At 51.7% G+C, this 57,671-nt stretch carries 53 protein-coding genes and 1 tRNA gene; 34 read left to right on the top strand and 20 right to left on the bottom strand.

All coding sequences use genetic code 11. The features are described 5' to 3' along the window. Positions 1-85: 85 nt before the first annotated feature. Positions 86-1,111, bottom strand: coding sequence for an L-threonine 3-dehydrogenase (tdh, locus tag ACKI5T_RS16800; protein ID WP_407438909.1), 1,026 nt, complete (start codon positions 1,109-1,111; stop codon positions 86-88). Between the two features lie 9 nt (positions 1,112-1,120). Next, complete coding sequence (gene kbl, locus ACKI5T_RS16795) at positions 1,121-2,317, bottom strand: glycine C-acetyltransferase (protein WP_202694530.1); 1,197 nt, start codon at positions 2,315-2,317, stop codon at positions 1,121-1,123. Between the two features lie 341 nt (positions 2,318-2,658). Here kbl and rfaD point away from each other — a divergent pair, with 341 nt between their 5' ends. The 5 genes from rfaD to ACKI5T_RS16770 all read left to right on the top strand — a co-directional run bounded on the left by rfaD (position 2,659) and on the right by ACKI5T_RS16770 (position 7,911). Next, positions 2,659-3,588, top strand: coding sequence for an ADP-glyceromanno-heptose 6-epimerase (gene rfaD, locus ACKI5T_RS16790; protein WP_011915383.1), 930 nt, complete (start codon positions 2,659-2,661; stop codon positions 3,586-3,588). Positions 3,589-3,672: 84 nt separating this feature from the next. Beyond that, the gene (rfaF, locus tag ACKI5T_RS16785) at positions 3,673-4,719 is read left to right on the top strand and encodes an ADP-heptose--LPS heptosyltransferase RfaF (RefSeq protein WP_407438907.1); all 1,047 of its coding nucleotides are present in this window, start codon (positions 3,673-3,675) and stop codon (positions 4,717-4,719) included. Positions 4,720-4,722: 3 nt separating this feature from the next. Next, the gene (gene rfaC / locus ACKI5T_RS16780) at positions 4,723-5,709 is read left to right on the top strand and encodes a lipopolysaccharide heptosyltransferase RfaC (RefSeq protein ID WP_407438905.1); all 987 of its coding nucleotides are present in this window, start codon (positions 4,723-4,725) and stop codon (positions 5,707-5,709) included. Beyond that, positions 5,702-6,805, top strand: coding sequence for a putative lipopolysaccharide heptosyltransferase III (gene rfaQ / locus ACKI5T_RS16775; protein WP_407438903.1), 1,104 nt, complete (start codon positions 5,702-5,704; stop codon positions 6,803-6,805). Before rfaC ends, rfaQ begins: the two co-directional genes overlap by 8 nt. Then, entirely contained in the window at positions 6,802-7,911 is a 1,110-nt protein-coding gene (locus ACKI5T_RS16770; protein ID WP_407438901.1) for a glycosyltransferase family 4 protein, read from the top strand. Before rfaQ ends, ACKI5T_RS16770 begins: the two co-directional genes overlap by 4 nt. Here the strand turns inward: ACKI5T_RS16770 and ACKI5T_RS16765 are convergent. Then, the gene (locus ACKI5T_RS16765) at positions 7,890-8,993 is read right to left on the bottom strand and encodes a glycosyltransferase family 4 protein (protein ID WP_407438899.1); all 1,104 of its coding nucleotides are present in this window, start codon (positions 8,991-8,993) and stop codon (positions 7,890-7,892) included. The genes ACKI5T_RS16770 and ACKI5T_RS16765 overlap by 22 nt on opposite strands. A 251-nt stretch (positions 8,994-9,244) precedes the next feature. On the opposite strand from ACKI5T_RS16765, the gene ACKI5T_RS16760 reads away from it, so the two are divergent. The 7 genes from ACKI5T_RS16760 to coaD all read left to right on the top strand — a co-directional run bounded on the left by ACKI5T_RS16760 (position 9,245) and on the right by coaD (position 17,059). Next, on the top strand, positions 9,245-10,615 hold the full coding sequence (locus ACKI5T_RS16760; RefSeq protein ID WP_407438898.1) for an O-antigen ligase family protein: 1,371 nt from the start codon (positions 9,245-9,247) through the stop codon (positions 10,613-10,615). 145 nt (positions 10,616-10,760) lie between these two features. After that, positions 10,761-11,744 (top strand): glycosyltransferase, encoded by a 984-nt coding sequence (locus ACKI5T_RS16755; protein WP_407438896.1) that lies wholly within the window; start codon positions 10,761-10,763, stop codon positions 11,742-11,744. A gap of 8 nt (positions 11,745-11,752) precedes the next feature. Next, entirely contained in the window at positions 11,753-12,724 is a 972-nt protein-coding gene (locus tag ACKI5T_RS16750) for a glycosyltransferase family 1 protein (RefSeq protein WP_407438894.1), read from the top strand. A gap of 18 nt (positions 12,725-12,742) precedes the next feature. After that, positions 12,743-14,377 (top strand): sulfatase-like hydrolase/transferase, encoded by a 1,635-nt coding sequence (locus tag ACKI5T_RS16745; RefSeq protein WP_407438892.1) that lies wholly within the window; start codon positions 12,743-12,745, stop codon positions 14,375-14,377. A gap of 155 nt (positions 14,378-14,532) precedes the next feature. Continuing rightward, a complete protein-coding gene (gene waaA / locus ACKI5T_RS16740) occupies positions 14,533-15,807 on the top strand; it encodes a lipid IV(A) 3-deoxy-D-manno-octulosonic acid transferase (RefSeq protein ID WP_407438890.1) in 1,275 nt (424 codons plus the stop codon). After that, positions 15,807-16,583, top strand: a complete 777-nt coding sequence (locus ACKI5T_RS16735) for a glycosyltransferase family 2 protein (protein WP_407438889.1) — start codon at positions 15,807-15,809, stop codon at positions 16,581-16,583. The genes waaA and ACKI5T_RS16735 overlap by 1 nt, the downstream gene beginning before the upstream one ends. Then, the gene (gene coaD / locus ACKI5T_RS16730; protein ID WP_407438887.1) at positions 16,580-17,059 is read left to right on the top strand and encodes a pantetheine-phosphate adenylyltransferase; all 480 of its coding nucleotides are present in this window, start codon (positions 16,580-16,582) and stop codon (positions 17,057-17,059) included. Before ACKI5T_RS16735 ends, coaD begins: the two co-directional genes overlap by 4 nt. Position 17,060: 1 nt before the next feature. On the opposite strand, the gene mutM is transcribed toward coaD, so the two are convergent. The 4 genes from mutM to radC all read right to left on the bottom strand — a co-directional run bounded on the left by mutM (position 17,061) and on the right by radC (position 19,253). Further along, the gene (gene mutM, locus ACKI5T_RS16725; RefSeq protein WP_407438885.1) at positions 17,061-17,870 is read right to left on the bottom strand and encodes a bifunctional DNA-formamidopyrimidine glycosylase/DNA-(apurinic or apyrimidinic site) lyase; all 810 of its coding nucleotides are present in this window, start codon (positions 17,868-17,870) and stop codon (positions 17,061-17,063) included. Positions 17,871-17,944: 74 nt separating this feature from the next. After that, on the bottom strand, positions 17,945-18,112 hold the full coding sequence (rpmG, locus tag ACKI5T_RS16720; protein WP_003024094.1) for a 50S ribosomal protein L33: 168 nt from the start codon (positions 18,110-18,112) through the stop codon (positions 17,945-17,947). 22 nt (positions 18,113-18,134) lie between these two features. After that, complete coding sequence (rpmB, locus tag ACKI5T_RS16715) at positions 18,135-18,371, bottom strand: 50S ribosomal protein L28 (protein WP_002436699.1); 237 nt, start codon at positions 18,369-18,371, stop codon at positions 18,135-18,137. 216 nt (positions 18,372-18,587) lie between these two features. After that, positions 18,588-19,253 (bottom strand): DNA repair protein RadC, encoded by a 666-nt coding sequence (gene radC / locus ACKI5T_RS16710; RefSeq protein WP_407438884.1) that lies wholly within the window; start codon positions 19,251-19,253, stop codon positions 18,588-18,590. Between the two features lie 174 nt (positions 19,254-19,427). On the opposite strand from radC, the gene coaBC reads away from it, so the two are divergent. The 3 genes from coaBC (at position 19,428) to slmA (ending at position 21,789) form a co-directional block, all read left to right on the top strand. Further along, positions 19,428-20,639 (top strand): bifunctional phosphopantothenoylcysteine decarboxylase/phosphopantothenate--cysteine ligase CoaBC, encoded by a 1,212-nt coding sequence (gene coaBC, locus ACKI5T_RS16705; protein WP_407439007.1) that lies wholly within the window; start codon positions 19,428-19,430, stop codon positions 20,637-20,639. Then, positions 20,617-21,075 (top strand): dUTP diphosphatase, encoded by a 459-nt coding sequence (gene dut, locus ACKI5T_RS16700; protein ID WP_166638675.1) that lies wholly within the window; start codon positions 20,617-20,619, stop codon positions 21,073-21,075. The genes coaBC and dut overlap by 23 nt, the downstream gene beginning before the upstream one ends. 117 nt (positions 21,076-21,192) lie before the next feature. Continuing rightward, the gene (slmA, locus tag ACKI5T_RS16695) at positions 21,193-21,789 is read left to right on the top strand and encodes a nucleoid occlusion factor SlmA (protein ID WP_011915366.1); all 597 of its coding nucleotides are present in this window, start codon (positions 21,193-21,195) and stop codon (positions 21,787-21,789) included. Positions 21,790-21,832: 43 nt separating this feature from the next. On the opposite strand, the gene pyrE is transcribed toward slmA, so the two are convergent. Continuing rightward, complete coding sequence (pyrE, locus tag ACKI5T_RS16690; RefSeq protein ID WP_011915365.1) at positions 21,833-22,474, bottom strand: orotate phosphoribosyltransferase; 642 nt, start codon at positions 22,472-22,474, stop codon at positions 21,833-21,835. Positions 22,475-22,534: 60 nt separating this feature from the next. Then, positions 22,535-23,251 carry a ribonuclease PH gene (gene rph, locus ACKI5T_RS16685; protein ID WP_133632102.1) on the bottom strand — a complete coding sequence of 239 codons (717 nt, stop codon included), beginning with the start codon at positions 23,249-23,251 and terminating at the stop codon, positions 22,535-22,537. A gap of 124 nt (positions 23,252-23,375) precedes the next feature. Here rph and ACKI5T_RS16680 point away from each other — a divergent pair, with 124 nt between their 5' ends. The 3 genes from ACKI5T_RS16680 to ACKI5T_RS16670 all read left to right on the top strand — a co-directional run bounded on the left by ACKI5T_RS16680 (position 23,376) and on the right by ACKI5T_RS16670 (position 26,943). After that, positions 23,376-24,239: a YicC/YloC family endoribonuclease gene (locus ACKI5T_RS16680; RefSeq protein ID WP_011915363.1), complete on the top strand. Its 864-nt coding sequence runs from the start codon at positions 23,376-23,378 to the stop codon at positions 24,237-24,239. Between the two features lie 318 nt (positions 24,240-24,557). Beyond that, positions 24,558-25,175 carry a trimeric intracellular cation channel family protein gene (locus tag ACKI5T_RS16675; RefSeq protein ID WP_407438881.1) on the top strand — a complete coding sequence of 206 codons (618 nt, stop codon included), beginning with the start codon at positions 24,558-24,560 and terminating at the stop codon, positions 25,173-25,175. A 115-nt stretch (positions 25,176-25,290) separates the two neighbouring features. Beyond that, a complete protein-coding gene (locus ACKI5T_RS16670) occupies positions 25,291-26,943 on the top strand; it encodes a phosphoethanolamine transferase (protein WP_407438879.1) in 1,653 nt (550 codons plus the stop codon). Here ACKI5T_RS16670 and ligB read toward each other — a convergent pair. After that, positions 26,940-28,610 (bottom strand): NAD-dependent DNA ligase LigB, encoded by a 1,671-nt coding sequence (gene ligB, locus ACKI5T_RS16665; protein ID WP_407438877.1) that lies wholly within the window; start codon positions 28,608-28,610, stop codon positions 26,940-26,942. The genes ACKI5T_RS16670 and ligB overlap by 4 nt on opposite strands. A gap of 252 nt (positions 28,611-28,862) precedes the next feature. Between ligB and gmk the strand changes: the two genes are divergently transcribed. The 6 genes from gmk (at position 28,863) to ACKI5T_RS16635 (ending at position 35,157) form a co-directional block, all read left to right on the top strand. Next, positions 28,863-29,486 (top strand): guanylate kinase, encoded by a 624-nt coding sequence (gene gmk / locus ACKI5T_RS16660; RefSeq protein ID WP_011915359.1) that lies wholly within the window; start codon positions 28,863-28,865, stop codon positions 29,484-29,486. A gap of 54 nt (positions 29,487-29,540) precedes the next feature. Then, the gene (gene rpoZ, locus ACKI5T_RS16655; RefSeq protein WP_011915358.1) at positions 29,541-29,816 is read left to right on the top strand and encodes a DNA-directed RNA polymerase subunit omega; all 276 of its coding nucleotides are present in this window, start codon (positions 29,541-29,543) and stop codon (positions 29,814-29,816) included. A gap of 19 nt (positions 29,817-29,835) precedes the next feature. After that, positions 29,836-31,947 (top strand): bifunctional GTP diphosphokinase/guanosine-3',5'-bis pyrophosphate 3'-pyrophosphohydrolase, encoded by a 2,112-nt coding sequence (spoT, locus tag ACKI5T_RS16650; protein ID WP_011915357.1) that lies wholly within the window; start codon positions 29,836-29,838, stop codon positions 31,945-31,947. Between the two features lie 4 nt (positions 31,948-31,951). Further along, a complete protein-coding gene (trmH, locus tag ACKI5T_RS16645; protein ID WP_235134413.1) occupies positions 31,952-32,641 on the top strand; it encodes a tRNA (guanosine(18)-2'-O)-methyltransferase TrmH in 690 nt (229 codons plus the stop codon). Between the two features lie 3 nt (positions 32,642-32,644). Next, the gene (gene recG, locus ACKI5T_RS16640) at positions 32,645-34,726 is read left to right on the top strand and encodes an ATP-dependent DNA helicase RecG (RefSeq protein WP_407438873.1); all 2,082 of its coding nucleotides are present in this window, start codon (positions 32,645-32,647) and stop codon (positions 34,724-34,726) included. A gap of 236 nt (positions 34,727-34,962) precedes the next feature. Continuing rightward, complete coding sequence (locus ACKI5T_RS16635; protein ID WP_407438871.1) at positions 34,963-35,157, top strand: hypothetical protein; 195 nt, start codon at positions 34,963-34,965, stop codon at positions 35,155-35,157. Positions 35,158-35,666: 509 nt separating this feature from the next. Here ACKI5T_RS16635 and ACKI5T_RS16630 read toward each other — a convergent pair. From ACKI5T_RS16630 to ACKI5T_RS16600, 7 genes are all read right to left on the bottom strand, one after another. Next, complete coding sequence (locus ACKI5T_RS16630; RefSeq protein ID WP_407438869.1) at positions 35,667-36,281, bottom strand: helix-turn-helix domain-containing protein; 615 nt, start codon at positions 36,279-36,281, stop codon at positions 35,667-35,669. 72 nt (positions 36,282-36,353) lie between these two features. After that, positions 36,354-36,863 carry a fimbrial protein gene (locus ACKI5T_RS16625; protein WP_407438867.1) on the bottom strand — a complete coding sequence of 170 codons (510 nt, stop codon included), beginning with the start codon at positions 36,861-36,863 and terminating at the stop codon, positions 36,354-36,356. 39 nt (positions 36,864-36,902) lie between these two features. Beyond that, positions 36,903-37,430 carry a fimbrial protein gene (locus tag ACKI5T_RS16620; RefSeq protein WP_407438865.1) on the bottom strand — a complete coding sequence of 176 codons (528 nt, stop codon included), beginning with the start codon at positions 37,428-37,430 and terminating at the stop codon, positions 36,903-36,905. A 50-nt stretch (positions 37,431-37,480) separates the two neighbouring features. Beyond that, positions 37,481-38,431, bottom strand: a complete 951-nt coding sequence (locus ACKI5T_RS16615; protein WP_407438863.1) for a fimbrial protein — start codon at positions 38,429-38,431, stop codon at positions 37,481-37,483. A 9-nt stretch (positions 38,432-38,440) separates the two neighbouring features. Next, positions 38,441-40,981, bottom strand: coding sequence for a fimbria/pilus outer membrane usher protein (locus ACKI5T_RS16610; RefSeq protein WP_407438861.1), 2,541 nt, complete (start codon positions 40,979-40,981; stop codon positions 38,441-38,443). Positions 40,982-41,062: 81 nt separating this feature from the next. Then, a complete protein-coding gene (locus tag ACKI5T_RS16605; protein WP_407438859.1) occupies positions 41,063-41,740 on the bottom strand; it encodes a molecular chaperone in 678 nt (225 codons plus the stop codon). A 69-nt stretch (positions 41,741-41,809) separates the two neighbouring features. Further along, positions 41,810-42,334 carry a fimbrial protein gene (locus tag ACKI5T_RS16600; protein WP_407438857.1) on the bottom strand — a complete coding sequence of 175 codons (525 nt, stop codon included), beginning with the start codon at positions 42,332-42,334 and terminating at the stop codon, positions 41,810-41,812. A 313-nt stretch (positions 42,335-42,647) separates the two neighbouring features. Here ACKI5T_RS16600 and ACKI5T_RS16595 point away from each other — a divergent pair, with 313 nt between their 5' ends. After that, complete coding sequence (locus ACKI5T_RS16595; protein WP_407438855.1) at positions 42,648-43,286, top strand: helix-turn-helix domain-containing protein; 639 nt, start codon at positions 42,648-42,650, stop codon at positions 43,284-43,286. 117 nt (positions 43,287-43,403) lie between these two features. On the opposite strand, the gene ACKI5T_RS16590 is transcribed toward ACKI5T_RS16595, so the two are convergent. Next, complete coding sequence (locus tag ACKI5T_RS16590; protein ID WP_407439005.1) at positions 43,404-43,616, bottom strand: helix-turn-helix domain-containing protein; 213 nt, start codon at positions 43,614-43,616, stop codon at positions 43,404-43,406. 154 nt (positions 43,617-43,770) lie between these two features. Between ACKI5T_RS16590 and ACKI5T_RS16585 the strand changes: the two genes are divergently transcribed. The 8 genes from ACKI5T_RS16585 to ACKI5T_RS16550 all read left to right on the top strand — a co-directional run bounded on the left by ACKI5T_RS16585 (position 43,771) and on the right by ACKI5T_RS16550 (position 53,138). Further along, positions 43,771-44,319, top strand: a complete 549-nt coding sequence (locus tag ACKI5T_RS16585) for a fimbrial protein (protein ID WP_407438853.1) — start codon at positions 43,771-43,773, stop codon at positions 44,317-44,319. A 105-nt stretch (positions 44,320-44,424) separates the two neighbouring features. Beyond that, entirely contained in the window at positions 44,425-44,994 is a 570-nt protein-coding gene (locus tag ACKI5T_RS16580; protein WP_407438851.1) for a fimbrial protein, read from the top strand. 32 nt (positions 44,995-45,026) lie between these two features. Next, entirely contained in the window at positions 45,027-45,782 is a 756-nt protein-coding gene (locus ACKI5T_RS16575) for a molecular chaperone (RefSeq protein WP_407438849.1), read from the top strand. A gap of 165 nt (positions 45,783-45,947) precedes the next feature. After that, positions 45,948-48,293, top strand: coding sequence for a fimbria/pilus outer membrane usher protein (locus tag ACKI5T_RS16570; protein WP_407438847.1), 2,346 nt, complete (start codon positions 45,948-45,950; stop codon positions 48,291-48,293). Positions 48,294-48,304: 11 nt separating this feature from the next. After that, positions 48,305-49,285, top strand: coding sequence for a fimbrial protein (locus ACKI5T_RS16565; RefSeq protein WP_407438845.1), 981 nt, complete (start codon positions 48,305-48,307; stop codon positions 49,283-49,285). Between the two features lie 85 nt (positions 49,286-49,370). Then, complete coding sequence (locus ACKI5T_RS16560) at positions 49,371-49,760, top strand: fimbrial protein (RefSeq protein ID WP_407438843.1); 390 nt, start codon at positions 49,371-49,373, stop codon at positions 49,758-49,760. 141 nt (positions 49,761-49,901) lie between these two features. Next, positions 49,902-51,296, top strand: a complete 1,395-nt coding sequence (locus ACKI5T_RS16555) for an NCS2 family protein (protein ID WP_407438841.1) — start codon at positions 49,902-49,904, stop codon at positions 51,294-51,296. Between the two features lie 120 nt (positions 51,297-51,416). Further along, positions 51,417-53,138 (top strand): AsmA family protein, encoded by a 1,722-nt coding sequence (locus tag ACKI5T_RS16550; protein ID WP_407438839.1) that lies wholly within the window; start codon positions 51,417-51,419, stop codon positions 53,136-53,138. Between the two features lie 422 nt (positions 53,139-53,560). Here the strand turns inward: ACKI5T_RS16550 and yicI are convergent, their stop codons facing one another. Both yicI and ACKI5T_RS16540 read right to left on the bottom strand, forming a co-directional pair. After that, positions 53,561-55,879 (bottom strand): alpha-xylosidase, encoded by a 2,319-nt coding sequence (gene yicI, locus ACKI5T_RS16545; RefSeq protein WP_407438837.1) that lies wholly within the window; start codon positions 55,877-55,879, stop codon positions 53,561-53,563. A 20-nt stretch (positions 55,880-55,899) separates the two neighbouring features. Next, entirely contained in the window at positions 55,900-57,285 is a 1,386-nt protein-coding gene (locus ACKI5T_RS16540) for a glycoside-pentoside-hexuronide family transporter (protein WP_407438835.1), read from the bottom strand. A 287-nt stretch (positions 57,286-57,572) separates the two neighbouring features. Here ACKI5T_RS16540 and ACKI5T_RS16535 point away from each other — a divergent pair. Continuing rightward, positions 57,573-57,667, top strand: a tRNA-Sec gene (locus tag ACKI5T_RS16535). Positions 57,668-57,671 lie beyond the last annotated feature (4 nt).

The raw sequence follows: 57,671 nt of genomic DNA, 5'->3' as shown, positions 1-57,671 counted from the left end.
AGCGAAGGAATAGTGGAAATAATCCGAATGCGGATGTCAGAACTGTGAATGGGTCGAGAAAAAGCGCCCGCAGGCGCTTTCTTTTTTAATCCCAGCTCAGAATGACTTTTCCGGATTGGCCCGAGCGCATCGCGTCGAAGCCTTTCTGGAAATCATCAATCCCGAAATGGTGAGTAATGATCGGCGTCAGGTCCAGACCAGACTGAATCAACGCCGCCATCTTGTACCAGGTTTCGAACATCTCACGACCATAAATGCCCTTGATGAACAAACCTTTAAAGATAACTTTGTTCCAGTCGATCGACATATCTGACGGCGGAATACCCAGCATGGCGATACGTCCGCCGTGGTTCATGGTATCCAGCATTGAACGGAACGCGGGTGGCGCGCCGGACATTTCCAGGCCCACGTCGAAGCCCTCGGTCATGCCAAGCTCGGCCATCACGTCGTTCAGGTTCTCTTTGGAGACGTCCACCGCGCGGGTGACGCCCATTTTGCGCGCCAGCGACAGGCGGTATTCGTTAACGTCGGTGATCACCACGTTACGTGCACCAACGTGTTTCGCCACGGCGGCAGCCATAATGCCGATTGGGCCAGCGCCGGACACCAGTACGTCTTCGCCGACCAGATCGAATGACAGCGCCGTGTGAACCGCGTTACCAAACGGATCGAAGATGGACGCCAGATCGTCAGAAATATTGTCCGGGATCTTGAAGGCGTTAAACGCCGGGATCACCAGATATTCCGCGAAACAGCCCGGACGGTTCACGCCTACGCCCACGGTGTTACGGCACAGGTGCGTACGGCCGCCACGGCAGTTACGGCAGTGGCCGCAGGTGATGTGGCCTTCGCCGGAAACGCGATCGCCAATTTTGAAGCCTTTCACTTCCTGGCCAATGCCAACCACTTCACCGACATATTCGTGGCCCACAACCATCGGCACTGGAATGGTTTTTTGTGACCAGTCGTCCCAGTTGTAGATATGCACGTCAGTGCCACAAATCGCGGTTTTGCGAATTTTGATCAACAGATCGTTATGACCGACTTCCGGCTCCGGCACGTCGGTCATCCAAATCCCTTCTTCGGCTTTCAGTTTGGATAACGCTTTCATCACACGTCCTTAGGCAATTACGCCCAGTTGTTTGCCGATGCGGATAAAGGCTTCAACCGCACGCTCGATTTGTTCAGGTGAATGCGCCGCAGACATTTGGGTGCGGATACGCGCCTGACCTTTTGGCACCACCGGGAAGAAGAATCCGGTGACGTAAATGCCCTCTTTTTGCAGCTCACGCGCGAAGTTTTGCGCCACAACCGCATCGCCCAGCATCACGGGGATAATCGCGTGGTCAGCACCCGCCAGCGTAAAGCCCGCCGCGCTCATTTTTTCGCGGAACAGACGGGCGTTAGACCACAGGCGATCGCGCAGTTCAGCGCCGGACTCGACCATTTCCAGCACTTTGATGGAAGCAGAAACAATGGCTGGGGCCAGGGAGTTGGAGAACAGGTACGGACGGGAGCGCTGACGCAGCCACTCAACCACCTCTTTACGCGCAGCGGTATAGCCGCCGGAAGCACCGCCAAGCGCTTTGCCCAGCGTACCGGTGATGATGTCTACGCGGCCCATCACGTCACAGTATTCGTGGGAACCGCGACCGTTTTCACCAACAAAACCGACTGCGTGAGAGTCATCGACCATCACCAGCGCGTCATATTTGTCGGCCAAATCGCACACGCCTTTCAGGTTGGCAATCACACCGTCCATCGAGAACACGCCGTCGGTGGCGATCAACACATGGCGAGCACCGGCTTCACGGGCCTCTTTCAGACGCGCTTCCAGCTCCTGCATGTCGTTATTGGCGTAGCGGAAACGCTTCGCTTTGCACAGACGCACGCCGTCGATGATGGATGCGTGGTTCAGGGCATCAGAGATAATCGCGTCTTCCGCGCCCAGCAGCGTCTCGAACAGACCGCCGTTGGCATCGAAACAGGAAGAGTAAAGAATCGCATCTTCCATGCCGAGGAAATCGGCCAGCTTCTTCTCAAGCACTTTGTGGCTGTCCTGCGTACCGCAGATAAAGCGCACAGAGGCCATTCCGAAACCGTGAGTGTCCATCCCCTTTTTGGCAGCAGCAATCAGCTCAGGGTGATTCGCAAGACCTAAGTAGTTGTTCGCACAAAAGTTGATCACATGGCTGCCATCAGCGACGGTGATATCCGCCTGCTGCGCAGAAGTGATAATACGTTCTTCTTTGAACAACCCTTCCGCGCGAGCGGTTTCCAGGTCGCTGTCTAACTGTTTGTAAAAATCACCACGCATTGCAATTCTCCAGACTCGGCAAATTTCGGCACATATTACCCAAACCTATACGTCGATACGAGATGACGCATCATGAGTTCTCGTTTTTGCAGCATAAATCACGTGTAACATTTATTGCATATAAACAAAATCATTCAAGTTGCATCAAGGTGGCAAGCGAAGAAATCCCCGGGAGCATAGATAACTATGTGACTGGGGTTTCTAAGCGCAGCCAACGTAGAGGCAGCTTGAAGGATGAAGTGCATATCGGTGAATGGCTGAAGGGTCGCCATACTAATGATATGATATGAATATTAGCGTCCGGGATTTTCCCCGGACTCCACACTTCAAAGGTTACCGTTATGATCATCGTTACCGGCGGCGCAGGCTTTATCGGCAGCAATATTATCAAGGCCCTGAATGACAAAGGCATCACCGACATTCTGGTGGTGGACAATTTGAAAGATGGCACCAAGTTCGCAAACCTGGTGGATCTGAATATTGCCGACTACATGGATAAAGAAGATTTTCTGATCCAGCTTATGGCGGGTGAAGAATTCGGCGAAATCGAAGCCATCTTCCATGAAGGCGCATGCTCTTCCACCACAGAGTGGGACGGCAAGTACATGATGGATAACAACTATCAGTACTCGAAAGAAGTGCTGCACTACTGTCTGGAACACGAAATTCCGTTCCTGTATGCCTCTTCTGCTGCCACCTACGGCGGGCGTACGTCTGACTTTATCGAATCCCGCGAATACGAGCAGCCGCTGAACGTGTACGGCTATTCCAAATTCCTGTTCGACGAATATGTGCGTCAAATTCTGCCAGAAGCGAACTCCCAAATCGTTGGCTTCCGCTATTTCAACGTCTATGGTCCGCGCGAAGGCCATAAAGGCAGCATGGCGAGCGTTGCTTTCCATCTGAATACCCAGTTGAACAACGGCGAAACCCCGAAACTGTTCGAAGGCAGCGACGGCTTTAAGCGCGATTTCGTCTACGTGGGCGACGTGGCTGCGGTCAATCTGTGGTTCTGGGAAAACGGCGTATCCGGCATCTTTAACCTGGGCACAGGCCGCGCAGAATCCTTCCAGGCCGTGGCTGACGCAGCGCTGGCCTTCCATAAAAAAGACAGCCTCGAGTACATTCCATTCCCGGAAAAACTGAAAGGCCGTTATCAGGCATTCACACAGGCAGACCTGACCAACCTGCGTGCTGCCGGTTATGACAAGCCATTTAAGACTGTCGCCGAAGGCGTAGCGGAATATATGGCCTGGCTGAACCGCAACTGAGTGAATCCCCGGGCGCATTGGATAACGATGTAACGGGGGTGAACAAAAGCAGCCAACGCAGAGAAAGTTTGAAGGATGAAGTGAATGAGAATACTGGTGATCGGCCCGTCATGGGTGGGCGACATGATGATGTCGCAAAGTCTTTATCGCACGCTCAAGGCGCGCTATCCCCAGGCGATCATTGACGTGATGGCACCAGCGTGGTGCCGTCCGCTTTTATCGCGCATGCCGGAAGTGAATGAAGCGATTCCGATGCCGCTCGGCCACGGGGCGCTGGAGATCGGTCAACGCCGCAGGCTGGGTCACATTCTGAGTGCGAAACGTTACGACCGCGCTTACGTGCTGCCTAACTCCTTTAAATCTGCTCTCGTGCCTTTCTTTGCGGGCGTTCCGCACCGTACCGGCTGGCGTGGTGAAATGCGCTACGGTTTGCTGAATGATGCGCGCGTGCTGGATAAAGAGGCCTGGCCGCTGATGGTCGAGCGCTATGTTGCTCTGGCGTACGATAAAGGCGTGATGCGCACGGCGAAAGATTTACCGCAGCCGCTGCTGTGGCCGCAGTTGCAGGTGCATGAAGGCGAAAAATCGCAAACCTGCAATGCCTTTAACCTCTCTTCAGAACGCCCGATGATTGGTTTCTGCCCTGGTGCAGAGTTCGGTCCGGCAAAACGCTGGCCACACTATCACTACGCCGAATTAGCCAAACAGCTGATCGACGAAGGCTATCAGATTGTGCTGTTTGGCTCGGCGAAAGATCACGAAGCGGGCAACGAAATCCTCGCGACGCTGAGTAATGAACAGCAGGCCTGGTGTCGTAATCTGGCCGGCGAAACGCAGCTCGAACAGGCGGTGATTTTACTGGCTGCCTGTAAAGCGGTAGTGACGAATGACTCCGGCCTGATGCACGTTGCGGCGGCGCTCAATCGCCCGCTGGTCGCGCTGTATGGCCCAAGCAGCCCGGACTTCACGCCGCCGCTGTCGCATAAAGCCCGCGTCATCCGCCTGATCACGGGCTATCACAAAGTGCGAAAAGGTGATGCTGCCGAAGGCTATCACCAGAGCCTGATCGACATTACGCCACAGCGCGTTCTCGACGAACTCAACGATCTGCTGCTGAGCGAAGAAGGATAACGAATGCGGGTCTTGATCGTTAAAACCTCTTCAATGGGCGACGTCTTGCACTCCCTGCCGTCGCTGACGGATGCGATGCGTGCCATCCCTGGTATTCGTTTTGACTGGGTCGTGGAAGAAGGCTTCGCGCAAATTCCGACCTGGCACGAAGCGGTCGACCGTGTGATCCCGGTGGCGATTCGCCGCTGGCGTAAAGCGTGGTTCTCCGCGCCAATTAAAGCCGAGCGCAAAGCCTTTCGCGATGCGGTGCAGGCTCAACAGTACGATGCAATTATCGACGCGCAGGGGCTGGTAAAAAGCGCCGCACTGGTGACGCGCCTGGCACACGGCGTAAAGCACGGTATGGACTGGCAAAGCGCGCGCGAGCCGCTGGCGAGTCTGTTCTATAACCGCCGCCACCGCATCAGCAAGCAACAGCACGCCGTCGAACGCACCCGCGAATTGTTCGCCAAAAGCCTCGGTTATCATAAACCTGAAGCTCAGGGTGATTACGCTATTTCGCAGCATTTCCTGCGTGGTGCTTCGCAAGACAGCCAGCCTTACTTAATTTTCCTCCACGCCACGACGCGTGACGATAAGCACTGGCCGGAATCATACTGGCGTGAGCTGATTGGTTTGCTCGGCGAATCCGATGTACGCATCAAACTTCCGTGGGGCGCACCGCATGAAGAGGCGCGCGCCAAACGTCTGGCAGACGGCTTTGATTATGTTGACGTTTTGCCTCGCATGAAGCTGGATGGTGTGGCGCAGGAGTTAGCGGGCGCAACGGCGGTGGTGTCGGTTGATACCGGTCTCAGCCACCTGACGGCTGCGCTGGATCGTCCTAATATTACGCTCTACGGCCCAACGGATCCGGGTCTGATTGGCGGCTACGGAAAAAATCAATATATCTGCCGCCCGGAAAATTCTTCGCAGTTGAGCACGCTCAGCGCCGCTGCGGTTTATGCGCAATTAGAGCCTTTGCTGGCAGCAGAGAGAGACTATGTCTGAATTTTTCTCAGCGGAGCGCCCACCCAAGCGCGTGCTGATCATCAAACTGCGTCACCACGGTGACGTTTTGCTGACCTCTCCGGTCTTTACCGTATTGAAAAAAAACTGGCCAGACGTCGAAGTTGACGCACTGGTGTATGACGACACCCAGGCGATGCTCACCAGCCATCCACATATTGATCAGGTACATACGATAGGCCGCAACTGGCGCAAGAAAGGCTGGTTTGAGCAGTTCCGTCTGTATCGTGCGCTGGTAAATACCCTCAAAGGCCGCCAGTACGACGTGCTGATTAACCTGACCGAACACTGGCACGGTGCGCGTCTCGCGCGCCGTCTAAAACCGCGCGTATCCGTGGGTTTCAAACCGGACAAACGCAGCGGGCTGGCGCGCCGTCGCTGGGTGAAATCATTTACAACACTGTATCCCGCCATTCAGGACAACAGCCGTCATATGGTGGAAGTGAACCTGGACGCGTTGCGTCGCATCGGTATTCACCCGCAATGTGAAGAAGATAAACATACGCTGTTCGTTCCTGGCGATGCAGCGGAAGCGTCAATCGCCGAAAAACTGGCGGGATTTGGGCTGACCTCAAAATCGTATATTTTAGTGCATCCGACTTCACGCTGGATGTTCAAGGCCTGGGAAATCAATAAGCTGGCGGCGACGATCAATAATCTCGCGTCCCGGGGGCTGCCGATCATTCTCTCCGCTGCGCCGTCAAAAGAAGAGTCGGCTTACATGGATGAGCTGCGCGCTGCGCTCACTCACCCTGTCTTTGATTTAAGCGGACAACTCAATCTGAAAGAGCTCGGCGCGTTGATGAAACACGCGCGCGTTTATTTTGGCGTGGACTCCATGCCGATGCATCTCGCCAGCGCCGTTGGCACCCCAACCGTTGCCATCTTTGGTCCGACCGGTGCAATCAAATGGGCACCGTGGGGCGTGAATTATCGCGTGATTACCGCCGGATTCACCTGCCAGCCTTGCGGTAAAGCGGGCTGCGGTGACGGAGGCGTTTCCGACTGCATCACGGCGATAACCCCGCAGCAGGTCTTGAGCGCGATCGATACGATGCTGCTGGAAACCCTTCCATGAAGCTGGCAATCGTTCGACAGACTTACAATCCCAACGGCGGCGCGGAGCGTTTTGTGTCCCGCGCGCTTAACGTGCTGGCGCAGGACACCGAGCTAGATGTCACGCTCATCGCTCGCCAGTGGGAAGACGCCGCTGGCTGGCAGACGCTGACGGTGAATCCGCCGTTTCGCAATCGTCTCGGCCGCGAATCGGGTTTTGCTGAGGCCGCCGCCGCGCAGTTTGCCAGGTTCGACATCGTTCAGAGCCATGAGCGTATTCCAGGCGCCACGATTTTCCGCGCGGGCGACGGCGTGCATGCCACCTGGCTTGAGCAGTACAGCCGCATTTTGTCGCCGCTGGCGCGCTGGGCGCAGTCATTAAGCCGCTATCACCGCTACATTTTGCAGGCAGAAGCGCAGATGTTTACCCATCCGCAACTGCGAAAAGTGATCTGTAATTCGAAGATGGTGCGCGATGACATCGCTCGCCGTTTCACCTTGCTGGACGACAAGCTAACGGTTATCTATAACGGCGTCGATACCGCCCATTTTAGCCCGGATGTTTGCGCGTTTTCGCAGCGTGAGGCGTGGAGCATTCCGCATACTGCACCGGTGCTGGCGTACGTAGGTTCAGGCTTTAGCCGTAAAGGCGTGGCGACGGCGCTTCGCGCCATTGTGCCGCATCCCGATGTCTGGCTGCTGATCGCGGGTCGCGATAAACACGCACGCAAATTCGAAAAGCTGGCGGCAACGCTGGGCGTGGCTTCACGCGTGCGTTTCCTGGGGCCAGTCGCGGATGTGCGTCAGGTATACGGCACAGCCGATGCCCTGATTTTGCCTACACTTTACGATCCCTTCCCGAATGTCTGCGTGGAAGCGCTGGCCTGCGGATTGCCGCTATTAACCAGCCACGGCTGTGGCGCGGCAGAATGGATTGAGGAAGGCGTGAACGGCTGGGTGCGTGACGCGCTGGATAACAAAGGTTATCAACAGGCGATCGGCGAATGGTTAAAAGGCCGCGAACAGGGCGTTAACTATTCTGCGGCGGCGCGCGCCACCGCAGAACCTTACACTCTGGATCGTATGGCTAAAGAGTTGCAGGCACTTTATCGCGACGTGCTGCGCTGAGCCGCATCGGAAAAGACTTTCTCCATCGCATCCAGCATGCACTCGCGAGTGAAGTGGGCGCAAAGGTAATCGAATCCTTGCTGCGCCAGTTTCTCGCGAAGATCCGCATCGTCATACAGTTTGACGATTGCGTCTTGCAGCGCATTTTCATCACGTTGAGCAATCAAAATCCCGGTTTTACCATTAATCACCGCATCTGCGGTGCCCCCCGCGTCGGTGGCAATGGTGGCTATCCGCGATGCAAGGGATTGCAAGACGCCCTGCGGAACGCCTTCCATGTCGTGCGACGGACTCAGGGCGATATCAAACGCCGGGAACCATCGCTCAGGATCGCTGCGATGTCCTGCCATCACCACGCGCTGCTGTAATCCCAGCGCCACAATTTCTTGTTCCAGCGTCTCTTTATGCGGGCCTTCCCCGACAATCGCCAGCTTAATGCGCGGATTGTCGATCTTTGCCAGCGCACGCAGCAACACGCTATGGCCTTTGTTCGGACGCAGATGCGAGACCACGCCGAGCCAAAAATCATCCTGCGAAAGTCCGCAATGCTCTCTGGCATCCTGTTTATCCGCCGGATGAAAGCGTTGCGTATCAACGCCGCTCGGTACGGACGTGCTTTGCGCCATCGGAACGCCGATATCCGCCACCTGATGGCGGAGCGCTTCACCCGTCGTCACGATGTGGGCACAAGCGTTGCGAAACAGCCAACGGGTTGTCCAGTTTTTGCGCGGCACACCCGATGCATGGCGCGTGCGCACCAGCGGTACTGGATTCGAAAGCGTGAGATTAGCGAGTGCCACCAGCCAGGTATCGGCTGAATTGTGACTATTGATGACATCAATAGATTTGCGATGCTGTTTGAGCCAGTGCCGGAGTAATTGCAGGTTTTTGAGATTTTTACGCCTTAATGGCATGGTCACGACTGTCAGCCCGGCATTCTGTGCCAACGCGTGCAACGGCGCGCTTTCTGGGCAGAGAATAGTCACCTGATGACCGCGTTGAATCAGCCCGAGCGACTCATTAATAATTCGTAATGGTTGCCCGCCTTTGCCGCCGTCTGCTTCAGTGTGAACAATGTGCATAAATTTCCTGTTGATGGGCTGAAACCTGCCTAATCAAGGCATTATATACGCTGTCAGCGGTATAATGTACAAAGTCAGGCCCCCCTTAAAATTAGCGGATTATTCTTGCTTACAAACATTGTCCTTCTGTAGTTAGGGCTTCTGTGGTAATTTTCTCTGGCTTTTATTCCCTCCGGATATCCGTGGAATTAACGTACAGCGTTGTTAACTAACCGGTTTAAACGCCGAAATTCTTAACCAGTACCATAAATATGACAAATATTCGTAACATCCTGACGGGCCTTTTAGTACTGGCTGTACTGGCGTTGTGTTTTGTCTGGCCGATTCCTAATGACCAGCTTCCATTTCATCGCAATGGCCTGATCTATCCCATCGTTGTGGTCACGCTGAGTCTTTTCTTCAGCTCATCTTCAGCCAAACAAAACCTTAACTTCAGTAAAATTAAGTTCGTGCTCATTGCGATATGGGTATTAACTTTTTATATCCTGATTAATGGTTTTTTTGTCGCGCCTGATATTAAAGAGATGGTGTCGACCTGGGACGGGCAATGGCTGCGACCGGTTTTACTTTTCTGCGCAGGCCTGGTCCTCTTACCCACTCTTCAAAGCCAGTTACCCTCGATTTCTGCCGCACGATTCTTCACGCTGGTCGTTCTCTTTTTCTGGGGCGTCGTGTGCATCCATTTATTGGATACGATTTGGCTCTACTGGCGTGACGGTGTGATTCACTGGGGTGAAACGCGGATAGTCTTTAACCGCACGCGCATGAGTTTCCAGGTGAATATGATCACCGGTTTTATTCTGGCGGAACTGTTGGCGCGCGGCTTGCTGCATCAGCGTTTTTTACGCCTGAAAACTTCATTCCTGGCGCTGATGTTAGTCTGCAACCTGGTCTGTACTGCATTAGTCGATACTCGCTGGGGCACTATCGGCCTGGTGGGTAGCCTGTTCTCGACCTTCGTGTTGTTAAGCTTCCACAACATGCGACGCAGCCGTGTGGTGCTCACGGGCAGTATTTTGATCGCTATCATTATCGCCTCCGTATTGCTGGGATACGCATCCTGGAAAACTGACCCTCGCTGGCAAAGCCTTGAGAGTGATGCGATCACGGGTTGGAATGCTCCCTTTACCAGCTTCTGCTACAACAAAACAAACGGGATCATTCCTCGAAATGAGGCCGGTCGGCCGATGAACCATTCCAACGGTTGTCGCGCCAGTTTCTTCCACCAAGGTTGGGGTTTGGTCGCTGAACATCCCGCAGGCATGGGACCGCGCAAAGAAGCGTTCCGCTACGTACTGCGTCGTGATACTCAGGATAACCGGATTAATATTCCACACAGCCATTACGGTCTGATCGAATTTGGTATCCAGAATGGCATTGCAGGGATTGCGGGCTGGCTGATTTTGCTGGCGGGTTGTTGGTACATCGGCTGGCGTGAATTCCGCCACGGTAACACGATGGTGGGGATGTTCTTGCTGCTGTTTACAATCGGCTTCTTCTCCAGAACCATGGTCGATCACAACCTCAAAGATCATTACCTGGAACAATATATGCTCTTGACCGGACTGCTTATCGGCATGTGCGCGCAACGCACGGCAAAAGATAAAGAAGCCCTTTCCTGAGAACCTATAGCGAGCGCCAAACAGAATACCCGTTGGCGCTCGCCTGTCGTCAGAACTCTTTAGCCTGTCGGCTGTCGAAATGCCATCGCACGTTACCGTTAAAAACGTTTATCGCTGCCTCAGCGTGGAATAATACGGAGTAAGCATGTCTGGAACGCCTCAATTAAGCCTCATTGTCGCTGTGTATAATGGTGAATCCTTCCTGAGTGCTTTTTTTGACAGCATTAAGAAGCAGAATCTGGACAGTCTGGAACTCGTCATTGTTAATGACGGTTCGACTGACGGTTCCGCTGAGATTATCGCCCGCTACGCCAGCGAATTTGGTGATTTCAAGGTTATTGACCAGGAGAACGGCGGTGTATCAGCGGCACGTAATGCGGGCCTTGCTGTCGCACAAGGTGAGTATGTTGCCTTTCCGGATATCGACGATGTTATCTATCCCGGGATGTATCCTCGCCTGCTTGAAATGGCTTTCGCCGGTCAGCTGGATGTCGCGACCTGTAACGGCACCTACATTTACGATGACGGGCGTCCGTCGAAAAAGATTTTCCCCTCTGACAAGTTGACGTCAACCGGTGTGCTGGATGGCCCAACCTGGCTGCAAATGGCACTTGAATCGCGTAAGTTCTTGCACGTCACCTGGCTCAATATCTACCGTCACGCTTTTATCAAAGAGCAGGGTTTCACTTTTGAGCATGGCCTGCGTCACCAGGATATTCCGTGGACAACGGAAGTGTTATTGACCGCCAAACGCGTACAGTATGTTGATGAAGTGTATTACGATTATCTGATTCACTCTGCCTCGGTTTCACATACGCCAGGCACGGACGACACGCGTATGCGTTCTTCTCGTCATTATATGAAAATCCTGGAGATGCTGGATGCGATCAATAAACGCCATCCCGATTTGGTGAAACGCGTACCCGCTTGCCAGTGGCAAATCGCTAAAGAAGGCTTAGGCATTCTGCACAGCATCAACAATATCGACGATATGGCGAAAAAGCGTGAGATCACGCGCGAGCTTTTTGAACGCGGTATCTGGTCGCTGATCTGGCAAAATGCACGTGGTTTTCGTCAGCGCTGGCGTTTAGGACGTCGTTATTTCCGTCTTAAAAAAATTCTCGGCTAACGGACATTATGAGCAAACTCAAACTTCACGCGGTTTCCCGCGCAGACTTCATCGCGAAAAACTACGCAGATTTTCAGACGCTGCTGGATAACCGCGTTAATCCGGATGACATCCCTGAGCGTTTCTATTGCGGTGGACGCGGCGGCTGGACATTTCAAACCACGCTGGCGTTAAAACACTACTACGGCGACGATATTGAATGTTCGTTTGGCTCCGAATGCCGACCGGATGCTATCAACCTGATGCACAATGATGATTTCGGCTCTCGTGTTAAACCATGGCGCGGATTTACCGTCGTTGCCCGTGCCGATCGCCCTCCGGTTGTGGGTGCCGATATTGTCGTTGATCAGAACCCTGAAGTTGACGGGCACAGTAACCGTATTTTCGTGCCGTACTGGCCGCAGCCTGGCGTTAAACCGCGTGAACGTACCGATGAAACGGTGAAAACCGTGGCGTTTTTCGGCCGCGTTGACAGCTTTCCGCAGGAATATCGTGAAGGCGATTTTAAACAGCGCCTGGCCGGGCAGGGAATTGAACTGCGCATTTCATTTGATAATTGGACTAATTATCAGGACGTTGATGTTTGCATCAGTTTCCGTAAGTCACACGACCACAAGCTCGCGCGCAAACCCGCCAGTAAATTAATCAATAACTGGCTGGGCAAAACCGTGATGGTGTGCGATGACGAACCGTCTTACCGCGCCATTCGTGAAAGCGAGCTGGATTATCTGATTGCAAAAAATCCTGACGAAGCGTTTGACGCCATTATGCGACTCAAAAACTCGCCTGAACTGTATCGCCAGATGCGTGAGCAGGGAGAAAAACGTTTGCAGGTTTATTCTCGTGAAGCGGTTGCCGCTCGCTGGTTTGCCCTGTTTGAGGATTGCTGGCGTAAAGGATTGCACAATCGCCCCACGCTGGTTCGCGCACTTCGCTTTGGATTAGGTAAAGCGATTCGTCCGTTAACTAAAAAGTTCTGAGTTAGATTGAGTCTGAACATGTTCAAAACATCTGCACAATCATCACTCCCACTACGCCGCAATATCGTGCGGACTGTGGTGTTGACGCTGGCTTTCCTGGTGCTGTTTTCACTTTCTGAAATCATCATTCTGTTAAAAGACCATGTATATCAACCGAAAGCCGGTGATATCTCGCTGTATCTGATCATCTCGCTGCTGGCCGCCGTCAGCGCGCGTTTCTTCGTCACGCGACTGCTGCTGGCCGTCACGTTTATTGTGCAGATATCAGAAGCGATCTATTACCAGTTTTACGGCCAGTTCTACGGCCCAAGCGAAGTGTGGCTTGCGTTTGTCGAAACCAAAGACATTGCCAGCGGAATCACCGACAGTCTCGGTTCGCTGGGGATCTACTTCGCGATCATGGTGCTAGCGGTGGTGTTTGCACTGGTCTTCACCCGTCGCATGGCACCTCAGTGGCATAAATGGCTCGCGATGCCCTGCGTGCTCGCTATCGTCGTTATGTTCGCGGGTCAGTTTTACAAGGCCATCGATGGGCAGATGTACAAGTTCAACCCCGACCTGCGCCACTCTTTACTGCGCAACGGGCTGTCAGCCATGAGCTATAGCGCCATTCGTCTGATCCCGGAAGCCCTGTCTGGCGAAAACCAGAGCGTGACCCATTACGAACCTTACCAGGTGACGCCGGTTGAGGGAACGCAGGCAGGCAAGTACTCCATCATCCTGGCGATTGGCGAAAGCCTTAACCCGCATCACGTCAGCGCGCTGGGCTATGAGCGCGATACCACGCCCGAGCTGAAAGCCCTGATGAAACAGTATCAGGGGACAGGACGCCTGGTGGTGTCTAACGCCGTGTCGACGCGTGTTGCCATTCCTATGCTGGTGAATAACCTGCGCGAGCCGGATAACTACGGCGCGTACAAGTCTAAGTCGACCAATATCTTTGCGAATGCGAAAAAACAGGGTTATCAGACCGCTTTTATCTCGGCGCAAGGTCTGGAAGGACTGAGCAACTGGATCGGTATCCACGACATTGATCTTTGGGAAGATACGCAAATTCGCCCGACTCCGGATGTAGGCGCAGACGTCGTACTAACGCCATCGGTCGAGAAAGCCACGCTGGACTGGAACAAACCGTTCCTGATGGTGCTTAACAGCCGTGCACCGCATATCCCTTATGAGCGAAATATCCCGCAGGGGTTTGCGAAATTCTCGACGCCGCGTCTGAGTAATGACGTTGAGCAGAAGAAGAACGAGTACGACGATGCCGTGCGTTTGTACGATAAAGAGCTGGCGTCTGCCATCCGCACTACGATGGCGAAATCCAAACTGCCGGTGCTGGTGTTCATCACCTCGGATCACGGAGAACGCGTGGGCGATGGTGGGCTGTTTGGTCATTCCGTCGTGGAAATGCCGATTGCCCAGGTGCCGTTCCTCTATTTCAGCAACGACCCGGCGTATTCAATGAATGCGATCAGCCCGCAAGTCCCGCTGAACCACTATCAGGTAGCGACGCTTATCAACAAAATGTTAGGCTATTCTGTCAGCAATCCAAATCAGAAAGATGACAGTTTCTTCATCACAGGCGGTGATATTCGTGGCCTGTCGGAGCGTGTGACCTACCACTTGAATGCGCTCCCTGAAGCAGAGCGTTAATCTGCAAGTCATCAAACGGGCAAACAGTTGCCCGTTTTTTTATCGTCGAATGAATGTAACGCAGGCAGACAAGTGAGCTAAAATGCCAAAGAGATAGCTTTAAACGGCCTAAATGCTTAGAATTTGCCCGCTGAAACTGAAAAACGGATAATCGCTTGGAATTGTTGTATACCGCTCTGCTCTACATTATTCAGCCGCTGGTGTGGCTAAGACTGCTGCTTCGTAGCCGTAAAGCGCCTGCGTATCGAAAACGTTGGGCTGAACGTTATGGCTACTGTCGTAATAAAGTTGTGCCGGACGGTATTCTGCTTCATTCCGTATCCGTGGGTGAAACGCTGGCGGCCATCCCGCTAGTGCGTGCATTGCGCCACCGTTATCCCTATCTGCCGATTACCGTCACCACCATGACCCCAACGGGTTCTGAACGCGCGCTGTCGGCGTTCGGCAAAGACGTGCATCACGTTTATCTGCCTTATGATTTACCCTGCGCCATGAACCGTTTCCTCAACACCGTGCGTCCAAAGCTGGTGATTGTGATGGAAACCGAACTTTGGCCGAATATGATTTCCGCCCTGCATACCCGCAAAATTCCGCTGGTGGTGGCTAACGCCCGCCTGTCTGAACGCTCCGCGAAAGGCTATGGCAAGCTGGGTAAATTCATGCGTCGCCTGCTGTCCAAAATTACGCTGATTGCCGCCCAAAACGAAGAAGATGCCGCGCGCTTTATCTCTCTTGGGCTGAAACGCAATCAGCTCGCTGTGACCGGCAGTCTGAAGTTTGATATCTCCGTCACGCCAGAACTCGCGGCGCGTGCCCTCACGTTACGCCGCCAGTGGGCACCACGCCGTCAAGTGTGGATCGCAACCAGCACCCACGATGGCGAAGAAGAGATTATTCTGCAGGCGCATCGCAAACTGCTCGAAAAATTCCCGGATTTACTGCTGATTCTGGTTCCGCGTCATCCCGAACGCTTTAAGGATGCCCGTGAACTGGTGCAGAAAGGCGGATTTAGCTTCACGCTGCGCAGCACCGGCGAGATCCCATCGGGTAGCACTCAGGTGGTGATTGGCGACACGATGGGCGAACTGATGCTGCTCTACGGCATTGCCGATCTGGCGTTCGTGGGCGGAAGTCTGGTTGAACGCGGCGGACACAATCCGCTGGAGCCTGCTGCACATGCCATTCCTGTGCTGATGGGTCCCCACACCTTTAACTTCAAAGATATCTGCGCCAAATTGCAGCAAGCCGATGGCTTGATTACCGTGACCGATACAGACTCTGTCGTGAAAGAGGTTTCAACCCTGCTCACCGACGAAGATTACCGTCTGTGGTACGGTCGCCATGCCGTTGAAGTGCTGCATCAGAATCAGGGCGCATTGACCCGTCTGCTGCAACTTTTACAGCCTTACTTGCCGCAGCGGAGCCATTAATGTCAACGCGTCTGTCGGTCGTGATGATCGCCAAAAACGCTGCCGACCTGCTGCCAGACTGCCTCGCGTCCGTTGCCTGGGCTGACGAAATTGTCCTGCTGGATTCCGGAAGCGAGGACAATACGGTTGCAATCGCCCGTGCCGCAGGCGTGAAAGTCTTCATCGATACCGACTGGCAGGGTTACGGCATTCAGCGTCAGCGCGCGCAGTCTTTTGCCACGGGCGACTACGTGCTGATGATCGACACTGACGAGCGCATCACGCCGGAACTCCAGCAAGCCATTCAAACCGTACTGACGTCGCCGCAACCTGGCGCGGTGTACAGCATTGCTCGCCGCAACTATTTCCTGGGTCGCTTTATGCGTCACAGCGGCTGGTATCCTGACCGCGTGATGCGCCTTTATGAGCGCGATCGCTATCAGTACAACGCCAATCTGGTCCACGAATCTCTCGATTGTCATCAGGCTCAGGTCATTGCTCTGAACGGCGATCTGCTGCATCTCACCTGCCGGGATTTTGCGAGCTTCCAGCGCAAGCAACTCGACTACGCCACGGCCTGGGCACAAGAGCGCCACCAGCGCGGCAAGAAGACCTCTTTGACGGGAATCTTTACGCATACGATAGGGGCGTTTTTGAAAACACTGCTGCTGCGCGGCGGTGTCCTGGACGGTAAACAAGGCTGGTTACTGGCAGTGGTGAATGCACAGTATACTTTTAACAAATATACCGAGCTGTGGGCGTTAAACCGCGGCTACTCTGAGAAACGTGAGCCATGAGCACAAAAGCGATTTATCCGGGTACCTTCGATCCCATCACTAACGGTCATATTGATATCATTACACGTGCTGCCAGCATGTTTGATCGCGTGATTCTGGCGATTGCTGCCAGCCCCAGCAAAAAACCCATGTTCGATTTAGAAGAGCGCGTCATGCTCGCCACCGCCGCGCTTCAACACCTGCCGAACGTTGAGGTGATGGGCTTTAGCGATCTGATGGCGAATTTCGCCCGCGCGCAGCAGGCCAATATTCTGATTCGTGGATTGCGCGCCGTGGCTGATTTTGAATATGAGATGCAGCTGGCGCACATGAACCGTCATTTAATGCCGGAGCTGGAAAGCGTCTTTCTGATGCCGTCAAAAGAGTGGTCGTTTATTTCATCATCACTGGTGAAAGAAGTGGCGCGCCACGCGGGGGATGTGACGCATTTTCTGCCTGCGAACGTTCACCAGGCGTTGATGGAAAAGCTCAAATAACTTATTTCTGGCACTGGCGGCAGTAAAACGTCGCGCGCTGCGCATGTTTCGACGCCACGATGGGCGTCCCGCACACTCTGCACGGCTCGCCTTTACGGCCATACACCTGCAGTTCCTGCGCAAAATACCCCGGCTTACCGTCACTTTGCAGGAAATCCTTCAGCGTCGTCCCGCCCTGCTCAATTGAGCGCAGCAAAACAGCTTTGATGACTTTCACCAATATCTCGCACTCTTGCTCTGAGAGCGACGATGCGAGCCTGTCCGGATGGATCCCGGCTGCGAAAAGCGACTCGCTGGCATAGATATTCCCAACCCCCACCACCAGCTTGTTATCCATCAGCCAGGGTTTTATCGGCGTTTTCTTTTTGGCGCACCGCGCTTTCAGGTACTCAGCGTTAAACACCTCGCTCAGCGGCTCAGGACCGAGATGCGCCAGCACGTTGTGCCCTTCAAGCTCTTTGGTCCACAACCATGCGCCAAAGCGTCGCGGATCGGTATAGCGCAGCACTTTGCCGTTGCTCATGACCAAATCCACGTGATCGTGTTTTTCAGCAGGTAACTCTTCACTGAGGATACGCAAACTCCCGGACATCCCAAGATGGATGATTATCCAGCCGTCGGGTAGCTCCAGCAGCAGGTATTTTGCGCGGCGCTGCACGCTCAGAACCGGCTTATCACTCAGGGTATGTATCTCATTGGAAACGGGCCAGCGAAGACGACCATTACGCACGACAGCATGAAGAATGGTCGCGCCCACCAGATGCGGCTCGATACCACGACGGCTGGTTTCTACCTCAGGTAATTCAGGCATGTTTCCTCCATTGAGAGACCCAGAATGCAAAAAACCCCGCGATTGCGGGGTTTTTCTTTACAAGGAATCTAAAATTATTTGATTTTAGCTTCTTTGTATAAAACGTGCTGACGGACAACTGGATCGAATTTTTTCAGTTCCAGTTTTTCCGGTTTAGTACGCTTGTTCTTCGTGGTGGTATAGAAGTGACCAGTACCAGCAGAAGAAACCAGCTTGATTTTCTCACGAATACCTTTAGCCATGATTTATTTCCTCTTTAAGTACTTAGTACTTTTCGCCACGGGCACGCAGTTCAGACAGAACTGTATCGATGCCTTTCTTATCAATAACACGCATACCTTTAGCAGATACACGCAGGGTGACAAAACGCTTCTCGCTCTCAACCCAAAAACGGTGAGAGTGCAGGTTCGGCAGGAAACGGCGTTTAGTCGCGTTCAGTGCGTGGGAACGGTTGTTACCGGTCACCGGACGCTTGCCAGTAACTTGGCAGACTCGGGACATGTCTATTCTCCAAAAATCAAATTAGCTCGAGCTTCGTATGGGGTATCGGCGCCTCGTCAGGCTTTACAGCCCGGTCATCGCGGTTCTAAGTGAACTCTCGATTGCCAGGCCCAAATGCCAAACCCGAGATTCTCAAAGGTGGCGTAGTATACGCTGACTCGACGATGTGCTCAAGTCCCGAACAGACAAAGATCCCGATGGATCGCGAGAAAGGGTCTAAATCCAACCCTGTTCGGCAAAAGAAACATACTCTCCGCGACCGATAATAAAATGGTCAAGTACATGAATGTCCATGAATTGACAGCATTTGATGATACGTTCGGTGATGTCTTTGTCGGCTTTACTCGGTTCAGCGCAACCAGAGGGGTGATTATGCGCGAGGATCAAGGCGGCTGCATTCACTTTTATCGCTTCTCGCACAATTTCTCGCGGATGAACCTCAACATGCCTCAATGTTCCCGAAAACATGCGGCTGTGTTTTACCACCCGATGTTGATTATCAAGAAAGATCACCATGAAGACTTCACGTTCTGCATCAGAGAGCTGACTCTGCAGAAAATCTTTCGTCATTTCAGGACTTAACAGCGGATTATCGCCAATTACCCGCACGCTGTGGTAGCGCCTGGCGAGCTCGGCTATGCCCTTGAGCTGCGCAAATTTAGCCAGCCCGATTCCTTCGACATACCGAAACTCGTCCAGATTGGCGTTCAGTAACCCGTGCAGTGACCCAAAATGCTGTAACAGCTCCTGCGCTAATACAAACACGCTCTTTCCTGATGTACCGGTGCGCAAAAAAAGTGCCAGTAGCTCTGCGTCCGTCAGTGAGGTGATACCAAAACTCAGCATTTTCTCCCGCGGCAAAAGCGTCAACTCGTCATCCATGTCCCTTCTCCCTGTTTTGCTTTCATTATGCTGACACAGGAATCCTCGCCACTCGACGGGGACTTTTCGTTCTTGCGTAGCGCCTCGCAAAGTGGACCACGCACATTTTTACGTCGATTTTCGTATTGTGATAAAATGTTTCCCTCTGGATAAACCCAACAGGAAAGAATCATGATGAGCCTGGCTGGCAAAAAAATCGTTCTTGGCGTGAGCGGCGGCATCGCTGCGTATAAAGCGCCAGACCTGGTGCGCCGCTTGCGAGATCGCGGGGCGGAGGTGCGGGTCGCGATAACGGAAGGCGGTAAGGCGTTTATTACCCCGTTAAGCCTACAAGCCGTTTCAGGGTATCCGGTATCCGATAGCCTGCTCGACCCGGCCGCAGAAGCCGCAATGGGCCATATTGAACTGGGCAAATGGGCAGATCTGGTTATTCTCGCTCCCGCAACGGCGGATTTAATCGCTCGCGTTGCAGCGGGCATGGCCAACGACCTGGTTTCAACGATTTGTCTGGCTACGCCCGCACCTGTCGCCGTCGTGCCAGCGATGAACCAGCAGATGTACCGCAATGCCGCGACCCAACATAATCTTGAGGTTCTGGCATCACGTGGTTTGCTGATTTGGGGTCCCGACAGCGGGAGCCAGGCGTGTGGGGACGTAGGTCCAGGACGTATGCTCGATCCGCTCGCCATTGTCGATATGGCCGCCACGCATTTTGGGCCTGTCAACGATCTGCAACATCTCAACATCATGATTACTGCCGGTCCAACACGTGAACCCCTGGATCCCGTGCGATACATCACGAACCACAGCTCCGGGAAAATGGGGTTTGCCATTGCTGCGGCAGCAGCAAAACGCGGAGCAAAGGTCACGCTGGTCAGCGGGCCGGTCTCGTTAGCCACGCCACCTTTCGTGCAGCGCATTGATGTCACGACGGCGCTGGAAATGGAAGCGGCCGTTCAAGCGCACGCACAGATGCAGCAAATATTTATCGGCTGCGCAGCCGTCGCCGATTACCGCGCCGAAACCATTTCTGATGCCAAGATTAAAAAGCAAGGCGATGAATTAACGATAAAAATGGTGAAAAACCCTGACATCGTCGCTGGTGTTGCCGCACTAAAAAGCCATCGACCTTACGTCGTTGGGTTTGCCGCCGAAACAAATAATGTGGAAGAATACGCCCGGCAAAAACGGACCCGCAAAAATCTCGATTTGATTTGTGCGAACGATGTTTCGCTGGCGACACAAGGATTTAACAGCGACAGCAATGCATTACACCTTTTCTGGCAGGATGGAGATAAAGTCTTACCGCTTGAGCGCAAGGAACTCCTGGGCCAACAATTACTGGACGAGATCGTTACCCGTTATGATGAAAAAAATCGACGTTAAGATTCTGGACCCGCGTGTTGGCCAGCAATTTCCGCTGCCAACTTATGCCACCTCCGGCTCCGCCGGTCTTGACCTGCGAGCCTGTCTCGATGACGCCGTCGCGCTGGCGCCAGGCGCAACCACGCTGATCCCGACAGGTCTTGCGATTCACGTTGCAGACCCTTCACTGGCGGCGGTGATTTTGCCTCGCTCTGGTCTTGGTCATAAGCATGGTATTGTGCTGGGCAATCTGGTCGGGCTCATTGATTCCGACTATCAGGGTCAGCTGATGGTCTCTGTCTGGAACCGTGGACAGGACAGTTTCACGATTGAGCCGGGCGAACGTATCGCGCAGATGGTCTTTGTGCCTGTGGTTCAGGCTGAATTTAATCTGGTAGACGATTTTGATGCCACCGACCGTGGCGAAGGCGGCTTCGGCCACTCTGGGCGCAAATAAGCCCAACGATACGCACCACGCAGCGTAATAATGCAATAACACACCGCAAACGCTTGTTTGCGGTCGTTGTGTGGATGCCAGCCGGACAGGCGCTTATTTTCAGGGGTATTTTGTAACATGGCAGAAAAACAAACCGCGAAAAGGAACCGTCGCGAAGAAATACTTCAATCTCTGGCTCTGATGCTTGAATCCAGCGATGGCAGTCAACGCATCACTACCGCAAAACTGGCGGCCTCTGTCGGCGTGTCAGAAGCGGCGCTGTATCGTCATTTCCCCAGCAAAACGCGGATGTTTGATAGCCTCATCGAGTTTATCGAAGACAGCCTCATTACCCGTATCAATCTGATTCTTAAAGATGAAAAAGACACCACCGCACGCTTGCGGTTAATTGTTTTACTGATTTTAGGTTTCGGCGAGCGCAATCCAGGCCTGACGCGAATCATGACAGGGCATGCCCTGATGTTTGAGCAGGACAAGCTTCAGGGACGTATCAATCAGCTTTTCGAACGCATTGAAGCCCAGTTGCGCCAGGTTCTGCGTGAAAAGAAAATGCGTGAAGGTGAAGGCTACACCACTGATGAAAATGTGTTGGCGGGGCAGCTGTTAGCGTTCTGCGAAGGAATGCTTTCTCGCTTTGTACGCAGTGAATTTAAATATCGCCCAACGGATGATTTCGACACCCGTTGGCCGCTCGTGGCTGCGCAACTGCAGTAAACGAGAGAAGCCCGGTCAGCGTCACGCTACCGGGCTAAATGCCTTATACGCCAAACTCTTCCCGATACGCGCGCACCGACGCCAGATGATCCGCCATCTCAGGTTTCTCCTCCAGATAGGCAATCAGGTCTTTCAACGTAATAATTGAAATCACGTTGCAGCCATAATCACGCTCAACTTCCTGAATGGCTGAAATCTCGCCACGGCCACGCTCCTGGCGATCGAGAGAAATCAACACGCCAGCAAGCGAAGCGCCATTGGCCTGAATAATTTCCATCGACTCACGGATTGCCGTGCCTGCGGTGATCACGTCATCCACCAGCATAATACGGCCCTGCAGTTCGCTGCCGACCAGATTGCCGCCTTCACCGTGGGTTTTAGCCTCTTTGCGGTTGAAGCAGTACGGCACGTCGCGATCGTGATGTTCCGCCAGCGCCACCGCCGTGGTGGTCGCAATCGGAATACCCTTATACGCAGGACCAAACAGCAGGTCGAAATCAATCCCTGAATCCACAAGCGCTTCGGCGTAAAAACGGCCTAATAAAGCCAGATCGCGCCCCGTATTAAACAGCCCGGCGTTGAAGAAATAGGGGCTTTTACGCCCGGATTTCAGCGTAAATTCGCCAAACTTAAGTACCTGCTTGTTAAGCGCAAACTCAATAAACTGGCGCTGATAAGGTTTCATGGATTTGCTCCTCAAGACTTTTCTACGGACAAAAAAAAGGGCGACAACGTCGCCCTTACATCAATTTTCTAACGCCGCTTTCTGCGTCGTGACAATAGATTCGATTCCCCCTCGGGCTAACGCCAGCAAGGTAAGAAGCTCTTCGTGAGTAAATGGCTCGCCTTCGGCCGTGCCCTGCACTTCAATGATACGACCGTCTTCGGTCATCACCACGTTCATGTCGGTTTCGGCTGCGGAGTCTTCAACATATTCCAGATCGCAAAGCGCTTCACCGTTTACGATACCCACGGAGACAGCGGCAACCATTCCCTTCATTGGGTTCTTTTTCAACTTACCGGCAGCAATCAGCTTGTTCAGCGCATCAGCCAGTGCAACGCATGCCCCGGTGATGGAAGCCGTACGCGTACCGCCATCCGCCTGAATCACATCGCAGTCCAGGGTAATGGTGAATTCGCCCAGCACTTTCAGATCGACAGCGGCACGAAGTGCGCGAGCGATCAAACGCTGGATTTCCATGGTACGACCGCCCTGCTTGCCTTTCGCTGCTTCGCGGGCGTTACGCGTATGCGTTGCGCGCGGCAACATACCGTATTCAGCCGTGATCCAGCCCTGGCCCTGCCCTTTCAGAAAGCGCGGTACGCCCTCTTCAATAGAGGCAGTGCACAGTACTTTAGTGTCGCCAAATGCAACAAGCACGGAACCTTCAGCGTGTTTTGTATAGTTACGGGTCAGGGTGACGGGACGCACCTGATTGGCGCTACGGCCTGATGGACGCATGATGATATCTCCGGCTTGAAACGAATGTGGCTGCGCATTATACGGATTAAAGTCGCTTATTCCTATCCTGTGAAAGCCACGAAAGCTATAATCCCCCATCTCTCCTCTAAAAACGGGAATGTCTATGATACGCAGTATGACCGCCTACGCCCGGCGTGAAATCAAAGGTAGCTGGGGTAGCGCTACCTGGGAAATGCGCTCGGTGAACCAGCGCTATCTGGAAACTTATTTCCGTATGCCAGAACAGTTTCGCAGCCTTGAGCCGGTCGTGCGTGAGCGCATTCGTGCTCGCCTGACGCGCGGTAAGGTTGAATGTAACCTGCGTTTTGAACCCGATGCGAGCGCTCAAGGGGAGCTGATCCTCAATGAAAAACTGGCTAAACAGCTGGTGAATGCCGCGAACTGGGTCAAAATGCAGAGTGACGAAGGTGAAATCAACCCGGTTGATATCCTGCGTTGGCCTGGCGTTATGGCCGCTGGAGAGCAAGACCTGGACGCGATCACCACCGAAATCCTCGGTGCGCTCGATGGGGCTCTGGATGATTTTATCGAGGCGCGCGAAACGGAAGGTCAGGCATTAAAAGGCATGATTGAACAGCGCCTCGAAGGTGTCAGTGCAGAAGTCATCAAAGTGCGTGCTCACATGCCCGAAGTACTGCAGTGGCAACGCGAACGCCTGATTGCCAAACTTGAAGATGCTGAAGTTCAGCTTGAAAACACCCGTCTTGAGCAAGAGTTAGTGCTAATGGCACAGCGTGTTGACGTTGCGGAAGAGCTTGATCGACTCGACGCTCACGTTAAAGAGACGTACAACATTCTCAAGAAAAAAGAAGCCGTTGGCCGTCGTCTCGACTTCATGATGCAGGAATTTAACCGCGAATCGAACACGCTGGCATCTAAGTCCATCAACGCCGAAGTCACCACGTCAGCCATTGAACTGAAAGTGCTTATTGAGCAAATGCGCGAGCAGATTCAGAACATTGAGTAACGTCATTTACTTCCAAGCCTGACTAAAAAAGCCATTATAACAATGGCTTTTTTTGTGCCTCACGGAGTAAGGACGGCTCAAATATCGCTTCAGATTAACTCTTCCCAACCATTCGCTGTGCAGTGAGTAGCGTTAGCAGAAATACATCTTTAATGATGAAAAAAACTAATGCATAAAAATCCATTAACCGCTCCACAAGCTCTAATATCAGCAAAGGTGTATGAGTAAAAGTATCTCTTTCATGACCATGCACAAAAAATCTGATTCGTGATATGTTCTGCAAAACGTTACTCTAGCCCGCTCAAACAGGGGGAAGAGATGCTGCTACACATTTTATATTTGGTCGGTATTACTGCCGAAGCCATGACAGGAGCGCTGGCCGCTGGACGTCGTCGGATGGACACGTTCGGCGTGATTATTATCGCCACAGCAACCGCTCTGGGCGGCGGCTCCGTTCGCGACATCCTGCTAGGCCACTATCCGTTGGGCTGGGTCAAACATCCCGAGTACGTGGTGATCGTCGCAATTGCCGCTGTGTTGACCACGATTGCCGCCCCAGTGATGCCCCATTTGCGACGTTTATTCCTGATTCTGGATGCCGTGGGATTGGTGGTGTTTTCGATTATCGGCGCGCAAATTGCTCTCGATATGGGGGAAGGGCCGATCATTGCCTCTATCGCCGCCGTTGTGACGGGTGTTTTTGGCGGTGTTCTCCGTGATATGTTCTGTAAACGCATTCCACTCGTGTTTCAGAAAGAGCTGTATGCCGGCATTTCCTTTGCCTCCGCGGTGTTGTACATCGCTTTGCAACATTATGTCTCGAGTCTTGATTTCGTTGTCATCGCGACGTTACTCTTTGGTTTTACCGCGCGGATGTTGGCACTACGCTTAAAGTTGGGACTTCCCGTGTTTCATTACACGCATGACTCACACTAAGCTCTTGCAAGGCGCATAACAGCCGTAAAAAGCACTTTTAGATGTCCCATGCCAATGCGAAAAACGAATATAATACCTTTCGTTTACCCCGCCTGGAAATTTGCGTTCAGAATCGATGCCATTTGCAAAAGCTGCAGTTCTCACCATAAATAAAAAACTCAGCAGCCATTTTCTGATTTTGCTGCTTCTCTCTGTGCTTATTCAATTATGGCCAGTGTTCTTCACGCAACCAGCACGTTTTGCGGTACGTATTGCGATTTGCAACATCCTGCTTTTATGGAGTGCCTCAGCAATCTATCGCTGCATCCCAGGTAAAATTATTTCGTTCATCCTTACCGCAGCCCTGACCCTCAATTTTGCGATCGCATTCAGTACCTGGGATGTTTACCAAAGCGAGTTTAATACCGTTTTTGCCATGAGTATCATGGCCACCCATATCGCCGAGGCGAAGAGTATGTCGGGGCTATATGGTCATACTTTCCCGGTTGTCATCGCCTACTTTTTTATCACCTGGTATGCCATTAAATCGCTCAGTGAAAACGTCGGAGATCGCGCGAAAGGGGTAGGACTGATCTTACTGGTTGGCTATATGGGCTGGTACTCAACGGCCAACTGGTTAAAAAAGCGTAAAGACCTTGAAGTCTACTATCCGCTTAGCTCACGCATTCTGACCAATACTCCTTTTTACACGGGCTCTGAATTTATTATTGCGCGACGAGACAGCGCACTGGCGGAGAAAATTGGTCAACAGAATGTGCATTATCCCGCACTGCAGTACCATGAGACGGGCATCGAAAACTATGTCGTGATAGTGGGTGAATCCGCCCGTCGCAGCAACATGCAGCTTTATGGATTTCCCCAGAATACGACACCTGTCGAGTCTGCATTTAAAAATCATGCCCTGATTTTTGCGCATGCAATTGCCCCAGCTTCAGCCACCGTACTTGCCGTGCCGATGATATTAAGCAAAGCCGATCCGGATAATTTCACCGTCGACAAACTCGCAGATAATATCGTCAACATCGCGCGAAAAACGGGTTATTACACCGAATGGATCAGTGCTCAAGGCAACTCCGGAAAGAGCAATAATTATATTGTTGCCATCGCCTCTACCAGTCAAAAAGCACAGTGGATCAACACTCAGTATGATACCGAGCTTCTACCGGCGCTTGACGAAGCGCTGAAGAATCCTGGTAAGAAATTTATCGTTTTACATATAAACGGTAGCCACGAAATGGCTTGTGACCGCTACCCTGAATCTGCAGATATTCTTCATACTGGCAACAAATATGAAGATTGCTATAACAACGCAATTCGCTTTACCGATTACTTTATTGGCGAAGTTGCCAAGCGCCTGCAAAGCAGTGCCTCTTCGATTCTGTATTTTTCAGATCACGGGTTAGAAAAAAACCCTAAACTGAAATCCATCTATATGCATGGTTCACGTAATCCGAGTAAAGAGGCTTACGAAGTTCCACAATTTATCTGGTACAGCCAGCCAGCCATTTCCAGTCAAAAACGGCAGTTGGGCTGGGTTCCGGGTTTCTGGTCGACGGCAAATAACTATGAATTGATGCTCAGTTGGCTTGGCATCTCTACGGGTACTGAAAATTGCGGTTCGGTACTGGAAAAATGCTATCAGCAACCCACGTTATTCCCGGTTATGGATGGCGGACGTCATATATTCGATTACGATCAATTACGTGATACCTTCAGTTCGCCGGACAGGCACACACCATGGCGAAAAGCCAAGGCGGGTTCGCTTTAGAACCCGTCAATACCTTGCTCACCAAGCCAGGTGGCAAGACGTGTGATCTGCGGATCGTGTACAAACTCTACCAATTTTCGCGCTTTCTCTGTACCGATGCCGGGGAGCTGATTCCAGCTCACCGCATCTTTGTCTTGTAATTGGCGCCATGACTGAACGCTCAACGCGTTGGCAGCGGCTTGTGGTAAGGGTATGCCAAGCGCTTTTATCCATTTTTTGAAAGGCTGATGGCGAGCAAACTCGAAACGATGCCATAGCTGTAAACGTCGTACAGGATTCAAACCTGATGTCTTTTCTATTTGTTCCTGCGTTACAGCCAGCCAGGAAAAAATGTGTTCAAAATGATAAGTCTGATGTAATAGTCGCCAGCTCGAATCACCCAATCCCTCCATATTGAGAATCTGCTTTGAACCTAGCCAGACCAGTCGGGCAAAAAATTGCTCCAGACATTCAGGTGAAGCATAGAAGCAGGTGAATGAGTGATATCGCGATGCAGGCGGTGCTGGCTTTTTTCGATCATTTCCACGCCATACGACTTTATCCACTCGCGGGATGCCCTGACCGGCCAGACTTACCAGGATCTGATCGCCCGGCGCAATATCCAGCGCCTGCCAACGGCTCACAGATCCGAGATTAACGCGCTTCACACGTTTGTCATCCAGTTGTACTGATTCCAGTACGGCCACAACGGAAATCTTACCCGTGCGTCCAATCGCAAATTGAATAGCGTTAACTTCTGCTACCTGCGAAACCGGCGAATACTTCCACGCGACGACCCAATCCCCTTCTCCCGGTAACCACAGCTCACCTACTGGCTCAACCGAGGATCGAACAATAATGCCGTCAGTCACAAAAGGAAGAGAGGAAGTCAGCCATTCCTTTCTGTTTTTCTCAACCTCATCTGCCGTGCTAACTGCTCGCGTATACTGTGCTGCCAGGTTGAAACCGGCTTTAGTAAGCTCAGAAAGACGTTGCGGCATAGACTGTGGACCATCGGGCCAGGCCCAAATAAAGACGCCGAGATTTTCCAGTACCGTCTTGTTATTCTGACGCATCATCATTCCAGCTACTTTAGCCCTGGCGTTCATCCCTCCCATCTGCTGCTGAATGTGTCCTTCACGCCGTAAAAAAATTTCCCCTTGCAGAACGCTTTCCGAAAGTACGCCCTTCACGTTTAAAGGGACAGAGGGGATAGCTTGTACTCTTGCGGTCCAGTCTTCACCTTTCACGCCGTCACCACGGCTGATCGCCTGCACCAACTTCCCTTTGTGATAAACCAATGTGACTGCCACACCATCGACTTTAGGCTGGACCCACAAATCGCGTCGTGAATGCATCCACTGCCGCAATTCTTCTTTGCCAGAAACCTTGTGCACACCCGTATGTGCAAAAGGGTGTCGCTGTGTTCCGTTAGCAGGAGGAATATCCTCTGTCGCAGGCTCATGATTAAAGCACTGCTGCCACTGTTTCAATCTGGTGTTGAGTTGATCATAAACCTCATCGCTCACGTCGCTTTTACCTTCTTGCCAGTAGGCATCGTTCCAGCGAGAAATTTGTGCGTTTAACCCCGCAATTTCTTGTTCCGCTTTGGCATGCGACCACGCAGGGCATATCGCTGTTCCATAGCTACTCCACACCATTACGACCACGCCAGCCCATTTCCACATCGTTAATCCTCCCTGGTTTGCGGAAGTTATAACGGTCCGGTTTGGGGTCTGACTACTCGCAAAGATGCACTTTACGAGGGGCATTCCATGTAATATTTTTTTGGGCTGCAAAGGGACAAGAAAATTGGAAAACGGCACGCAAAAATCAATAATCCAGGGGAAAAAGTGTGACAAAGGCTACGTCACACCGTGGCGACGTGTATAATAAGCCCGTATGTAGGACTTAATCGCTAACACATACGAAAGACTCTCATGGCTCAAGGCACGCTTTATATTGTTTCTGCTCCAAGTGGCGCGGGTAAATCCAGCCTGATTCAGGCACTGTTAAAAACCCAACCGCTGTACGATACGCAAGTGTCGGTATCTCACACCACGCGTCAGCCGCGTCCAGGTGAAGTACACGGTGAACATTATTTCTTTGTTAATCATGATGAATTTAGAACGATGATTGGCAGAGAAGCGTTTCTTGAACACGCCGAAGTATTCGGTAATTACTATGGCACCTCACGAGAAACTATCGAGCAGGTTCTGGCAACGGGCGTCAATGTGTTCTTAGACATCGACTGGCAAGGTGCCCAGCAAATCCGTAGTAAGATGCCGCAGGCTCGCAGTATTTTTATACTACCGCCGTCAAAAGAAGAGTTGGACCGCCGTCTTCGCGGACGTGGTCAGGATAGCGAAGAAGTCATTGCGAAACGTATGGCCCAGGCAGTTGCAGAAATGAGCCATTACGCTGAATATGATTATCTGATTGTGAATGATGATTTTGATACCGCTCTTGGCGATCTTAAGACTATTATTCGCGCCGAACGACTGCGTATGAGCCGCCAGAAGCAGCGACATGACGCTTTAATCACCAAACTGTTGGCAGACTGAACCCACATTCAGTATCATGCCCAGTCATTTCTTCATCTGTGGAGCACTATAAGTATGGCACGCGTAACTGTTCAGGACGCTGTAGAGAAAATTGGTAACCGTTTTGACCTGGTACTGGTCGCCGCGCGTCGCGCTCGTCAGATGCAGTCCGGCGGCAAAGATCCACTGGTACCAGAAGAAAACGATAAAACCACCGTTATCGCATTGCGCGAAATCGAAGAAGGTCTGATCACCAACCAGATCCTCGACGTACGTGAGCGCCAGGAGCAGCAAGAGCAGGAAGCCGCAGAACTGCAGGCCGTAACCGCCATTGCTGAAGGCCGTCGTTAATTAAACCTGCGGGTCGCCCTTGTATCTGTTTGAAAGCCTGAATCAGCTGATTCAACACTACCTGCCAGAAGACCAAATCAAACGTCTTCAGCAGGCGTATCTCGTTGCACGTGACGCTCACGAGGGCCAAACACGTTCAAGCGGTGAACCCTATATCACGCACCCGGTAGCAGTGGCCTGTATTCTGGCCGAGATGAAACTCGACTACGAAACGCTAATGGCTGCGCTCCTGCATGACGTGATCGAAGATACCCCCGCCACCTACCAGGATATGGAACAGTTGTTTGGCAAAAGCGTTGCCGAACTGGTGGAAGGGGTTTCTAAGCTTGATAAGCTGAAATTCCGCGACAAGAAAGAGGCGCAAGCCGAAAACTTCCGCAAAATGATCATGGCGATGGTGCAGGATATCCGCGTCATTCTTATCAAACTGGCTGACCGCACCCATAACATGCGCACGCTGGGCTCATTACGCCCGGACAAACGTCGTCGCATTGCCCGCGAAACGCTCGAAATCTATAGCCCACTGGCGCACCGTTTAGGTATCCATCACATTAAAACTGAGCTTGAAGAGCTGGGTTTTGAAGCGTTGTACCCAAACCGCTATCGTGTGATTAAAGAAGTCGTTAAAGCCGCGCGTGGCAACCGTAAAGAGATGATTCAAAAGATCCTCTCTGAAATTGAAGGACGTTTACAGGAAGCGGGAATACCGTGCCGCGTCAGCGGTCGCGAAAAGCACCTGTACTCTATTTACTGCAAAATGGTGCTCAAAGAGCAGCGTTTTCACTCAATCATGGATATCTACGCGTTTCGCGTTATCGTCCATGACTCGGACACTTGCTACCGTGTTCTCGGTCAGATGCACAGCCTTTACAAACCGCGCCCAGGTCGTGTTAAAGATTACATCGCCATTCCAAAAGCGAACGGCTATCAATCTTTGCATACCTCCATGATTGGTCCACACGGCGTGCCGGTCGAAGTGCAAATCCGCACCGAAGACATGGATCAAATGGCGGAAATGGGTGTTGCTGCGCACTGGGCTTATAAAGAGCACGGTGAAACCAGCACGACCGCGCAAATCCGCGCGCAGCGCTGGATGCAAAGTTTGCTGGAGCTACAACAAAGCGCCGGCAGCTCGTTTGAATTTATCGAGAGCGTCAAATCCGATCTCTTCCCGGATGAGATTTACGTTTTCACACCAGAAGGGCGCATTGTCGAACTGCCCGCAGGCGCTACGCCGGTCGACTTCGCTTATGCCGTGCATACCGATATTGGTCATGCCTGCGTTGGCGCACGCGTAGACCGCCAGCCGTATCCGCTTTCGCAACCGCTCACCAGCGGCCAGACGGTAGAAATCATTACCGCACCGGGTGCACGTCCAAACGCGGCGTGGTTGAACTTTGTCGTGAGCTCCAAGGCGCGCGCCAAAATCCGCCAGTTGTTGAAAAACCTCAAGCGTGATGATTCCGTCAGCCTGGGTCGCCGTTTGCTCAACCATGCGTTGGGCGGCAGCCGTAAGCTTGCCGAGATCCCGCCGGAGAATATCCAGCGTGAACTTGAACGTATGAAGCTCGCTGCACTGGACGATCTGCTGGCAGAAATTGGTCTCGGGAATGCGATGAGTGTTGTCGTGGCGAAAAACCTGCAGCAAGGCGATGCCTCTTCTGTACAGTCAACCACGCAGGGCCACGGTCATTTACCGATCAAAGGCGCAGACGGTGTACTGATTACCTTCGCGAAATGCTGTCGACCGATTCCTGGCGACCCAATCATTGCGCACGTGAGCCCAGGCAAAGGCCTGGTTATCCACCACGAATCCTGCCGTAACATCCGTGGCTATCAGAAAGAGCCTGAGAAGTTTATGGCCGTCGAGTGGGATAAAGAGACCGAGCAGGAATTCATCACCGAAATTAAGGTGGATATGTTCAACCACCAGGGTGCGCTGGCTAACCTGACGGCAGCCATCAACACGGCGTCTTCCAATATTCAAAGTCTGAATACAGAAGAAAAAGATGGCCGCGTTTACAGCGCCTTTATCCGTCTGACTGCCCGTGACCGTGTACATCTGGCAAACATCATGCGTAAAATTCGCGTCATGCCAGACGTCATTAAAGTCACCCGTAACCGAAACTAGTCTGATGAATGCACAGCGTTATGCTCGTATCTGCGAAATGCTCGCCAGACGTCAGCCCGATCTGACGGTCTGCATGGAGCAGGTCCATAAACCTCATAATGTTTCTGCCATTGTCCGTACCGCTGATGCCGTGGGTGTACATGAAGTACACGCGGTCTGGCCAGGCAATCGCCTGCGTACCATGGCGTCCAGTGCAGCCGGCAGCAACAGTTGGGTGACGGTCAAAACGCACCCGACGATTTCAGAGGCTGTCGCGCAGTTGAAAGCGTCCGGAATGCAAATCCTGGCCACCCATCTTTCTGATAAAGCGGTTGATTTTCGTGAGATCGATTACACCCGTCCGACCTGTATTTTGATGGGACAAGAGAAAACCGGGATCACCCAGGAAGCGCTGGATCTCGCCGATCGCGACATCATTATCCCGATGATCGGCATGGTACAGTCTCTGAATGTCTCTGTTGCTTCTGCGTTAATCCTTTATGAGGCGCAGCGCCAACGTCAGAATGCAGGCATGTACGAACGCAAAAACAGCATGCTGCCAGAAGAAGAACAGCAGCGATTGTTGTTTGAAGGCGGATATCCGGTGCTCGCCCGCGTAGCAAAGCAAAAGCAATTGCCCTATCCACACGTTAACGCGCAGGGTGAAATCGAAGCTGATGCCGAGTGGTGGTCCACAATGCAGTACGCAGGATAAATCATGAAGGGCCGCCTGCTGGACGCTATCCCGCTAAATTCACTCACTGGCGTTGGCGCGGCACAAAGTAGCAAACTCGCAAAAATCGGCCTGCACACCGTACAAGATCTCCTGCTTCACCTCCCTTTACGTTACGAAGACCGCACTCAGCTTTATGCCATTGGCGATCTCCTTCCCGGTATTTATGCCACGGTTGAAGGTGAAATCCTGAACTGCAACGTCACCTTTGGCGGTCGTCGAATGATGACCTGCCAGATCAGCGACGGCTCCGGCATCCTCACCCTGCGCTTTTTCAATTTCAGTGCTGCAATGAAAAACAGTCTTGCTGCGGGACGACGAGTGCTGGCCTACGGCGAAGCAAAACGCGGTAAATTCGGCGCGGAGATGATCCACCCGGAATATCGCGTGCAGGGCGATCTATCCACTCCTGAATTACAAGAAACGTTAACGCCGGTTTATCCGACAACCGAAGGTATCAAGCAAGCAACGCTGCGCAAACTAACCGATCAAGCCCTTGAACTGCTTGATACCTGTGCCATTACCGAATTGCTGCCGCCTGAGTTGGCGCAAGGAATGATGAGTCTGCCTGAAGCGATTCGTACCCTGCACCGTCCGCCTCCCTCTTTGCAGCTCAGCGATTTAGAAAGTGGTCAACATCCGGCGCAACGGCGTCTTATCCTTGAAGAATTACTGGCCCATAACCTGAGCATGCTGGCGCTTCGCGCTGGCGCGCAACGTTTTCATGCGTTGCCGCTCACCGCCCGTGATGATTTAAAAGATAAGCTGCTGGCTTCACTGCCGTTTAAACCCACCCATGCGCAAGCGCGCGTCACAGCCGAAATTGAGCATGATTTGGCGCAAGATGTGCCCATGATGCGCCTGGTGCAGGGTGATGTGGGTTCCGGTAAAACGCTGGTTGCCGCCCTGGCTGCCTTACGCGCAATCGCACACGGCAAACAGGTGGCATTGATGGCACCGACGGAACTGCTCGCCGAACAGCATGCCAACAACTTTCGAAACTGGTTTGCGCCACTTGGCGTAGAAGTTGGCTGGCTGGCCGGTAAGCAAAAGGGCAAAGCGCGAATCGCACAGCAAGAAGCGATTGCCAGCGGCCTGGTGCAAATGATCGTCGGGACTCACGCTATTTTCCAGGAGCAGGTTCAGTTTAAGGGTCTTGCTCTGGTCATTATTGACGAACAGCACCGCTTTGGTGTCCATCAACGTCTGGCGCTCTGGGAAAAAGGGCTGCAGCAGGGGTTTCACCCGCACCAGTTGATCATGACCGCTACGCCGATCCCACGCACGCTAGCGATGACTGCGTATGCCGATCTCGATACTTCAACCATTGATGAACTGCCGCCCGGCCGTACGCCAGTCACGACGGTGGCTATCCCAGACACCCGTCGCAGCGATATTATTGACCGCGTACGCAACGCCTGTACCCAGGAAGGCCGACAGGCTTATTGGGTGTGCACATTAATTGAAGAGTCCGAACTGCTTGAAGCCCAGGCTGCAGAAGTCACATGGGAAGAGCTAAAGCTGGCGCTACCTGAACTCCAAATCGGGCTAGTGCATGGTCGTATGAAATCGAGCGATAAACAGCAGGTTATGCAGCGCTTTAAGCAGGGCGAACTGCATTTACTCATTGCGACCACGGTGATAGAAGTGGGCGTGGATGTCCCCAATGCCAGCCTGATGATTATTGAAAACCCGGAACGATTGGGCCTTGCGCAACTTCATCAGCTCCGGGGTCGTGTTGGACGTGGTGCGGTGGCCTCACACTGTGTACTGCTCTTCAAATCTCCCCTCTCCAAAACTGCGCAAATGCGTCTGCAAGTTTTACGTGACAGCAACGACGGTTTCATTATTGCCCAAAAGGACCTGGAAATACGGGGTCCGGGCGAACTGCTGGGGACGCGTCAGACCGGTAACGCAGAATTTAAAGTCGCGGACTTATTACGCGATCAGGCAATGATTCCGGAAGTTCAGCGGCTGGCGCGACACATTCATGAACGCTACCCCCAACAGGCGACTGCTTTGATTGAACGCTGGATGCCAGAGACTGAACGCTACTCCAATGCCTGATGGTTATGCCGACATTCCCGCCCGTAAAAAGATTACCCAATCCAATAATTAATTTATTTTAAATAATAATAAACCCTATCTTTCTTATTATTGATTTGTTGTATACGTCAGTATAATTTTGTGGTTCTTAAAAGTTCAAATTAATAATTCCCTAAGCTGCTCTTAATGCTGGTTGTTTTCTGTGTTTTCTGTGTTTTCTGTGTTTTCAGTAAGCAAATATCAAAGGGATTTAAAAAATGAAACTAAGAACAGCATTATTAGCGGCTATTTGTATATCAAGCTGTGCATTTGCATATGCGCAAGATACTTCAGCAGATTTACAGATTAATGGTACCGTTAAAAATACAGAGTCTGCCTGTGCATTATTATTAAGCTCTTCAGCCTTAGCGCAGCTTATTTTCCCTTTTCCAGGTGGATCCCTTGTCGCCTGAAAGCACGGCAGGCTACGGGAGTGTTCACCCCAAATCTGATTTATTCAACAAAGCCCAAAGCCGTTACAATCATAACCACCTGGGTGGTTTGTTTTTACCGTTTTATTCTTAATGAAGTCATTTAAAATACGCTGGATGTGATAGATTTCAATATGATATTGAATAAAAAATATACTGTTAAAACAGTGCGGCAACGCATTGAATGTTTTGTTCCCATCAACATCGTTTATACCAATGATCAAGGATTTTTTTACGACCCTTAAGTCGTTCATGACAAACATATTTACTGCCATGAATAAGCTTCAGAAAAATCAAACCCGCATCAGCAACATCACTTTCAGCAGATCCAGAAAAAAATTAATCACACTGTCTGCTCTCGACATGAAGAGCTTTGAAATAACAAGTTTCAGTCCATGACTAAAAAATACATCTGTATCATTAGTCAGTATATTTATCATAATTACAAATATTAAAAGTTGCCCACGATAATTTACCATAAATCCATGGGATCAGGCACTAATAAGATAACCATCATTCATAACAATGATTTTTTTATTCTTTAACTCAGCAAGGGCTCTCATAATCCCACTTCGAGAAAGTAAGGTACGATCCTGAATGTATTTCGCGACCGTCGTGCCCTCTCTAAATTCCTGAGGTTCTCTCATTAACTTTAAAACGTTTGCGTACACCATTTCATAATTATTTTTTACTATCATCCGTGAACTATGAGAAGCCTGACGACAAATCATATAGCTCATTAATGCGCTCACGTTTTCCCAAAGTTGCATTTCAGAAATAATACGACGGGCAGAGTTTGCAACAATTACAGCAATCGTCGCACGTGATTCAACCCGCAAATAATAGTCTTTATCCACTGGAGTAAGCAGGTTCGTCAGGCCTAAGACGGTTGGTGCATATGCGTTGGATACTACTAAGCTATCTTTTCCACGTCTAATTGTAACGGTTCCCTCCAACAGCAGATAGCAAACAGGAGCGTTGCGATACGAAAATTTTATCTTTTTGTTACTCTCGAACCAATGTTTCTTGCAAAAAGGAAGTAAAGCATTACTAATAATTTGAACTTGTTCGACAGGTTTAAGGGCAGTTACCGGTAAATGTTCCATTATGCCTACTCTAAATAATAAAGCGCCGAAAGTATCTGGCGTACAAATCTGCACGCCATGTTTTAACGTCTATCACTGATAGGTGAACGAAATATTGACGACCGAAATAAAAGTTCCTTGCGTTACCCCTCCCGTCGGTGAGTACATTCTGGCGGAAAGTGGAAATGTCGCACTGTGCGTTGAACTATTAATATCTGCCTTCATATTACTTCCATTTGCATAAAGCGTATCAGCATCGTCTTTTGCTGACAGTTGCAACGCAACATTGCTCGCCGTGCCGGTATTTTTATACGCTGTTGAATCATTCGCATCAGGCGTTCCTGAGAACGTTGCCGTGGCCTGACTGGTACTCACCGGGCAATTATTCAGGTCGAGATTAAAATCGACCCATTCTCCCCCTGTTCCTGCATCAGCCAGACTGTGTGCCTGCAATCGGGGTAGCTCCACCTCCTTGCTCACTGATGCTGTATCTACGGTACAAGGTGAGGCCACAACTTTACCGCTGATATTAAGGTCGGTTGCATTAGCGATTGCCACTATCGAGAGCAAAGGCAACATGAAAATAAAGCGAGATCCCGTCATCACATTCTCCTGGGAGCCAGTTAGCCGGCTCTGTCTGCATTACTGATATTCAAACGTCGCCACAATCACAGATGAAATATCACCCGGGGTGACCGAACCGACAGCAGAAAACGCACGGGCCTGAAGCTTAAATGTTGCTGCGCCAGACGTTACCGGTGCCGTCAGCGTCGAACCATTGCTGAGAAGCGTTCCAGTACCCTGCTCCGACAGCTCCACTGCAGTGTTTGTTGCTGGTGTTGGGGCGGTATTTTTCCAGAGTGTGGTGGTGGTCCCGTCCGCAGTCCCGGAGAAGGTGACTTTAATATTTGTGGTTCCCGAAGGGCAGCCGGTTAAAGGCAAATCAAACGTTTTCATCGTTGAGCCTGAATTCGCTGCCGCCAAATCGGCTGCCTGAATGTTAGATCCCAGATCGACATCCAGTGTATTATTGCCACCGTTAATGGTGGTACAAGGTGAGGCGACCACTTTGCCGGTGACATTAATACTCACCGTATCAGCGGCCAGCGCCGGACCCACGGTAAGGACGGCGACCATTAATGCCGCGAAAGATGCGAAGAATTTGTTCATAATATTTCACCTATTTGATCATTACAGAATATTAAAGTTTCGAATACTCATTACTGATAAGTTAATGTTACGGTGGCTGACGTACTGGCATCACCCGGTGTAACGGAATTTTTAGTCTGGTAATAACGCGCGGTAATCGGGAAAGTTTCCTGTCCACCGCTGGATTTTTTCAGAACGATGCGATCGTTGAGTTTAAGTGGCACACTGTTATATAAAAGCTGTACGCCAAGGCCCTTTGCTGTTCCAGCGTCCCCCTGGTTATTTAAGGCGAGGACACTGTCATCAGTAATGTCCGGGTTTTGTGTCCCGCTAAGCTCAACATTTATATTGGCCTCGGCGTCGCAGTCCAGCCCGAGATTTTGCGTACTGGTTTTATCCGTAAAAGGCCCAACACTGTTTCCAAAGCTTGACGCAGGCACATCGCCAATTGGAAACGTTAAGTTTGGCGTATTTATTGAACAGGCAACGGATGTTATTTGCGACGCGCTTATATTGATTTCCATATAATCAATGGAATGATACATTTTAGCGACACCATACTGTCCCGAATTTAACACTCCAGATTCCACTTTCGCATATTTAATTAATCTCACATATGCATTACCTTGAATTGATAGACCGCCATCCGTAATTCCCACGTCAGTTTCGCTTGGGAAAGGCTTGGGTGTTGACCAGCTGTCATCATACGCATACGACAATGCATACCCGACACCAGGAACATTCGTGGTATAGACAGCGGATGTCCCTGTTTTCAGACCTGTATCACTACCCACTAACAATATTCTGGAATCGGGAAAACCTTCATGATTGCATCCAATATAGCCAGCGGTTGTGTATGGGGCATATCCTTGCCACAATACCGTTCCAACGGGAGTATCTCGTTGAACAGTCACTGGAGGAATATTGACTGTCCAGAGAGCTTTAGTAACAAGATTACAATCCGCATAAGACGCAGAGGTCCATAACACGAACAGTAAACTGATAAGTTTTATGATTTTCATAACTGACACCTACTTATTACATATTGCGGTGTACTGGATAATTCCAGCAACAATGTTTGTTCTATTTGGTTTATATACAACACTGCACTGTTCATCCGGTGATTTCCCCCACGAGGCAGTTATATCATCACCATCTTTCAAGCCAGACATATAAACCACTCCACTTTCGCCAACAATAAATGCCGAAGACTGTTGAGATTTATTAATAGACACGACTGAGCCAAATGGAACGACGATATTCCCTTTCCGCAATAGGGTTAAAAGTACTCTGTCCCCTAAATTAGTATTGTAGTCTGCCCTTACTACCGCTCCGCGGGTCGGCACAACGGTTTTGGTTGTGAGATCCAGTTCGACATTATCCGGTAATGTTGCTGTATCCAGCGCCAGATCGTTTTTACGATACGGGCTGACATTGCCGACCACTGTATAACCGCGGTAATCGGTATTCACACCGGTCTGGTTCGCCACCCCTACCCCTTTCGCGCCAGGTGCCTTCACCAGCGCAATAGTTTCACCGAACGGTTGTGCCAGAGTAATGCCGTCGCTATGCGCCAGGATTCCGCCAGAGAGGCCGTAGTTCATACGGTCGCTGTTTTTGTCGTAGCTATAACCCGCCGTCATTTCGCCGTAGGTACCGCGATAGTCGGCATTCGCGTTACCGGTGTTGCCAATGTCGTCCGTACCGTAACCTTCCTGCACGTTCCAGCTCAGCGCATTCCCCTGTAACGCGGTACCGCTCATGCCCACCGTATGCGTGGTGTTACCCTGCTTACTGGTATTGAGACTGTAGTTCGCCCAGGTGTTGCTCAGGAACCGGTCCAGAGGAATGCTGACATTCATCGCAAAAATCTGGTCATTGTCATAAATTTTCCCACCACTGGTGCCGCCGGCATCCGAGTTTTTGCTGTAGGTATAATTCAGACCATAAGAAACCCCGTGCCAGGAGTTGTTATAACTCACGCCATAGGACTCCATGCTTTTGTCCTGCTGCCAGTAGTCTTCCCGCACCGCGCTGGCGGTTAATGCGCCCAGCTTTGCTCCCAGCGTCTGGCTGATGGTCAACTCAGCACGGTTACGACGACGATTCTGCGTTGAGGTGTCCTCGCCGTAGGTGTCCAGCACTTCCTGCATGCTGTAATACCCTGCGGTTGAATAACGGTAACCCGCAATGGAGAAGTTGGTACCCGTGTCAGTAAAGTTCTTGCTGTAACGAACGCGCCACGACTGGCCGCTTTCCTTGTTCTGGTCCTCAGGCGTGGACCAGGCCTGGGTCACGTCAGCGGACACGGCGCCAATATCGCCCATGTTTTTGCCCAGACCCATCGCCAGTGACTGGTATTTACTCGCTTCCTGCAACCCGCCATAAACCGTAAAGCCTCGTGGCAGACCGTAAATCGCCGTAGCCTGTGCCAGTGATGTTTTATCAACACTGCTGTTATAGGAGCGATATTGCCCCCCGGTGATGCTGTACTTCAGACGACCTTCACGCTGTAAAACCGGCACAGACGCATAGGGTACGATAAAGTTTTGTTCGCTGCCGTCGGCTTCCTTTACGGTGACATTCAGATCGCCGGAGCCACCGGTCGGGAACATATCCGTAATTTCAAATGCGCCCGGCGCCACATAGCTCTGGTAAATCACGTAGCCGTTCTGACGGATCACGACCTGGGCATTGGTTCGGGCAATCCCCCGCACCACGGGTGCGTAGCCTTTCAGGCTATCCGGCAACATTTCATCGTCAGAGGCCAACTGGCCACCGCGAAACGGAATGCTGTCAAATACGTCGGAGGGCGATGAGCTGTCGCCGAGCGTGAGCTGACTTTTCAGGGCAATAATGTTTCGCTGAGCGTAGGTATAAACCGTATCCCATTTATCCTGACCGTCATTATCCCTGTTCCAGGTGGTGTAGTTGCGAATACGCCATGGCCCAATATTCACGCCAGGGCGAAGGTTGGCGTACTGGCTATCACTGTCACTGCCATTTCCGTTACGTGCATGAGTGTTATCCCCGCTCAGGCTGTAGTTCAGCAACAGGGCGTTAATGCCTTCATCCCACAACTCGGGTGCCACATAGCCCCGCGCCTGAGGGGAAAGTGCCGCCTGAGGTATGCTCAGGACCAGTTTTTGCGCGTTGAACAGAAATTTAGCCGATGCATCCGGAATGGCGGCCAGCCGGGCGCACTCGCCGTCTTTGCCCAAATCAGGAAACAGGCTGGTTTTAATCCCAAAACTCTGTAATAAACCGACAGAGAGGCATGGCTGAAGCTTTTCTTCACCCGAAGCATTTTTCTCAGCTTTAAATTCCAGCTCACGGGTATCAATGATCTGGTCATTAATAACGATATCCACGCGATATTTGCCTGGAGCCTGTGAACCGTCCTCAAACGTCGAAAGATCCACCCCTTTAGAGGCGGGGTTATCCACTTCCAGTAATGCTGGATTAAAATACTCTCGTGCATGTGCAGCAGACAGCATGCAAGGTAACGCCAGTGCGATCAGGCATGCGAGACGAGCGGGCTTGAACGACCGGGATTGCATCACTTTACTCATTACTTCTTTACTCCTTCATCGCAGGCTTCACACCTGCCTTTACCCGCACAATCCTGTATGCCAGGGAGAGGTTTATCTCAATCAGATAGCGGCTTTATGGGCTTCGCCTATACCGCCAAAATCAGTGATTATTTTGAATTCCACGGACCCCGCACTGACTCCTGTCGGCAGCGCAAAACGCGCGCTTGAACCTGGTGCAACAAAGGTCGGTTCAGCAACTTTTTTTCCGGCCACGCTAATTTCGTTAAAGTTCATGTAATAAGGCGTTGGGTTAGTCACCTGAATTTGATCGCCCGCTTTTTGCCACGTTAATTTTCCGGCCAGATCTTCGGGTACGGTGCCTTTTAATGTTTCTGGGCGATAAATCAGTTTCATTCGGGTTTTAACAGCAACCTGAAGACTATTTTCTTTCTTTTCAGCAGACGGAATAGATTTCACATTCAGCCAGAACATAGATTCTTTATCTTCAGGAACATTACCCGCGCGAACAATTCGCATCACATTTTGTTGCCCCTGGTCTAAACGATACAATGGAGGCGTGATAATAAAGGGAGCTTTCTCAACACCACCATTCGGGGTATCAATCCATGTCTGAATAAGATACGGAACACTGTCCGGATTATTGACGCTCAGTGAAGCTTCCTTTTTTGCACCATCATAAATAACCCGCGTTCCACCTATAACCACACCGGCATTGGCAGCAGATGCAGTTAACATAGCCACCAGGCCAATTAAAAATGACTTTGGTAATAATTTCATAAATAACCTTTAAATAAACACGGGCCAATGGGCATCGGCCCGTGATGCGGAGTTAAAACTAAGGGCTAATTAGTTGTAATTTACTGTGAACTGCGCAGTAGAGTTTGCAGGGCCTGCAGTGACAGCCGTTTCCATTTGCTTATAGCGTGCATAGAATGGCATTTCGTTTGCGCCTTCTACCAGAGTCACACTGGTTGATGGTGTGAACAGAGGCACTACGGTCTGGGTGCTGTCAGACAATTCGATTGCTACCCCAGTCGCCACACCCGTTTCATCCGTTAATGCTAAAACACTGTCATCACCCTTATAACCGGTACCATCAAATTTCACGCTGGCACTGGTAACAGTACTTGGACAATCTTTCATTTTAAGGATAAATTTCGTTGCGGAGGCAACAGAGTCTTTTCCAGTAAATGCTGTCTTGGCCACTTTACCCAGATCAACGGTCATTGTATTACTCGCGCCAATATCAATGGTGCAAGCGGAATCAATGATTTCACCTGTAAACTTCACCGTACCATCATTTGCAAAAACCGGTACACTGGAAACTGCGCATGCAATAGATAATGTGGTGAGAAGTAAAATTTTTTTCATTTTAAAGCGTCCTTTATTTATTCCGGTTATAAACTTTGCAATTAGTCGCAGGTCAAACCATTTAACCTGCCTGGATAACCACAGACACAATAAAAGCCGTAATACTGACGTAAAGTATTATTGCTGGATATTTATTGTTCTGGGCTGGGTTCTATTTTCGGACAGCAGTCAATTTTCGTCCATCACTTGCATGTCTATTTTTGGAGCGTCTGAGTTTCCGTTATAACTAATAAAAAGAGGCCTTTGTATAACTCATTGGAAAAATGAGGTTTTAGTGCTAAATTTAACGCTATTACTCTCAGTGGGTTATGATATGAGCCGTGATCTGTATGAAGTGATGAAGGAAGTCTCTCCTTACGTGCTTGAATTGGTCGAGCGTATGAGCCCGTCCCTTCAATTTAAGGCGTATCCGCCTAACAGCAAGTTCAGCTTTGGCACAGGGGCAGCACAGAAGTGCATTATCATACGAGGCGGACTGGTGACCGTTCATCTTGATGCTGACCAGCTGATGCTTGGCGGTGTACTGACGGGGCCTACCATCCTTGGGCTTTGCAGCCTGAAGACCGATCAGGTGCAATGTGCCCTCAAAACCCGCACGGCGTGCCAGATGGCGATAGTCACCATGGATGAGGTCTATGCTATCCTGGCAAAAGAAAACATATGGGAACTCTTCGCCAGGCATTTGCAGGTGTTAAGCAATAAATTTTTGCTTAACACCTATGTTCTCATCGCTGAAAATGCCTACAGCCTGATACGCCATCAGCTCTTCGAACTGATGCATGAGCCGGAGAGTTTTCGCGCGCATACCCCCGTAGAACATTACATTCGCGACAAAACCCGTCTGTCTCGCAGCGGGATAATGAGCATTCTTTCCAAACTAAAACAAGGAGGGTATGTTGTCATTGAAAAAGGAATACTTATTAGTATTAATAAGTTGCCACTTAAATACTGATAGATATAACTTAAACATACCCCACCTTCCCTGTTTTAGGGTTATTGCGGACTTGCTCAATAACCAGAACACAGCCTATTCTTCTGCTGCATCAAGGATTCACGGTAGCATAAATCACTAATCCAGAAGTAAATTCATAACATTCTTTAGCACACCATTTTTTATCGTTATATAGCCCCCTGATCGTAGCTGCGCAAGAATACGCATGATGCCACTTCGTGACAGAAACGCACGCTCGAGAATATTAATGATGATTGAAGTGCTATACGACAGACATCCTGAACGACAATCCTGGTCATTCCCGCCAAAACAAAAATAATCACAACGCATTGAATCAAATAAAATACCTCTCAGCAATGTAGCGCGTGTCTAATAACAGACATCAAACATATTGCAAGCAAGAGTTACCCTCAGGGATAATTAGGCTGCTATTGAATGACATGGCTTAACAATTTTTATATTTCATTATTTAAGGGACTTAAAAATGAACATGATTAGAAAAACTACGCTTTCCGCAGCAGTCGCGTTGGTATTTATGGCTTCCGTTGGTTCTGCTAATGCCTATACAGGTTCCGAAACCTACCCGCTGACAGTGACGGGAACAGTAGAATCAAATCCTTGTGTTGTCACCGTACCATCCACTCTGGATTTGGGGACCACCAACGCAGATTCAGTGAAAAGCACGGGTGCAACCAATCCAACTGGCGGAACCATCGGGGCGCTTTCGATTAATATCAGCAACTGTGCAGACAATCAGATGGCACAACTGAAAATAACCGGCACAGCCGATGCAAGTGATACCACTGTGCTCGCGAACGCCACCTCGGCTGGTTCTGCAACTAATGTCGGTGTTGCATTCTGGAAGATGACAGGCGACCACGAGCAAGTAAAAGTCAACGGTGCTCCGCTTGCTGCAATCTCCGCAAACGGCAATATGATGAATTTGTTGGCTAAGGTCGTTAAAACTGGCACTGACGCCGTGGAACCGGGAACTATTGATGCAACTGCAACAATCCAGATTGATTTTCTCTAAGTTTTTTTCTGTTTCCAGAAAATTACCCATGTAAATCTCTTTTAATTATCAACCGTGAATTATCACCGTAAGTTTTCAATAATTCGGTTGATTAAGGAATGCAGTATGTTTATCAATAAAAACTATCGCAAATATTGTGCTATCGCGGCATGCTTAGTTCCGGTGCTTATAGCGGGCACAGCCAGTGCGACAACGAATACACCACATGAACTAAAAATCACTGGTGAAGTAATAGGTAATCCATGTGAGGTTACTCTTCCTGCTGCAGTCAGCTATGGTAACTTCAACAACGCACAAATAGGTCGTGATACCACTCAACCGCCCAGTAATATGCAACCCATCGAAATTTATTTTCGTAAATGCACGGAAAAACAAAAAGCCACAATTTCATTTGTAGGTACCGCGGGTGCGTATAATCAACACGTATTTGCTAACACGGCAACTGACAACCCAGCCACCAATGCTGCTATTGGTTTCTGGGGATATGATCAGGAAGGAAATTGGGATTATATTGACGCAAATACCGGGGAGACAATTTCATTTGATGCCTCTGGTTCTGGCACTGATGGAACTCGCCGTATTATGCTCGTCACTGGCGTGGTACGTGATGACCCCGGCATGGTTTCACCGGGTAATGTTTCAGCGGATGTTTCTGTAAAAATAAACTATCTCTGAACTTAACTCCCCTCACCAAGCTGGCAAATCATATGCCAGCTTTTTTATTAATAGTTATTGATGGCATATATAATATGAAAATAAAATCGGTTGTACTTCCACTGATTCTGCTGGGCACTTTTTTACCCAATGCGTACGCATCTGTTTCACTCAGTGCCAACAGACTCATTTATCGCCAAGCGGAACCGGATGCGACCATCACGGTAATCAATGCCGATAAACGTAATTATTTGGTACAAAGCTGGGTGGATGCAAACGGCAACCCGGATTATACCGGTAAAAAGCTTCCTTTTGTGGTGACCCCCCCGCTGTTCCAGCTCACCGCGGGTAGTGAAAGCATCACCCAGATTATCTACCAGGGAAGTGGGCTACCGACCGACCGTGAAACTCTGCTCTGGTTAAACGTCCGATCCATTCCTTCCCTCACGGATAGTGAGGTCAGTCTAAAAAACAAACTGGCCGTTGCCGTTATTGAGCGTATCAAAGTCATTTTCCGTCCAACAGGCGTGCCCGATAATAATGAAGCCACTATCAAAAATATTACCTGGAGCAAATCCTCTGCAGGCGAGGTGAAGGCGACGAATAACTCTCCTAATTATGCGGTCCTCGATAAAATCACGATTAATGGTGAAGAAATTAAGATTTCGGCAGAAACCAATAATAGCGTCATCCCCCCCAAAGGCAGTAAAGCGTTCTCAATTAAGAATAGCACCGCTGGTTTCACTGTTACCTGGTCTGGTATTAACGATTTTGGCGTTAGCAGCAAACCTTTTTCGTTTAAATCATAAATTTGAGTAAGTTTTGTTATGCAGCCCCTGACTAAATTTTTTAACTTCGCCGTTGTTGGGCTGGTTTTATTTTCCGGAAAAATAGCCTTCTCTGCCGATCATTATGACGCCGCTATGCTTAATGCTATTGGCGGTGCTCCGACGATTAATAATCTGGATAAGATTATGAGTAATACCTTTAATGAAGGCAGTTATCACGTCAGGCTGAAGGTTAATGATAAAGAGTTTGGTGCCCGAGATTTGTTCTTAGCTAAAGATGTGAAGGGAAATGCAACCCCGTGCCTGACGTATAAAGATTATAAGAGTATTGGGGTGGACTTCTCGGCTCAGGGCGTAACGCTTAACGACTCTGATTTTGATCATGCTGAATGTGTAACGCTGGCAAAAGCGATTGAACAGGCCGAATCCCATTTCAATCAGGCCCAAATGAAGGTCTCGATTACTATTCCCCAGGCCATGCTATTGCAAATTAGCGATGACGAGGTGCCAGCAGACGAGTGGGACGAAGGGATCCCTGCCCTGATGACGGAATACCAAATATCCGGGTCTCGCGATATTGCAGGCCACAGTGGCACGGGGTCGGAAACCTTCGCAAACCTGATGAATGGTATCAACCTCGGCGCGTGGCGGTTACGTAATAACGGCTCTGTGTCTTCGGAGGAAGGAAAGTCTGCGAAGTGGAGCAGTAATAGTACCTATGTTGAACGCGCCATCGCCGCTCTGAAAGGGGAATTGGTCATGGGTGATACTTTTACCGGTGGCGACACCTTTGACAGCGTGCGCATCAATGGCGTACAGCTTGCAACCGACATGGATATGTATCCTGGCAATATGTCAGGGTTTGCGCCGACTGTGCGCGGTATTGCGAAGAGCAATGCCAAAGTGACCATTCGCGATCACGACAATATTATTTATCAAACCAATGTTCCTCCTGGTCCCTTTGCTATCAACCAGCTCACCCCGGTTTCAACCGGAGGCAACCTCGACGTTACCATCACAGAAGCAGATGGTTCGGAAACCCATTATGTCCAGGCATACGCTTCGGTCCCTACGCTGCTGCGTGCGAAGCAGATCAAATACAATCTCGCTTTAGGCCGTTATTCCGCTGACGAGGGTACAAACTCCGTGTCATCGCCGGATGTTGCCCAGGCGACGCTGGCATATGGACTACCCTACAATATGACGCTGCTAAGCGGAGCCATGAGCACCGATCGCTATCACGCCTTGAACCTCGGGCTTGGGCTTGATTTAGGGTTGGCAGGGGCCTTGTCAGAAGATATCACCTTTGAGAAATCCCGGGCAGCAAGCCGCCAGCAATCGGCCAGCCAGGGGAATAGCCTTCGCCTCTCCTATGCCAATTACATTACGCCGACGGATACCACTATCCAGCTTACCGATCGCCGTTATTCCGGTAGTTTCCGCTCGCTGGCAGATTCACTGAAAATGGAAAATGATGGCAACAACGACGATGACAGCACGTTATCCAGCCAGACATCACTGTCGATAAACCAGAATATGGGTGCCGGGCGCTCATTTTACCTGTCGGCGAACAATACCCGCTATCAGAACGACAACAGCAATAAGATGTACCAGACGGGGCTGAATTTGCAGATTGATAAATACAGCCTGTCACTGGGGTTCAACATGTCTAAAGACCGGAGTGATAGCGACTGGGACAAACAGGTGACCCTGAGCGTGTCGGGTACATTTAGTGATTTCCTCTCCAGGCCGTCAGTAACGTATATGGCCAACGGAAACCTTAAAAAAGATGTATCTCAGTCACTTGGCGTGACGGGTTATCTTCTTGACGCCAATGCACTGAACTATGGCGTAAAAATGGGTTATGACAAAAAAGATGGCGGCACCAGCGGCGACAACGGCAGCCTCAATCTGGGATATGACGGACGGATGGGCAACGCGACTGTCGCTTACAACCAGGATCCTGACCGCAAACAAGTCACCTGGGGTATGAACGGCGGCATGATCCTGCACCGTCACGGCCTGACGTTTGCCCCTTATGCACAAGGCGCGCAGGCGCTGGTCAGTGCCCCTGGCGCTGCGCACACCGGTTTAACCAACGGAAAAAATCTCAGTACCGACTGGCGCGGTTATACCGCCGTTCCAGATATTTCACCTTACAGCCGAGAGCAGATCCAATTCGATCCTCACAAAGTTGACCGCCATGTGACGCTGAAAAGCATCTCCACCACCGTCGTACCGACGAAAGATGCCATCGTGCTGGCGCAGTTTGAAGCCACTTCAGGCCGCAAGGTTATGGCAACGCTTACCACAAATGGTATAGCGCTGCCGTTTGGTTCAATGGTTACGCTGGAGGGTTCGCCGGGCCGCTTTTTCGTTGGCGACCAGGGCGTTGTCTATTTTGATGGCGCTCAGGAAGAGGGCGAATTACGGGTCTCGCTTGAAAATAATCAAAGCTGCCGTGCGCCTTTCAAACTGTCTGAAGAGACGGCAGAGATGCTTGTCACCATGATCACGCTGGAATGCCATTAAGGATGCGCGCGATGAGCCTGAAATCTATTTTTCCCCATTTACTTGCCCTTGGCCTGTGTATTTTTTCGACGTACGGCCATTGCTGTAATGACAATACCGCCGGGGTGCTCTCCATCGACATGGATGCGGTGCTCCAAAAGGATATAGAAACCGCCCCCGTTGGCAGTACCTTGTATGTCAAACGCGGCATACTGGGCAATCTGGCGCATAACGACGCAGAGTTGCTGTGTGGTAAACCCGGTGAAAATCGGCCTGTTACCGTGAACGGCCTGATGACAGGAACAATGACCGGGGATCATGTGTATGAAACCAGCATGCCAGGCATTGGCATCCGCGTCAGCTTCTTTATCCGCCACGCCGGGTTTAACGCATGGAAACCGTTAAACAGTCAGGTTCAGGGTCCGTTAGCGGCCGACAAAACGCTGCGCGCCAGTGATGTGTTACTGAAAATCGAACTGATCAAGATGGCAGAAGTTGCTCCAGGCGGCGTAGTGACCTGGCAGGCGCCACAGTTACTGACGTTCTATGACGCCCAGGGTCAGCAAAAAAGTATGGTCAGAATGGCCCTGCGTGGGCATCTTCCTGATGCCCATTGTGATCTCAACCTGGAACAGCAGATTGTCGCTTTGCCTCATACCCAGCCAGATAAATTGTTAAGTGCAAAACGCATGAACTCTGCCCCACTGGGCATTTCGCTTCAGTGTTCCGGGAATGTGAATAATGTGTCGATGACAGTATTCGGACGTGCATGGGATACCGCCCGGGGGATTTTGCAATTAAAGGATGTGCCGGGTAGCGCAACCGGGATAGGGTTGCAATTGTGGTATCAAAGCAACCCGCTACCAATTGGGCAGCCGGTCAATATTATGGATTTTGCAGCAAACGGTCAGTCATACCCGCTACCCGTCAGTGTAAGCTATGCACGAACGGAGGGGCCTGTTATGCCCGGTAAGGCTGAAGCTCTGCTGGTGATTAAACTCAATTATCTTTAATCCACTGTCCCTGACAGGATCGGTTATATACCCGTGATCATTGAAGATGCAAGACGATAACGCCACTAGCCCTGTGAATATTCACATGTCAATTGAAGGTGGCGATCAATGCACGGCAATGGTTGCTCAGGGCAAAATTGCCTATCGCTTCTCCGGCACGGCGGATAACGCCGACGGTACCGCGCTGGCAAACAGCCTGACTGACGCGACGGCCGCTAAAGGCGTCGCAATCGGCATTTTTGATGCGGATAACAAGCCTGTGGAAGTGAACACCGGGTTGTTACCGGCTACCACTGACACCGTTTTTGCCCTGCAGATGGTCCAGCTCAAAGGTCAGGACGCAGTGGGTAACATCAACACTGCGGTGACTATCGAAGTCGAACGTCTGTCATCCCTCAAGACCATCTTCGGATGGTTTTTTTGCCCACTGAAACCACACTTCTGCCTCAGATTCATTCTTCGCACATCGCGTTGATGCGCAGATAACCCTTATTCGTCGTCAGATCTCACGCAAAACGCTTACCGGCTAAACCTGTTTCTTTTTTCGCTCGCAACCGTTTGCTTTTACCATCTGGTCAGATAAAATGCCCGCTTTTCCACCGTGGGATTGCCACCGATGTCCGCTAACGCCATAGAGTCTCAAGATGCGCAACCGATTGCGCAGATTCAGCATAACAGTGAATTAATCTACCGCCTCGAAGACCGCCCCCCGCTGGCGCAGACTCTGTTCGCCGCCTGTCAGCATCTGCTGGCCATGTTTGTGGCGGTGATCACCCCGGCGCTGCTGATTTGTCAGGCGCTTGGGCTACCGGCGCAGGATACCCAGCACATCATCAGCATGTCCCTCTTCGCCTCCGGTGTGGCGTCGATTATTCAGATCAAAGCCTGGGGTCCGGTGGGATCGGGTTTGCTCTCAATCCAGGGCACCAGCTTTAACTTTGTTGCACCGCTGATTATGGGCGGAACGGCACTCAAAACCGGCGGCGCAGATGTGCCAACGATGATGGCGGCGCTGTTCGGCACGCTGATGCTGGCAAGCTGCACGGAAATGGTTATCTCCCGCGTGCTGCACATGGCGCGCCGCGTTATTACACCGCTGGTTTCCGGCGTGGTGGTGATGATTATCGGCCTGTCGTTGATTCAGGTGGGCCTGACGTCCATCGGTGGCGGCTACGCGGCGATGAGCGATAACACCTTTGGCGCACCGAAAAACCTGCTGCTGGCGGGCGTTGTGCTGGCCATCATTATTCTGCTCAACCGTCAGCGTAACCCGTATCTGCGCGTGGCTTCCCTGGTGATCGCCATGGCCGCCGGGTATTTAATGGCGTGGGCGCTGGGCATGTTGCCGGAAAATACCGCGCCAACTCACAGCCCAATGATTATGGTGCCGACGCCGCTCTATTACGGCCTGGGCATCGACTGGAACCTGCTCCTGCCGCTGATGCTGGTCTTTATGATTACCTCTCTGGAAACCATCGGCGATATCACGGCGACCTCTGACGTCTCCGAGCAGCCCGTTTCTGGCCCGGTTTATATGAAGCGTCTGAAGGGCGGCGTGCTGGCGAACGGTTTGAATTCATTCGTCTCGGCGGTGTTCAATACTTTCCCGAACTCCTGCTTCGGCCAGAACAACGGCGTGATCCAGTTGACCGGCGTAGCCAGCCGCTATGTGGGCTTTGTGGTTGCGCTGATGCTGATCGTGCTCGGCCTGTTCCCGGCAGTGAGTGGTTTTGTACAGCATATTCCGGAACCGGTTCTGGGTGGCGCAACGCTTGTGATGTTCGGCACCATCGCGGCATCTGGCGTTCGCATCGTGTCGCGTGAGCCGCTGAACCGCCGCGCAATCATGATTATCGCGCTGTCCCTAGCCGTCGGCCTGGGTGTGTCTCAGCAGCCGCTGATCCTGCAGTTCGCGCCAGATTGGGTGAAAAACCTGCTCTCCTCGGGCATCGCCGCGGGCGGTATCACCGCTATCGTTCTGAACCTCGTTTTCCCGCCTGAAAAAAACTGATTCTCCTTCACGGCAGGCATTAACGGCCTGCCGTGAAATCTAAATACACCATTCCCGCCTTGAGGATTGCGCATAAATCGTGCATAACTCCTTTATGTGCGTTTGACGGGATGGAAGACCATGAAATTTATTGGAAAGCTGCTCATCTGGATTCTGATTGCGGTACTGATCGTAATCCTGGCCCTCTATATTCTGGTGCAAACCCGCTGGGGCGCGGCTCAGGTCAGTAGTTGGGTCACGGTAAATACTGATTACGAGCTTAACTTCGACCTGATGGATCACCGCTTTTCATCGCCTTCACATATCATTCTGGAAAACGTCACCTTTGGCCGCGACGGCAAACCCGCAACGTTAGTTGCCAAAACTGTCGATATCGGCCTGAGCAGCCGACAAGTCACCGATCCACTGCATATGGATACCATCACGCTGCGCGACGGCACGTTAAATCTCTCCCCGCAGACTGCGCCGTTACCTTTCCAGGCCGACCGGCTGCAATTGAATAATATGGCGTTTAACAGCCCGAATACCGAGTGGGACCTGAGCGCGCAAAAAGTCACCGGCGGCGTAAGCCCATGGCAACCAGAAGCGGGCAACGTGCTGGGTAAAAAAGCGCATATTCAGATGAGCGCCGGATCGCTCACGCTCAACGGCGTGCCTGCCAGCAACGTGCTCATTCAGGGCGAACTCAACGGTAAAGAAGTGATTCTGAGCACCATCGGCGCGGATATGGCGCGCGGATCGCTCACCGGCATTGCGGGGCGCAACGCTGATGGCGGTTGGGTTATCGACACCCTGCGACTCAACGATATTCGCTTGCAAAGTGACAAATCGCTTCTGGATCTCTTTGCCCCGATCACCACGCTGCCATCGTTGCAGGTGGGCCGTCTCGACGTCACCGATGCGCGTCTGCAAGGACCCGACTGGGCGGTCACCGATCTCGATTTAAGTCTGCGCAACCTGACGCTGAGCAAAGGCGACTGGCAGACGCAGGAAGGGCGTTTATCCATGAACGCCAGCGAGTTTATCTACGGGTCGCTGCATCTTTTCGACCCGATTCTGAATGCGGAGTTCGGCCCACAGGGCATCGCGCTGCGTCAGTTCACTTCCCGCTGGGAAGGCGGCATGGTGCGTACGTCCGGCAACTGGCTGCGTAACGGTAAAGCGCTGGTGCTGGATGATGTCGCCGTGGCAGGCCTGGAATACACCCTACCGCAGAACTGGAAAACGCTGTGGATGGACCCGCTCCCGGAATGGCTCAACGCGGTGACGCTGAAAAAATTCGGTCTGAGCCGAAATCTGGTGATTGATATCGACCCGACGTTCCCGTGGCAAATCACGTCGCTCGACGGCTACGGCGCAAATCTGCGCCTGGCGAAAGACCGCCAGTGGGGTATTTGGGGCGGCAATGCCACATTGAATGGCGCGGCAGCGACGTTTAACCGCGTGGATGTGCGTCGCCCGTCGCTGGCACTCGCGGCCGACGCCTCAGCGGTGAACATCACGGAGTTGAGTGCATTCACCGAGAAAGGGATTCTGGAAGCCACGGCGGCGGTTTCGCAATTGCCGCCACGCCAGACCACCGTCAGCCTGAACGGGCGCGGCGTACCGTTTAAAATTTTGCAACAGTGGGGCTGGCCTGAATTACCGATCGCGGGTGACGGCAACGTGCAACTCACCGCCAGCGGCAGCATTCAGGCGAAAGCACCGCTGAAACCCACAGTGAACGGCAAGCTGAGCGCGGTGAATATGGATAAACAGAAGGTGGAGCAGAAAATGACGGCGGGCCAGGTAAGCACGATTTCACAGCCAACGGTTCTACCCTCACCCCAGCCCTCTCCCTGAGGGAGAGGGAGAAAACCGGAGCCAGCCGTAGCCGTTGTTTCAGCGTCAACCCTACCAAACAATCCCCTCTCCTTAAGGAAGAGGGGAAAACCGAATCGCGTGGCGATTTCTCTCTCTGCGTCAATCCGCGCCTAACAATTCCACCTCCCTTAGGGCGAAGGGAAAAAGCGAATCAAGCTGCGACTTCTCTCTCTGCATCAGACCGCACCTAACGATTCCCTCTCCCTTAGGGCGAAGGGAATAAGCGAATCAAGCTGCGACTTCCCTCTCTGCATCAGACCGCGCCTAACAATCCCCTCTCCCTTAGGGCGAAGGGAAAAAGCGAATCAATCTGCGGCTTCTCTCTCTGCATCAGACCGCACCTAACAATTCCCTCTCCCTTAGGGAGAGGGTTAGGGTGAGGGTAAAGGAAAAACGCAATACTACAGCGTAACTACTACCTCATTTCCCTGGGCACTCACCACCACGCCCCACTCGCTTCCGGCCTGAGAACCGCCAGTCACGCCGCCGATCCGCTGCACGTTACGCAAACAAATCGACCAGCCTCTCGCCTCACCCTCAGCGTTAATCGTCACTTTGTCACCCGCACGAGACGCTTTAAGCGTAAACACTACCGAACCGTCTGCCGCAGGCACTTCGCTTATCGCTGAACATCCATCGCCCAGGCTAAACAGCTGGAATTGCGTCCCGTCGTTCCACGCATAATCCGGCTTCTGGCTGTTATTGCCGAGCGCCAGCAACGTGTTTTCGCGCACATAAACAGGCAGGCTCTGGAAGTCGTGCTGCTGTTTATGCCAGCGGCTGCCCTGGATTTCGTCGTTGTGCCACAGGTGAGTCCAGCGGCCTTCCGGCAGATAGAACTGTACATCACCCGCTTCGGAGAACACCGGCGCCACCATCACGGAATCCCCCAGCATGTACTGACGGTCGAGGTAGTCGCACGCCGGATCGTCCGGGAACTCCAGCATCATCGCGCGCAGCATCGGTGTGCCGAACTCGCGCGCCAGCGCCGCCTGACGATACAGATACGGCATCATCCGGCATTTCAGCTGCGTGAAATGACGCACCACATCGCACGACTCGTCATCGTACGCCCACGGCACACGATAGGATTTACTCCCGTGCAGGCGGCTGTGGCTCGACAACAGCCCGAACGCGCACCAGCGTTTATAGACGTGTGCGGGCGCGGTATTTTCAAATCCGCCGATATCGTGACTCCAGAAGCCAAAGCCCGACAGGCCGATGGACAGCCCACCGCGCAGGCTTTCCGCCATCGATTCATAGTTCGCGTAGCAGTCGCCGCCCCAGTGCACCGGGAATTTTTGCGCGCCCACAGAGGCGGAACGGGCAAACAGCACCGCCTCGCCTTCGCCCACGGTCTCTTTCAGCACGTCCCACACCAGCTCGTTATAGATGTAGGCATAATGGTTGTGCATCTTCTGCGGATCGGAGCCGTCATGCCACCGCACATCGGTCGGGATACGCTCGCCAAAGTCAGTCTTGAAACAATCGACGCCGATATCCACCAGCCCTTTCAGCTTGTCGGCGTACCATTTGCAGGCGTCTGGATTTGTGAAATCGTAAATCGCCAGCCCCGGCTGCCACTTATCCCACTGCCACACCGAGCCGTCCGGGCGCTTCAGCAAATAGCCCTTTTCTTTCAGTTCCTGGAACACTGGCGATTTTTGGCCGATATACGGGTTAATCCACACACAGACCTTCAGCCCTTTGTCCTTCAGGCGGCGAATCATTCCTTCGGGATCGGGGAACGTCACCGGGTCCCACTCAAAATCGCACCACTGGAAAGCCTTCATCCAGAAGCAGTCGAAATGGAACACGTGCAGCGGCAGGTCGCGATCGGCCATGCCGTCGATAAAGCTGTTCACCGTCGCTTCGTCATAATTAGTGGTAAAAGACGTGGTGAGCCACAGGCCAAACGACCACGCAGGCGGCAGCGCCGGGCGGCCAGTAAATTGCGTATAACGATTCAAAACCTCTTTTGGCGTCGGCCCGTCGATCACGAAATATTCCAGATACTCGCCTTCCACGCTGAACTGCACTTTTGAGACTTTTTCAGAACCCACTTCGAACGACACGTTCTCCGGATGATTCAACAGCACGCCATACCCGCGGTTCGTCAGGTAGAACGGAATGTTTTTATACGACTGCTCGGTGCTGGTGCCGCCATCGCGGTTCCAGGTTTCAACGGTCTGGCCATTTCGCACCAGCGCGGTAAAACGCTCGCCAAGGCCGTACACCGCTTCACCCACGCCCAAATCCAGGCGCTCAAACATGTAGTTGCGGTCAGTGTTTCCGTCCTGAACGTAGCCGTTATTTTTTAGCTGACTGCCGGTAATTCGCTGGCCGTCGCGCAGGAAATCCAGCGCCCAGAATTCCCCTTTGGTCACGCGTACGCTGATGTTTCCGCTTTTCAGCTCGGCAAAATCTGCGTTGTTGTCGATCTGCACGTTGACGTCTTTCAGAACATTGAGCGGATAATGCGGGCCGTTATCCAGCGCGCCCTGGAAATGCTCGATGCGCACGCCCACAATCCCTTCCTGCGGAGCAAACAGGCGCACCGTGAACATCAACGTGTCGAGCTGCCAGGTGCGCTCGCGCACGTCACGCGGCGCTACATATACCACCAGGTCATTGCCCTGCAGCTCCACCTCAAACACCTGCACCGGATAGGTCACGTTCAGACCCGGTTGAATGAGCCAGTTTCCATCACTGATTTTCATCTTTCGTCCTCTTAGTTCTGTCATTCTTTGCTGACCGGCAGGTCGTCAAATTCCTGCTGGTTGCGGCGCGCGCCTTGCGCCAGCTCGCCCATGATTTTGGTCAGGAAGGGGGTTTTTAGGGTGTAATAGCGTTTGGCGACAATCGCGCTCAGCACGTAGCACAGCGCAGGTGCGAGCGTGAACAGGCCAATGATGATGTTGATGGTGGCGCTGTTTTGCGTTTTGGCTGCGGCATCGTAGCCGCCCCCTGCAAGCATCCAGCCAATCATCGCCCCGCCCAGCGCCAGGCCGAGCTTCAGCACGAACAGCGTGCCCGCAAAGCTGATGCCGGTAAGGCGCTTGCCGTTGGTCCATTCGCCGTAATCCACGGTGTCGGACATCATCACCCACTGAATTGGCGTCACCAGCTGATGCAGCACGCCAATCACGAAGATAAAGCTGAACATCATTATCGTGGCGTGCATCGGCACGAAGAACATCGCCACGCTGACCACCGCCAGCGCGGCGTTGGTCCACCAGAAGACGCTGACTTTGCACTTCCAGTCGGTAAGCGGTTTCGCCAGCGCGGAGCCAATCAGGTTGCCGACGCAGTAGGTGGTGAGGAATGCGACGAAGACTTCCGGCGAGCCCATAATCCAGGTACAGTAATACATCATCGCCCCGCCGCGCACGCAGACCGCGAGGATGTTGAGAATAGTCAGCACACCCACGATACGCCACTGGTCGTTATGCCAGATATCGCGCAGATCTTCGCGCATAGACGTGGTGCTCGGCGGCACCTGGATACGCTCTTTGGTGGTGAAAAAGCAGAACGCCAGCATCAGGAACGCGACCACCGACAGCACGGCGATCCCACCCTGGAAGCCCAGAGCCTTGTCGTCGCCGCCAATCAGATTCACCAGCGGCATCATCAGCACCGTAGAGAGCATGCCGCCCGCCGTCGCCAGCACAAAGCGCCAGGATTGCAGGGAGATGCGTTGCGTCGGGTCGTTAGTAATGACGCCGCCGAGCGCGCAGTAAGGAATATTAACCACGGTATAAAGCAGCGTCAGCAGCGTGTAGGTGACGGCGGCGTAAATCATTTTGCCGTTCAGGCTGAGATCCGGCGTGGTGTAGGCGAGCACGCAAACCAGACCAAACGGAATCGCACCAAACAAAATCCACGGACGGAATTTACCCCAGCGGCTGCGGGTACGGTCGGCCAGCAGGCCCATACACGGATCTGAAATCGCATCCAGCGCGCGCGCCAGCAGGAACATGGTGCCGACAAACCCGGCAGGGATACCGAAAATATCGGTATAAAAAAACATCATATACAACATGACGTTATCAAAGATGATATGGCTGGCGGCATCTCCCATGCCGTAGCCAATCTTTTCCTTAACAGACAAGACTTCGCTCTTCATTGTTTTAATCCTTTAACGCTGTAGTGGCGCTTAGACCGGTTACAGACGTTGTAAACCATCCCTGATAGAGCAGGTATTCTGTTTTCTGGTTAATAACTTACGATTCTTCTTTTTTGTGATCGCGGTAAAACTCGCTGCACGAAGAGATAACCCAAGGATTTTCTTAAGATTTAAGGTAAATGAGTTAATGCAGATCAAAAGAGACGTGAAAAATATGTGCGAAAGGATGGGGTAAACGATTGAAAGTAGCTATACTGCGCTCCGCCTCCATGTAGCAATCGAGGCGCGGAAGATCGTCATCTCCGGTGAGGTGGCTGGATTTCAAATCCAGTTGGGGACGCCAGCGTTCCCGGGCAGGTTCGACTCCTGTGATCTTCCGCCAATTA

This window comes from Lelliottia sp. (assembly GCF_045627565.1).
In the GTDB taxonomy this organism is placed as follows: Bacteria; Pseudomonadota; Gammaproteobacteria; order Enterobacterales; family Enterobacteriaceae; genus Enterobacter.
The sequence above is the reverse complement of the archived record's forward strand: the minus strand, read 5'-3'. Positions and strand labels throughout refer to the sequence as shown.

Bases quoted from the DNA above. Each gene is read 5' to 3' on its own strand.
- tdh (WP_407438909.1), bottom strand. From the start codon at position 1,111: ATGAAAGCGTTATCCAAACTGAAAGCCGAAGAAGGGATTTGGATGACC.
- kbl (WP_202694530.1), bottom strand. From the start codon at position 2,317: ATGCGTGGTGATTTTTACAAACAGTTAGACAGCGACCTGGAAACCGCT.
- rfaD (WP_011915383.1), top strand. From the start codon at position 2,659: ATGATCATCGTTACCGGCGGCGCAGGCTTTATCGGCAGCAATATTATC.
- rfaF (WP_407438907.1), top strand. From the start codon at position 3,673: ATGAGAATACTGGTGATCGGCCCGTCATGGGTGGGCGACATGATGATG.
- rfaC (WP_407438905.1), top strand. From the start codon at position 4,723: ATGCGGGTCTTGATCGTTAAAACCTCTTCAATGGGCGACGTCTTGCAC.
- rfaQ (WP_407438903.1), top strand. From the start codon at position 5,702: ATGTCTGAATTTTTCTCAGCGGAGCGCCCACCCAAGCGCGTGCTGATC.
- ACKI5T_RS16770 (WP_407438901.1), top strand. From the start codon at position 6,802: ATGAAGCTGGCAATCGTTCGACAGACTTACAATCCCAACGGCGGCGCG.
- ACKI5T_RS16765 (WP_407438899.1), bottom strand. From the start codon at position 8,993: ATGCACATTGTTCACACTGAAGCAGACGGCGGCAAAGGCGGGCAACCA.
- ACKI5T_RS16760 (WP_407438898.1), top strand. From the start codon at position 9,245: ATGACAAATATTCGTAACATCCTGACGGGCCTTTTAGTACTGGCTGTA.
- ACKI5T_RS16755 (WP_407438896.1), top strand. From the start codon at position 10,761: ATGTCTGGAACGCCTCAATTAAGCCTCATTGTCGCTGTGTATAATGGT.
- ACKI5T_RS16750 (WP_407438894.1), top strand. From the start codon at position 11,753: ATGAGCAAACTCAAACTTCACGCGGTTTCCCGCGCAGACTTCATCGCG.
- ACKI5T_RS16745 (WP_407438892.1), top strand. From the start codon at position 12,743: ATGTTCAAAACATCTGCACAATCATCACTCCCACTACGCCGCAATATC.
- ACKI5T_RS16735 (WP_407438889.1), top strand. From the start codon at position 15,807: ATGTCAACGCGTCTGTCGGTCGTGATGATCGCCAAAAACGCTGCCGAC.
- coaD (WP_407438887.1), top strand. From the start codon at position 16,580: ATGAGCACAAAAGCGATTTATCCGGGTACCTTCGATCCCATCACTAAC.
- mutM (WP_407438885.1), bottom strand. From the start codon at position 17,870: ATGCCTGAATTACCTGAGGTAGAAACCAGCCGTCGTGGTATCGAGCCG.
- rpmG (WP_003024094.1), bottom strand. From the start codon at position 18,112: ATGGCTAAAGGTATTCGTGAGAAAATCAAGCTGGTTTCTTCTGCTGGT.
- rpmB (WP_002436699.1), bottom strand. From the start codon at position 18,371: ATGTCCCGAGTCTGCCAAGTTACTGGCAAGCGTCCGGTGACCGGTAAC.
- radC (WP_407438884.1), bottom strand. From the start codon at position 19,253: ATGGATGACGAGTTGACGCTTTTGCCGCGGGAGAAAATGCTGAGTTTT.
- coaBC (WP_407439007.1), top strand. From the start codon at position 19,428: ATGAGCCTGGCTGGCAAAAAAATCGTTCTTGGCGTGAGCGGCGGCATC.
- dut (WP_166638675.1), top strand. From the start codon at position 20,617: ATGATGAAAAAAATCGACGTTAAGATTCTGGACCCGCGTGTTGGCCAG.
- slmA (WP_011915366.1), top strand. From the start codon at position 21,193: ATGGCAGAAAAACAAACCGCGAAAAGGAACCGTCGCGAAGAAATACTT.
- pyrE (WP_011915365.1), bottom strand. From the start codon at position 22,474: ATGAAACCTTATCAGCGCCAGTTTATTGAGTTTGCGCTTAACAAGCAG.
- rph (WP_133632102.1), bottom strand. From the start codon at position 23,251: ATGCGTCCATCAGGCCGTAGCGCCAATCAGGTGCGTCCCGTCACCCTG.
- ACKI5T_RS16680 (WP_011915363.1), top strand. From the start codon at position 23,376: ATGATACGCAGTATGACCGCCTACGCCCGGCGTGAAATCAAAGGTAGC.
- ACKI5T_RS16675 (WP_407438881.1), top strand. From the start codon at position 24,558: ATGCTGCTACACATTTTATATTTGGTCGGTATTACTGCCGAAGCCATG.
- ACKI5T_RS16670 (WP_407438879.1), top strand. From the start codon at position 25,291: ATGCCATTTGCAAAAGCTGCAGTTCTCACCATAAATAAAAAACTCAGC.
- ligB (WP_407438877.1), bottom strand. From the start codon at position 28,610: ATGTGGAAATGGGCTGGCGTGGTCGTAATGGTGTGGAGTAGCTATGGA.
- gmk (WP_011915359.1), top strand. From the start codon at position 28,863: ATGGCTCAAGGCACGCTTTATATTGTTTCTGCTCCAAGTGGCGCGGGT.
- rpoZ (WP_011915358.1), top strand. From the start codon at position 29,541: ATGGCACGCGTAACTGTTCAGGACGCTGTAGAGAAAATTGGTAACCGT.
- trmH (WP_235134413.1), top strand. From the start codon at position 31,952: ATGAATGCACAGCGTTATGCTCGTATCTGCGAAATGCTCGCCAGACGT.
- recG (WP_407438873.1), top strand. From the start codon at position 32,645: ATGAAGGGCCGCCTGCTGGACGCTATCCCGCTAAATTCACTCACTGGC.
- ACKI5T_RS16635 (WP_407438871.1), top strand. From the start codon at position 34,963: ATGAAACTAAGAACAGCATTATTAGCGGCTATTTGTATATCAAGCTGT.
- ACKI5T_RS16630 (WP_407438869.1), bottom strand. From the start codon at position 36,281: ATGGAACATTTACCGGTAACTGCCCTTAAACCTGTCGAACAAGTTCAA.
- ACKI5T_RS16625 (WP_407438867.1), bottom strand. From the start codon at position 36,863: ATGACGGGATCTCGCTTTATTTTCATGTTGCCTTTGCTCTCGATAGTG.
- ACKI5T_RS16620 (WP_407438865.1), bottom strand. From the start codon at position 37,430: ATGAACAAATTCTTCGCATCTTTCGCGGCATTAATGGTCGCCGTCCTT.
- ACKI5T_RS16615 (WP_407438863.1), bottom strand. From the start codon at position 38,431: ATGAAAATCATAAAACTTATCAGTTTACTGTTCGTGTTATGGACCTCT.
- ACKI5T_RS16610 (WP_407438861.1), bottom strand. From the start codon at position 40,981: ATGAGTAAAGTGATGCAATCCCGGTCGTTCAAGCCCGCTCGTCTCGCA.
- ACKI5T_RS16605 (WP_407438859.1), bottom strand. From the start codon at position 41,740: ATGAAATTATTACCAAAGTCATTTTTAATTGGCCTGGTGGCTATGTTA.
- ACKI5T_RS16600 (WP_407438857.1), bottom strand. From the start codon at position 42,334: ATGAAAAAAATTTTACTTCTCACCACATTATCTATTGCATGCGCAGTT.
- ACKI5T_RS16595 (WP_407438855.1), top strand. From the start codon at position 42,648: ATGAGCCGTGATCTGTATGAAGTGATGAAGGAAGTCTCTCCTTACGTG.
- ACKI5T_RS16590 (WP_407439005.1), bottom strand. From the start codon at position 43,616: ATGCGTTGTGATTATTTTTGTTTTGGCGGGAATGACCAGGATTGTCGT.
- ACKI5T_RS16585 (WP_407438853.1), top strand. From the start codon at position 43,771: ATGAACATGATTAGAAAAACTACGCTTTCCGCAGCAGTCGCGTTGGTA.
- ACKI5T_RS16580 (WP_407438851.1), top strand. From the start codon at position 44,425: ATGTTTATCAATAAAAACTATCGCAAATATTGTGCTATCGCGGCATGC.
- ACKI5T_RS16575 (WP_407438849.1), top strand. From the start codon at position 45,027: ATGCCAGCTTTTTTATTAATAGTTATTGATGGCATATATAATATGAAA.
- ACKI5T_RS16570 (WP_407438847.1), top strand. From the start codon at position 45,948: ATGAGTAATACCTTTAATGAAGGCAGTTATCACGTCAGGCTGAAGGTT.
- ACKI5T_RS16565 (WP_407438845.1), top strand. From the start codon at position 48,305: ATGAGCCTGAAATCTATTTTTCCCCATTTACTTGCCCTTGGCCTGTGT.
- ACKI5T_RS16560 (WP_407438843.1), top strand. From the start codon at position 49,371: ATGTCAATTGAAGGTGGCGATCAATGCACGGCAATGGTTGCTCAGGGC.
- ACKI5T_RS16555 (WP_407438841.1), top strand. From the start codon at position 49,902: ATGTCCGCTAACGCCATAGAGTCTCAAGATGCGCAACCGATTGCGCAG.
- ACKI5T_RS16550 (WP_407438839.1), top strand. From the start codon at position 51,417: ATGAAATTTATTGGAAAGCTGCTCATCTGGATTCTGATTGCGGTACTG.
- yicI (WP_407438837.1), bottom strand. From the start codon at position 55,879: ATGAAAATCAGTGATGGAAACTGGCTCATTCAACCGGGTCTGAACGTG.
- ACKI5T_RS16540 (WP_407438835.1), bottom strand. From the start codon at position 57,285: ATGAAGAGCGAAGTCTTGTCTGTTAAGGAAAAGATTGGCTACGGCATG.